This is a genomic window from Cryptosporangium sp. NPDC048952 (genome assembly GCF_043197895.1).
Classification (GTDB): domain Bacteria; phylum Actinomycetota; class Actinomycetes; order Mycobacteriales; family Cryptosporangiaceae; genus Cryptosporangium.
On sequence record NZ_JBICTY010000006.1, the window covers coordinates 56,365 to 104,244 of the forward strand.

The window sequence follows — 47,880 nt, forward strand, 5'->3', positions numbered from 1 at the left end:
ATCTCGAGCCGCTTTTCGCGGGGGAGGTCTACGCCGACGAGACGTGCCATGGGTGGGCGTACTCCTTCTGCTTGCGGAGGTCTGAGCGTTTCGAATTCCCGCCTGCCCGGGCGGGCCCCGGCCTCCGACCGGGGGTGAGCGCATTACGCGCTTCGAACGCTTTGAAGAGTGTCGTGCGAGTGCTTCTGCACCGCCCTGAGGAGAGGGCGACGGTGCGTTGTCAGCCCTGGCGCTGCTTGTGGCGCAGGTTCTCGCAGATCACCATGACCCGGCCGTGACGGCGGATCACCTTGCACTTGTCACAGATCGGCTTGACGCTCGGGTTGACCTTCACGGCTGTTCGCCATCTCCTAGAAAACGCCGCCAGCCGTGAGGGACCAGCGCGCTGCTGTCGATTACTTGTAGCGGTAGACGATGCGCCCACGGGACAGGTCGTAGGGCGAGAGCTCCACGACCACCCGGTCCTCGGGCAGGATGCGGATGTAGTGCTGCCGCATCTTCCCTGAGATGTGAGCCAGGACGAGGTGGCCGTTCTGCAGCTCCACGCGGAACATCGCGTTCGGCAGCGCCTCGACTACCCGGCCTTCGATTTCGATGGCCCCGTCTTTCTTGGGCATGTCCTCCGCAATCGTGACGTCGTTCCGGGCCCGGAGGCACCGGCGGTAAAACTCAAGTGAGGCTCGTTGGTCTTCAGCCGCGTCCCTCGGAGCATGCCGAGAGAACAGACGCAACGCGCCAGCTACGAAGTCTACGTCGTCGACGCCCGCCCCGCCAAACCGGCCTAGTCGCGCCGACCCGTCAGGCGGTTGCCGAGGATGAACAGGCCCCAGATACCGAGAGGGAAGATCGGCCAGAAGAACACGAACTCGCCGCGCGTGATGCTCGTGATGGCCCAGATCCCGGTCAGGATGATGCCGATGCGCAGCCAGGTGGCCTCGGAGTCGCCCAGTCGTCGCTTGGCGGGAACCGGAGCCTCTCCGCCGGCCACCGGCGGCCGCGGGGTGTTCCCCGGCTGAGCCGGCAGGTCCGCCGTGAGCGGCACCAGGTCCGCCTCGGTCTTGGCCGCGTAGGCCAGCGCCGCACGCTCGTCGAACTCGGTGAGATCGAGGCGGCCCTCGTCGAGAGCGGACTTGAGGCGGCTGACGACCACCTGACGCTCGGCGTCCCCGACACGGAGAGAAGGCTGCTTCGGCTCGGGGACCTCGGGTAAGGGCGCGGACATACGTCCAGTGTCGCTCGCCGGGGCTACTCGCGCGACTGTTGCTGGGTGACCGCGTCACCGAGGCGGGAGACGCCGCCGTCGATCGCGGTCAGCACCCACGGGCCGTCCTCGGTCAGTACGAACGTGTGTTCGGTGTGTGCTGCCCGCGAGCCGTCGACAGTGACGACGGTCCAGCCGTCCTCCAGCTCGACCGTGTCGGGGTCGGCCATCGTGATCATCGGCTCGATCGCGAGCGCCATACCGATGCGCAGCTTCGGGCCGCGGCCGGCCTTGCCGTAGTTCAGCACGTGCGGGTCCTGGTGCATCTCGGTGCCGATGCCGTGGCCGCCGTAGTGCTTCACGATGCCGAAGTCGCCACCGGCACGCACGGCCTTCTCCACCGCGTGGCTGATGTCGGTGAGACGCCCGCCGACCTTCGCTGCCGCGAAGCCCGCCCACATGGCGTCCTCGCAAACCTTGGTCATCTCCAGGTAGGTGGGATCCACCGTGCCGACGCCGACCGTGATCGCCGAGTCGCCGTGCCAGCCCTCGACGATCGCACCGCAGTCGATCGAGATCAGGTCGCCGTCCTCGAGGACCTGACCCTTGCTCGGGATGCCGTGGACGACCTGGTCGTTAACCGAGGCGCAGATCGACGCCGGGAAGCCGTGGTAGCCCTTGAACGACGGGATCCCACCCATCGACCGGATCGACTCCTCGGCGATGGCATCGAGCTCACCCGTCGAGACGCCGGGGGCCACCGCAGCGCGGAGCCGCTCGAGCGTCTTCCCGACCACGAGACCGGCTTCTCGCATCAGAAGGATGTCGGCCGGCGATTTGAGCTGGATCTCCTGCGTCCTGAACACGTTCTCGACACTAACGCGACGAAGGGCCGGGCGTTCAGCCCGGCCCTTCGTTGAGACCTACTCGAACGGCGCCAGCGCGTCGATGGCGCGGTCGGTGACGTCCTCGACCGGACCGGTGGCGTCGATGCCGACGAGCTTGCCCTGAGCGCTGTAGAAGTCGACCAGGGGCTCGGTCTGCTCGTGGTAGACCTCGAGCCGCTTGGCGATCGTCTCCGGCTTGTCGTCGTCACGCTGGAACAGCTGGCTGTCGCATCGGTCGCAGACGCCGTCGACGGTCGTCGGGTCGAACTCGACGTGCCAGATCTTCCCGCAGCCCCGGCAGGTGCGCCGACCGGACAGCCGGCGGATCACCTCGTCGTCCTCGACCACGAGTTCGAGCACGACGTCGATCTTGACGCCGAGCTCCTTCAACATGTCGTCGAGCACCTCGGCCTGCGGGACGTTGCGCGGGAACCCGTCGAGCAGGAACCCGTCGACCGCGTCCGGCTCGGCCAGCCGCTGGCGCACCATGTTGATCGTGATCTCGTCCGGCACGAGCTGACCGGCGTCCATGTACTTCTTCGCCTCGACGCCCAGCGGCGTGCCCTGCCCCACGTTGAAGCGGAACAGGTCGCCGGTCGAGATCTTGGGCGCGGCGAGGTTCGCTGCGATGAACTCGGCCTGAGTCCCCTTGCCCGCACCCGGGGGGCCGACCAGTACCAGCCGCACTAGCGGAGGAAACCTTCGTAGTTGCGCTGCATGAGCTGGCTCTCGATCTGTTTAACGGTCTCGAGACCGACACCGACGATGATCAGTACCGCCGTACCCCCGAAGGGGAAGTTCTGCGTGTTGTTGCCGCCGTCATCGAGTAGGGAGATGAACAAGTTCGGAAGAACCGCGATGATACCGAGATAGATCGACCCGGGAAGAGTGATCCTGCTCAGAATGTAGCCGAGGTACTCGGCCGTCGGCCGACCGGGCCGGATGCCCGGCACGAATCCGCCGAACTTCCGCATGTTGTCCGCGACCTCAGTCGGATTGAACGTGATCGCCACGTAGAAGTACGTAAAGAAGACGATCAGGCCGAAATACAGCGCGATATGGACCCACGAGTCCGCCGGCGTAATCCACTTGTCGACGAACCGCTGTACGGATCCGGGGTCGTCCGGGTTGCCCAACTGGCTGAACAACTGCGGCAGATAAAGCAGCGATGAGGCGAAGATCACCGGGATGACACCGGCCTGGTTGACCTTCAGCGGGATGTAGGTGGAGGTGCCTCCGTACATCCGGCGACCGATCATCCGCTTCGCGTACTGGACCGGGATCCGGCGCTGCGCCTGCTCGATGAAGACCACCAGGCCGATGACGACCAGGACGATCACGAGCACGATGCCGAAGACCAGACCACCCTTGGTCTCCAGGATGTTGTTGCCCTCGTACGGCATGCGCGCCGCGATCGAGGTGAAGATCAGCACCGACATGCCGTTGCCGACGCCGCGGTCGGTGATCAGCTCACCGAGCCACATCACGACGGCCGTACCGGCGGTCATGGTCAGCACCAGCGTCGTCAGCGTCAACCACTGCGGCTGGGCGGTGTTGCTCGGGATCACCGACAGCGTGCAGCCCTGGAACAGGTTGCCGCTCCGTGCGAGGGCGATGTAGCCCGTCGACTGCAGGATCGCCAGGCCGATCGTCAGATAACGCGTGTACTGCGTGATCTTGGCCTGTCCCGCCTGGCCCTCCTTGCGGAGCTGCTCCAGCCGTGGAATGACCACGACGAGCAGCTGCAGGATGATGCTGGCGGTGATGTAAGGCATGATGCCGAGCGCGAACACCGACAACTGCAGCAGCGCTCCGCCGCTGAACAGGTTGAGCAGCGTGAGTACCTCGCTGCCACCACCGGTGTTCAGCTGCCGGATGCACTCGTTGATGTTCGTGACCGACACGCCTGGCGACGGCAGCGTGGCGCCGATTCGGTAGATCGCAATGATGAACAGCGTAAAGAAGATCTTCTTGCGCAGGTCGGGCGTACGAAACGCCCTACCGAAGGCGGCGAGCACAAGTCCTCCTGCGCACGGACCCATGGTCATGGCCCGCTGATCGGTCAGGGCCGGCGACCCTTGGGGGTCGGCCGCGGCCCAGTGTGGTCGGGGCAGCCCGCTCCGCCGTCAGGCGCGGGCCTGTGGTGCGACTCTAACAGCCAGTTGGTCTCCCATGGCCCACGCCGAACTCTGCCGTGAGCACAACGCCCCTGAGAGGGCGCTGAGGAAGCCATAGGGACCAACGGAGTCCGGCCCGGGCGAGTTCCGCCCGGGCCGGCTTGAAATCCTGTTACTGCTCGATCGGGGTTGCCGAACCGCCGGCAGCCTCGATCTTCTCCTTTGCGGTGGCCGAGAACTTGTGCGCCGTCGCGGTGAGCTTGACGCCACCGAGATCGCCGTCGCCCAGGATCTTGACCAGGCGGCCGGGACGGACCGCACCGGCGAGCGCGAGCTCCTCCGGTCCGATCTCGCCACCGTCGGGGAACAGCTCAGCGAGGCGGTCCAGGTTCACGACCTGGTACTCCACGCGGAAGCGGTTCTTGAAGCCCTTCAGCTTCGGCAGTCGCATGTGGATGGGCATCTGCCCACCCTCGAAGCGAGCCGGAACCTGGTAGCGGGCCTTGGTTCCCTTGGTACCGCGACCAGCCGTCTTACCCTTCGAGCCTTCACCGCGACCCACACGGGTCTTCGCGGTGCGCGCGCCCGGGGCCGGCTTCAGGTGGTGGACCTTGAGGGCCATGGCGTTACTCGACCTCCTCGACCGTCACGAGGTGGCGCACGGTCTGAACCATGCCGCGCATCTCGGGGCGATCTTCCTTCACGACGACGTCGTTGATCCGCTTCAAGCCGAGCGACCGCAGCGTGTGGCGGTGGTTCTGCTTGGTGCCGATCGTCGACCGGATCTGGGTGACCTTGAGGCGTGCCACGTCACTCCCCTCCGGCCCGAGCCCGCAGCAGCGCCCGCGGCGCCACGTCTTCGAGGGGCAGACCGCGGCGCGCCGCGATCGCCTCGGGACGCTCGATCATCTTCAGCGCCGCGATCGTGGCGTGCACGATGTTGATCGCGTTGGACGAGCCGAGGCTCTTGCTCAGGATGTCGTGGATGCCGGCGCACTCCAGCACCGCGCGCACCGGACCACCGGCGATGACACCGGTACCGGGGCTGGCGGGCTTCAGTAGGACGACACCGGCAGCCTCTTCACCCTGAACCGGGTGAGCGATGGTCGAGCCGATCCGCGGCACCTTGAAGAAGTGCTTCTTGGCCTCCTCGACGCCCTTGGCGATGGCGGCCGGCACCTCCTTCGCCTTGCCGTAGCCGACACCGACGGTGCCGTCGCCGTCGCCCACCACGACCAGCGCGGTGAAGCTGAAGCGACGACCACCCTTGACGACCTTCGCGACACGGTTGATCGCGACGACGCGCTCGATGTGCGGCGACTTCTCCGGGGCCGATCCGCCCCGCCCGCCGTCGCGGCGGTCCCGGCGCTCGCCGCCTCCACCGCCTCGGCGCTGCTGACCAGGCATCAGACGTTCCCCTCGTAGCTCTTGTCGGTGCTGGTGATCATCAGAACTCCAGCCCACCTTCGCGAGCGGCCTCGGCCAGAGCCGCGATCCGCCCGTGGTACTTGTTGCCGCCACGGTCGAACACGACCGCGTCGACACCCGCCGCCTTGGCGCGCTCGGCGACCAGGGAACCGACCTTCTTGGCCAGGGCCGACTTGTCGCCGTCCCCGCCGCGGATCGACACGTCCAGAGTCGACGCCGACGCGACCGTACGGCCGAGGTCGTCGTCGATGATCTGGGCGTAGATGTGGCGGGTCGACCGGGTGACGACCAGACGCGGACGCGCCTCGGTACCGACGACCTTCTTCCGCAGGCGGAAGTGGCGGCGCGACTTGCCCACCCGGCGGACGGCGGAGACGCCGGCGCCAGACTTCCGGTGAAGCAGATTCGCACCCATCACTTACCTGCCTTTCCGGCCTTGCGCCGGACGTTCTCGCCCTGGTATCGGACGCCCTTGCCCTTGTAGGGCTCCGGCGGACGAATCTTGCGGATGTTGGCGGCGACCTCGCCGACCAGCTGCTTGTCGATGCCCTCGACCACGAACTGGGTCGGCTTCTCGACGCGGAACGTGATTCCCGCAGGCGGCCGGACGACGACCGGGTGGCTGAACCCGAGCGCGAACTCGAGGTCGGAACCCTTGGCCGTGACGCGGTAACCGGTGCCCTGGATCTCCAGGGTCTTGCTGTACCCGGAGGTGACGCCGGCGACCATGTTCGACACCAGCGTCCGGGTCAGCCCGTGACGCTCCTTGGCGCGACGCTCGTCGTTCGGACGCGTCACCTCGATGGAACCGTCGTCGCCGCGACCGATCGTGATCGGCTCGACGACCTGGTGGGTGAGAGTGCCCTTCGGGCCCTTCACAGTGACCGTCGAACCGTCGATCGCGACGTCGACGCCGGAAGGCACCTGGATCGGCAGCTTACCGATGCGTGACATGCTCTCCCCTACCAGACGTAGGCGAGGACTTCCCCGCCCACTCCACGCTTGGTCGCCTGCCGGTCGGTGAGCAGACCCGAGGACGTGGAGATGATCGCCACGCCGAGGCCGCCCAGAACGCGGGGCAGACTGTTGGACTTCGCGTACACCCGCAGGCCGGGCTTCGAGACACGCCGCAGGCCGGCGATGCTCCGCTCCCGGTTGGGGCCGTACTTCAGATCAACGGTGAGGACCTTGCCAACGGCGCCCTCGGCCGGGTCCGCGACGCTCCAGCCGGAGATGTAGCCCTCCTGCTGGAGGATCTCGGCGACGTGGGCCTTGAGCTTCGAGTGGGGCATCACCACCCGGTCGTGGTACGCCGAGTTGGCGTTGCGCAGACGAGTCAACATGTCTGCGATCGGGTCGGTCATCGTCATGGGTTCATGCCTTTCTCGCCGCGGTTCCCAAAGGCCTTCGGCGAAGCAGCGGACCTGGTGACAGGTCCTTCATACGAGGTGGCGATCTGCGCGCGGCGCGTCACCACGAGGACTTGGTGACTCCGGGAAGCTCGCCGCGGTGCGCCATCTCACGGACGCAGATGCGGCACAGACCGAACGACCGGTAGACGGCGCGCGGACGGCCACAACGCTGGCAGCGAGTGTACGCACGGACCTTGAACTTCTGCTTGCCGGCCGCCTTCTGGATGAGGGCCTTCTTCGCCATGCTCAGTTCTCCTTGAACGGAAAGCCGAGGAGCTTGAGCAGCGCCCGACCCTCCTCGTCCGTCGTCGCGGTGGTCACGACAGTGATGTCCATGCCCCGCGGGCGGTCGATGCGGTCCACGTCGATCTCGTGGAACATCGACTGCTCGTTCAGGCCGAACGTGTAGTTGCCGTGACCGTCGAACTGCTTGCCGTTCAGACCGCGGAAGTCGCGGATACGGGGCAGCGCGATCGACAGCAGGCGGTCCAGGAACTCCCACATCCGGTCGTTGCGAAGGGTGACCTTCGCGCCGATCGGCTGGCCCTCACGCAGCTTGAACTGCGCGATGGACTTCCGGGCCTTCTGCACCTGCGGGCGCTGGCCGGTGATCGCGGTGAGGTCGCGGACCGCACCGTCGATCAGCTTGGAGTCGCGGGCGGCGTCGCCGACGCCCATGTTCACGACGACCTTGACGACGCCCGGGACCTGCATGACGTTCGAGTACTCGAACTGCTCACGCAGCGCGGGGACGATTTCCTCGCGGTACCGCAGCTTCTGCCGCGGCTGGATCTTTTCGGTGGCCGGGGCAGTCATCAGATGTCCTCACCGGTCCGCCGGGAGACGCGGGTCCGCTTGCGCGAGACCTGGCCGTCGTCGCCGGTGACCTCTTCGGTCCGGTAGCCCACCCGAGTCGGCTTGCCGTCGTTACCGATCACCATCACGTTGCTGACGTGGATGGCGGCCTCCTGCGTCACGATGCCGCCGGTCTTGGCGCCACGCTGCGTGGAGGAAACCTTGGTGTGCTTCTTGATCCGGTTCACACCCTCGACGAGCACGCGCTGCGTGTCGGGGTAGGCCTGGATCACCTTGCCCTTGGCGCCCTTGTCCTTGCCGGCGATGACCAGCACGGTGTCGCCCTTTTTCACCTTGAGCTTGGCCATGGTCAGAGCACCTCCGGGGCGAGCGAGATGATCTTCATGAACCGCTTGTCGCGCAGCTCGCGCCCGACCGGGCCGAAGATACGGGTCCCGCGCGGGTCGCCACCGTCCTTGATCAGGACCGCGGCATTCTCGTCGAAACGGATGTAGGAGCCGTCCGGCCGCCGCTTCTCCTTCACGGTGCGGACGACGACGGCCTTCACGACGTCACCGCGCTTCACGCCCGCGCCGGGGATGGCGTCCTTGACGGTGCCCACGATGATGTCGCCGATACCCGCGTACCGCCGGCCGGAGCCTCCGAGGACCCTGATGCACAGGATCTCTTTGGCCCCAGTGTTGTCGGCGACACGCAGTCGCGACTCCTGCTGGATCACGTCAACTCCATAGATGTCGCGCCGGTTCTCTCATTGAGAGCCTGGCGGAACGGAACTTTCTCAATTGTGCCGGAAGGTTCTCCCGAACCTTCCGGCAGCAGCCCAAGCTACTTGGCGCGCTCGAGGATCTCGACGACGCGCCACCGCTTGGTGGCCGACAGCGGCCGCGTCTCCATCAGCCGGACCCGGTCGCCGACGCCGCAGTCGTTCTGCTCGTCGTGCGCCTTCAGCCGGTTGGTGCGACGGATGACCTTGCCGTACAGGCGGTGCTTGACGCGGTCTTCGACCTCGACAACCACGGTCTTGTCCATCTTGTCGCTGACCACGTAACCCTCACGGGTCTTGCGGTCACTGCGGCTCTCCGCAGTCTGCTCGCTCACAGCTTCCTCACTCATGCCGTCACCTCACTCGGCGCCTGCTCGATGCCGAGCTCACGCGACCGCATGATCGTGTAGATCCGGGCGATGTCCCGGCGGACGACCTGGAGTCGGCGGTTGTTGTCCAGCTGACCGGTCGCGTTCTGGAAGCGGAGGTTGAACAGCTCCTCCTTGGCTTCCCGCAGCCGGGTGACGAGCTGCTCGTCGTCGAGCTCGCGCAGCTCAGCAGCCTTGTCGTTCGGGCCACTGCTCATGCTGCCTCACTCCCTTCGCGCTTCACGATCCGGCACTTCATCGGCAGCTTGTGGATCGCGCGGCGCATGGCCTCGCGAGCGATCTGCTCGTTCGGGTACTGCAGCTCGAAGAGCACACGACCCGGCTTCACGTTGGCGATCCACCACTCCGGCGAACCCTTACCGGAACCCATGCGGGTCTCGGCCGGCTTCTTGGTGAGCGGACGGTCCGGGTAGATGTTGATCCAGACCTTGCCACCACGCTTGATGTGGCGGTTGATCGCGATACGCGCCGACTCGATCTGCCGGTTGGTCACGTAGGCGGGCTCCAGAGCCTGGATGCCGTACTCGCCGAAGGTGACCGCGGTGCCGCCCTTGGACGCGCCACGGCGCGTCGGGTGGTGCTGCTTCCGGTGCTTGACCCTGCGGGGAATCAGCATGGGTCAGCCCTCCTGACCTGCGTTGTCGACCTGCGTCGGGGCAGCCTCGGGCGCCTCGACGGCCGGCGTGGCAGCCGGCTCAGTTGCAACTGGCGCCTCGACCTGAGCCTCGGTCGCCTTGGCCTCGGTCGCGACCGGAGCCTCGGCCTCGGTGGTGCGCTCGGCACCCCGACCGCCGCCCTGACGCTCACCGCGGTTACGACCGCCGCCACCGCCACCGGCGCCACGACGACGCTCCGGACGGTTGCCGCGGTGCTGGCGCAGCGCGGCCTCGGCCGCCTCGCGCTCGGCGCGGCTCTGCACGACGTCGCCCTTGTAGATCCACACCTTGACGCCGATGCGACCGAACGTGGTGCGGGCCTCGTAGAAGCCGTAGTCGATGTTCGCGCGGAGCGTGTGCAGCGGCACCCGGCCCTCGCGGTAGAACTCCGACCGCGACATCTCGGCACCGCCCAGGCGGCCGGCGCACTGCACCCGGATGCCCTTGACGCCCGGCGACTTCATCGCCGACTGCATGGCCTTACGCATGGCGCGACGGAAGCTGACGCGGCTGGAGAGCTGCTCCGCGACACCCTGAGCGACGAGCTGGGCGTCGGCCTCGGGGTTCTTGACCTCGAGGATGTTGAGCTGCACCTGCTTGCCCGTGAGCTTCTCGAGCTGCCCACGGATCCGGTCGGCCTCCGCACCGCGGCGGCCGATGACGATGCCCGGCCGAGCGGTGTGGATGTCGACGCGGACCCGGTCACGGGTGCGCTCGATGTCGACCCGGGCGATGCCGGCGCGCTCCATACCGCGCGACATCATCTTCCGGATCGCCACGTCTTCACCGACGTAGTCCTTATACAGCTTGTCCGCGTACCAGCGGGACTTCCACTCGGTCGTGATGCCGAGTCGGAAGCCGTGCGGGTTGACCTTCTGACCCATTACTCGGCGCTTCCCTTCGTGGCTGCCGACCGGCCGCCGCTCGCCTTCTTCGGCGCCCGCTTCGGCTTCGCCGTCGGGGCCACACTCTCCACCACGACAGTGATGTGGCAGGTGCGCTTCCGGATCCGGTAGGCACGCCCCTGGGCGCGCGGCCGGAACCGCTTCATCGTCGGGCCCTCGTCCACGAAGGCCTTCGTCACGAGCAACGAGTCGGGGTCGAGCCGCTCGTTGTGCTCCGCGTTCGCGATCGCGCTCTCGACCACCCGGTAGACCTGCTCACTGGCGGCCTGGGGGGCGAACTTGAGCGCGGTCAGCGCCTCTTTGGCGGGGAGACCACGGATGAGGTCAACCACACGCCGGGTCTTCATCGCCGTCGTCCGGACGTACCGCGCCTCGGCGAATGCGCCCGGGGCGTCCCCGAGCAGCGCCACGCGTCGCGGATTCACGCGCTTGCCGTCGATCACTGCCATCTGTCTGCTCTCTCGTGTCATCCGCGCCCGGGTACTAACCGAACGCGCCGGTTCACCGGGTGCGTGGTCCGCGTCAGCGGCGGCGGCTCTTGCGGTCGTCCTTCTCGTGACCCTTGAAAGTACGGGTCGGCGAGAACTCGCCCAGCTTGTGCCCGACCATCGCCTCGGTGACGAACACCGGCACGTGCTTGCGTCCGTCGTGGACACCCAGCGTGTGGCCGATCATCTCCGGCGTGACGGTCGAACGACGCGACCAGGTCTTGATGACGTTCTTGGTTCCCCGGGCGTTCTGCGCGTCCACCTTCTTGATCAGGTGGTCGTCGACGAAGTAGCCCTTCTTCAAGCTGCGGGGCATGGCCTACAACCTCAGCGCTTCTTGTTGGTCTTGCGGCGGCGGACGATGAATTGGTCGCTGGCCTTGTTGGCCCGGCGAGTACGCCCCTCGGGCTTGCCCTTGGGGTTGACCGGGTGACGACCACCAGAGGTCTTGCCCTCACCACCACCGTGCGGGTGGTCGATCGGGTTCATCGCGACACCGCGGACGGTCGGGCGCTTGCCCTTCCACCGCATACGGCCGGCCTTACCCCAGTTGATGTTCGACTGCTCGGCGTTGCCGACCTCGCCGACCGTGGCACGGCAGCGAGCGTCGACGTTGCGGATCTCGCCGGACGGCATACGCAGCTGGGCGTACGGGCCGTCCTTGGCGACGAGCTGGACGCTCGCGCCGGCGGACCGGGCGATCTTGGCGCCGCCACCGGGCCGGAGCTCGATCGCGTGCACGACCGTACCGACCGGGATGTTGCGCAGCGGCAGGTTGTTGCCCGGCTTGATGTCGGCGCCCGGACCGGTCTCGATCCGGTCGCCCTGCTTCAGCTTGTTCGGCGCGACGATGTAACGCTTCTCGCCGTCGACGAAGTGCAGCAGCGCGATGCGCGCGGTGCGGTTCGGGTCGTACTCGATGTGAGCGACCTTGGCCGGCACGCCGTCCTTGTCGGCCCGGCGGAAGTCGATCAGCCGGTAAGCACGCTTGTGTCCACCACCCTGGTGGCGGGTCGTGATCCGACCGTGCGCGTTACGGCCGCCCTTGCTGTGCAGGGGGCGGACCAGCGACTTTTCCGGGTGGTCACGGGTGATCTCGGCGAAGTCGGCGACGCTCGACCCACGCCGGCCCGGCGTAGTCGGCTTGTATTTGCGGATGCCCATCTGTATCCCTCAGCTCTCGATCCTCAGAGTGGTCCGGCCCCCGTCAGGAGACCGGCCCCCCGAAGATCTCGATGCGGTCGCCCGGCGCGAGACTCACGATCGCGCGCTTGGTGTCTTTCCGCTTACCCGTGCCGAACTTGGTCCGCTTACGCTTCCCCTGCCGGTTCTGCGTGTTGACCGCCGTGACTTTGACGTTGAAAACCTGCTCGACCGCGATCTTGATCTGCGTCTTGTTCGCGTCGGGCGAGACGAAGAACGTGTACTTGTTCTCGTCCAGCAGGCCGTAGCTCTTCTCCGAGACGACCGGAGCGAGCAGGATGTCGCGCGGGTCGGGAATCACTTCTCGTTCTCCTCGGTGTCGAGCTCGGCCGAGCTGGCCTTCGCCGTCGCGCCGCGACCGGAGATCGGGCCCGCCACGAACTCGTCGTATGCGTCCTTGGTGAACACCACGTCGTCGCTGATCAGCACGTCGTAGGTGTTGAGCTGGTCAGGAGCCAGCACGTGCACCTCGGCGACGTTGCGCACCGACAGCCAGCTGTTGCGGTCGCCGCGGGCGACCACGACGAGCACGTGGCGGGAGGTGGAAACGTTCGCGAGCGCCTTGACGGCGTCCTTGGTGGACGGCACGTCGCCGGAGACCAGTCCGTCGAGCACGTGCACACGGCCACCGCGAGCCCGGTCGGAGAGCGCACCCCGGAGGGCAGCAGCCTTCATCTTCTTGGGCGTCCGCTGCGAGTAGTCGCGCGGCTGCGGGCCGTGGACGACGCCACCGCCGGTGAACTGCGGTGCGCGGGTCGAGCCCTGACGGGCGCGGCCGGTGCCCTTCTGCTTGTAGGGCTTGGCCCCACCGCCGGACACCTCCGCGCGGGTCTTGGTCTTGTGCGTGCCCTGGCGGGCCGCCGCCTGCTGGGCCACCACTACCTGGTGGATCAGCGGGATGTTCGTGGTCACGTCGAAGATCTCGGCGGGCAGATCGGCCGTACCGGTCTTCGTGCCGCCGGCGTCGACGATGTCAATGGTCGTCACTTCGCCACTCCGCCCTTACCGAGCTGGGTCTTGGCGGCGGTGCGGATGAGCACCAGGCCGCCCTTGGGCCCGGGCACAGCGCCCTTGACCAGGATCAGGCCCTTCTCAGCGTCGATGCGGTGGACGCTGAGGTTCATCGTCGTGGTGCGGACGCCACCCATCCGGCCGGCCATCCGCACGCCCTTGAATACACGGCCCGGGGTCGCGCAGCCGCCGATCGAGCCCGGCGCGCGGTGCTTGCGCTGGACACCGTGGCCGGCGCCGAGGCCCTTGAAGCCGTGACGCTTCATGACACCCGCGTAGCCCTTGCCCTTGCTGGTGCCGACGACGTCGACCTTGATGCCCTGCTCGAAGATCTCCGCGGAGATCTCCTGCCCGACCTCGTACTCGGCCGCGTCAGTCGTGCGAATTTCGACCAGGTGGCGCCGCGGGGTGACGCCGGCGCCCTTGAAGTGGCCGCTCTCCGGCTTGTTCACCTTCCGCGGGTCGATGGCGCCGAAAGCGACCTGGACCGCGGAGTAGCCGTCACGTTCGGGGGTGCGCACCTGGGTCACGACATTCGGCCCGGCCTGAACGACGGTCACCGGAACCATCCGGTTGTTCTCGTCGAAGACCTGGGTCATGCCGAGCTTCTCGCCCAGGATCCCCTTGATCTGCCTGTCCATCTCTTCTTTCCGACTCTCTTGGGTCCGGATCCTCTCCGCGCCCACGTGCTCGGCGCGGCGTGTCCTTTTCTTGAAGACGCTGTCTTCGATGTGGTGCGTAATACGTTGTCGGGTCCTGAGTCCGAACCCGAGCGCTATTACGTCCTTAGAGCTTGATCTCGATGTCGACGCCGGCCGGAAGGTCGAGACGCATGAGCGAGTCGACGGTCTTCGGCGTCGGGTCGAGGATGTCGATCAGCCGCTTGTGGGTCCGCATCTCGAAGTGCTCGCGGGAGTCCTTGTACTTGTGCGGCGAGCGGATCACGCAGTAGATGTTCTTCTCGGTCGGCAGCGGCACCGGGCCAGCAACCGACGCACCAGTACGGATCACCGTGTCGACGATCTTCCGCGCCGAGCTGTCGATGACCTCGTGGTCATAGGCCTTGAGCCGGATGCGGATCTTCTGTCCCGCCATGGAACCTTCAGTCCTGTCTCTAACGCCGGGGGTCTGGTGGCTGCCGGATGGTCGTCCGCGCGGCGCGGCGGTCGGATCTCAGCGACCCGACCGCCGCACTACGGACAACTAGTTGTTGATCTTGGTGATGCGGCCGGCGCCGACGGTCCGACCACCCTCGCGGATGGAGAAGCGCAGGTTGTTCTCCATGGCCACCGGCTGGATGAGCTTCACCGACATGTCGGTGTTGTCACCCGGCATGACCATCTCCGTGCCCTCGGGGAGGGTCACGACGCCGGTCACGTCCGTGGTACGGAAGTAGAACTGCGGCCGGTAGTTGTTGAAGAACGGCGTGTGGCGGCCACCCTCGTCCTTGCTGAGGATGTAGACCGTCGCCTCGAACTCCGTGTGCGGAGTCGTCGTGCCCGGCTTGATGATGACCTGGCCGCGCTCGACGTCCTCGCGCTTGATGCCGCGGAGGAGCAGACCGACGTTCTCGCCGGCACGCGCCTCGTCGAGCAGCTTGCGGAACATCTCGACGCCGGTGACCGTGGTGGTCTGCTTGGTCTCCTTGATGCCGACGATGTCGACGGTCTCGTTGACCTTCAGCACACCCCGCTCGACACGGCCGGTGACGACCGTACCGCGACCGGTGATCGTGAAGACGTCCTCGATCGGCATGAGGAACGGCTTGTCGAGGTCCCGCTCGGGCTCCGGGATGGTCTCGTCGACCGCGTTCATGAGCTCGAGGATCTTCTCGCCCCACTCGGCGTCGCCCTCGAGCGCCTTCAGCGCCGAGACACGAACGATCGGGGTGTCGTCGCCCGGGAACTCGTACTGGCTGAGGAGCTCGCGCACCTCGAGCTCGACGAGCTCCAGGATCTCCTCGTCGTCCACGACGTCGGCCTTGTTCAGGGCGACGACGATGTACGGAACGCCGACCTGGCGGGCCAGGAGCACGTGCTCCTTGGTCTGCGGCATCGGGCCGTCGGTCGCGGAGACGACCAGGATCGCGCCGTCCATCTGGGCGGCACCGGTGATCATGTTCTTGATGTAGTCAGCGTGCCCGGGGCAGTCGACGTGCGCGTAGTGACGCGACTCCGTCTGGTACTCGACGTGCGCGATCGAAATCGTGATACCGCGCTGCCGCTCCTCCGGCGCCTTGTCGATCTGGTCGAACGGCGTGAAGGGGTTGATGTCCGGGTACTTGTCGTGCAGGACCTTGGTGATCGCCGCGGTCAGCGTCGTCTTGCCATGGTCGATGTGACCGATGGTGCCGATGTTGACGTGCGGCTTGGTCCGCTCGAACTTCGCCTTCGCCACTGGTCTTTCCTCCTGTGGAGTGAAACTGGAACGCCGTGCGTCCGGGTCTGTTTCGGGTCGGGTATCGCTCTCGCCGCCGGCGAACTACTCGCCGGTGGCCTTCGCGATGATCTCCTTCGCCACGTTCGTGGGAACTTCGGCGTAGGAGTCGAACTGCATGGAGTAGCTCGCCCGGCCCTGGGTCTTCGACCGGAGGTCTCCGACGTAGCCGAACATCTCGGAGAGCGGAACCAGTGCCCGGACAACGCGGGCACCGCCACGCTCTTCCATCGCCTGGATCTGGCCGCGCCGCGAGTTGAGGTCGCCGATCACATCGCCCATGTTCTCTTCGGGCGTGGTGACCTCGACCGCCATCATCGGCTCGAGCAGTGCCGGGTCGGCCTTGCGGGCCGCTTCCTTGAGCGCCATCGAACCGGCGATCTTGAAGGCCATCTCCGAAGAGTCGACCTCGTGGTACTGACCGTCGACGAGCGTGAACTTGATGCCGACGAGCGGGTAACCGGCCAGTACGCCGTACTGCATGGCGTCCTGGGCGCCGGCGTCGACCGACGGGATGTACTCCCGCGGCACCCGACCACCGGTGACCTTGTTCTCGAACTCGTAGCTCGGCGCGTCCCCGTCCTGCGGGATCGGCTCGATGTTGATCTTCACCTTCGCGAACTGACCCGAGCCACCGGTCTGCTTCTTGTGGGTGAAGTCGTAGCCTTCGACCGTGCGACGGATCGTCTCGCGGTAGGCCACCTGCGGCTTACCGACGTTGGCCTCGACGTTGAACTCGCGCCGCATGCGGTCGACCAGCACCTCGAGGTGCAGCTCACCCATGCCGCCGATGACCGTCTGACCGGTCTCTTCGTCGTTGTGGACCTTGAACGTCGGGTCTTCCTGCGCGAGCTTCTGGATCGCGGTGCCCAGCTTTTCCTGGTCAGCCTTGGTCTTCGGCTCGATCGCGACCTCGATGACCGGGGCCGGGAACGTCATCGACTCGAGGATGATCGGGTTCGACGGGTCGCTCAGGGTGTCGCCGGTGGTGGTCTGCTTCAGCCCCTGCACCGCGACGATGTCGCCGGCGCCGACGCTCGGCAGCTCCTCACGCTTGATCGCGTGCATCTGGTAGATCTTCCCGACCCGCTCCTTGCGGTCCTTGGTCGAGTTGATCACCTGGGTGCCCGAGTCCAACCGGCCGGAGTAGATCCGGAGGTAGGTCAGCGTTCCGAGGTGCTTGTCGGACTGGATCTTGAACGCCAGGGCGCTGAAGGGTTCCTTCTCGTCCGAGTGCCGGGAGTCCGGGGTCTCGCCGTCCATCTTCGTGCCGTCGATCGACGGGAGGTCGAGCGGGCTCGGCAGGAAGTCGACGACCGCGTCGAGCATGGGCTGGACGCCCTTGTTCTTGAACGCGGAGCCGCAGACGACCGGGTTGACCTTGTCGGCCAGCGTGGCGCGACGGATCGCGGCCTTCAGCGTCTCGACCGAGATCTCTTCGCCTTCGAGGTACGCCTCGGCGATCGAGTCGTCGACGTCGGACATCGTCTCGAGGAGCTTCTCGCGCCACTCGTTGGCCTGGTCGACCAGGTCGGCGGGAATCTCCTCGACGGCGTAGTCCTCACCCTTCTGGGTCTCGCCGCGCCACGTGAGCGCACGCATACCCACCAGGTCGACGACACCGATGTGGTCGCCCTCGAGCCCGATCGGGATCTGCAGGACGGCCGGGGTGGAGTTGAGCCGGTCGATCATCATCTGGACGCAGCGGAAGAAGTCCGCTCCCGTGCGGTCGAGCTTGTTGACGAAGCACATCCGCGGGACGTGGTACTTGTCCGCCTGTCGCCAGACGTTCTCGGTCTGCGGCTCGACGCCGGCAACACCGTCGTAGACCGCCACTGCACCGTCGAGCACCCGCAGCGACCGCTCCACCTCGACCGTGAAGTCGACGTGGCCCGGCGTGTCGATGATGTTGATCCGGTGGTCGTGCCAGTAACAGGTCGTCGCGGCGGACGTGATCGTGATGCCGCGCTCCTGCTCCTGCTCCATCCAGTCCATGGTGGCTGCGCCATCGTGGACTTCACCGATCTTGTAGTTGATACCGGTGTAGAACAGGATCCGCTCGGTCGTGGTGGTCTTGCCCGCGTCGATGTGGGCCATGATCCCGATGTTGCGGACCTTGGCCAGGGCGGCGTTGTTGCCAGCCATCAATCTTGCCTTTCAGCTTCGAGTGCGGGACGCGGATTACCAGCGGTAGTGCGCGAAGGCCTTGTTCGACTCGGCCATCTTGTGCGTGTCCTCGCGGCGCTTCACGCTCGCGCCGAGACCGTTGCTCGCGTCCATCAGTTCGTTCATGAGGCGCTCGGTCATGGTCTTCTCACGGCGGGCGCGGCTGTACTGGATCAACCAGCGGAGCGCCAGCGTGGTGCTACGACCGGGCCGAACCTCGACCGGGACCTGGTAGGTGGCGCCACCGACACGGCGGCTGCGCACCTCGAGGGCCGGCTTCACGTTGTCGAGCGCGCGCTTCAGCGTGACGACCGGGTCGTTGCCGGTCTTCTCGCGGGCGCCCTCGAGAGCCCCGTAGACAATGCGCTCCGCGACCGACCGCTTCCCACTCATCAGGACCTTGTTGATCAGCTGAGTGACGAGCGGCGAGTTGTACACGGGGTCGATGACCACCGCGTGCTTCGGAGCGGGACCCTTGCGGGGCATATCAGCTCTTCTCCTTCTTCGCGCCGTACCGGCTGCGGGCCTGCTTGCGGTTGCGGACACCCTGGGTGTCCAGCGAGCCGCGGATGATCTTGTAGCGGACGCCGGGCAGGTCCTTCACACGACCGCCGCGGACCAGGACGATCGAGTGCTCCTGGAGGTTGTGTCCAACGCCCGGGATGTATGCGGTGACCTCGACGCCACTGCTCAACTTGACACGCGCCACCTTCCGCAGAGCCGAGTTCGGCTTCTTGGGCGTGGTGGTGTAGACGCGCGTGCACACGCCACGGCGCTGCGGGCTGCCCTTGAGCGCAGGAGTCTTGGTCTTTTCGACCTTGTCCTGCCGGCCCTTGCGGACCAACTGCTGGATCGTGGGCACCGGGTCTCCGCTTTCTTCTCGACTAATGTCCTCGTGTTGAGCCAGATGTCCGGCTCCTCCGACCCCCGCGGTCGGGCGTGTCGCGCCAGCCGCAGGCCAAGAGTCTGCGAGATGCAAACCCCGGGGAGGCCGTGCCCCCAGTAGTGGGCGCACGTGCATGCCCAGGCGTAACCCAGGCACGAAAAGCAAGACTACCTACGGCCCGACCACAGGTCAAAACGACTACCGCCGCTGCTCTTGCCGCGGCTAGGTAGTGCGTGTTACCTGGCCCCGCCGGCCCGTGACTCTCGCCGCGGGCAGGCACCGCTCATAACGGTACCTCGGTACTGCCGGATCGACCACAACCGAACGGCCCGGCTCCCCGAGGACGGGAGCCGGGCCGTTGTGTCCGGACGGTTACCGGGTCACGGGCTGGTGCTGGCCGCCAGGATCGCGACGTTCACGATGGCGAACACGATGGCCAGCGCGATGCCGACGCCACCGGCGATGAGACCGGTCGTCGCCTGCTGCTTGCCGCCGAGGACGCCACCCGAGGCCTTGATCTTGTTGTTGCTCATGACGCCGGTCGCGATCGCGACACCACCGGCGATGATCGGCAGGAACGCGGCGAACGGGCTGCAGCAGGCCAGCAGCGACGCGACAGCGGACACGATGCCGGCGATCATCGAGACCAGCGCGAGTTGCTCCTTCTGCGGCTGCCCGGGAGCTCCGTACGCACCGGCCGGGGGGTAGCCGGGGGTCGGGTAGCCGGGGGCGCCGTAGCCGGAGGTGGGCTTGTCGGCCCCGTAGCCGTACCCCGAGGTGGGGGCGGCCGGGTTGTTCGGGTCGTAGCCGTACGACGGCTGCGCGCCGTAGCCCGAGGTCGGGTTGCTCGCGCCGTACCCCGAGGTGGGGTCGCTCGGCCCGTAGCCCGACGTGGGAGCGGCTCCGTAGCCCGACGTGGGAGCGGCTCCGTAGCCCGAGGTGGGGTTGTTGGGGTCGTAGCTCGGCGGCTGCTCGGCACCGGCGCCCCACGGCGAGCCGTAACCCGACGTCGGCGCGGCCGGGGGCGGCTGCTGCTGCCCGTAGGGCGGCGGGTCGTACGACGGCGGGTTGCCGTACTGGCCACCACCGGGCGTGCTGCCGTACTGGCCTCCCTGCGGCGTGCCGTACGGGTCGGCCGGAGCGCCGTACTGACCGCTGCCGTACTGGTCGGACGGCGGGTTGCCGTACTGCCCGGCACCCGGCGCACCGTACTGGTCGCCGTAGCCCGAAGGCGGTGGGGTCGCCGGTTGGCCGTACGGGCTGTCGGGAGCCTGCCCGTAGTCGGGCGTGCTGAAGTTGGGGGTCTGCGGGGCCCCGGACGGGTTGTTGTAGTCGGGGAAGCTGAATCCGCTCGGCGGCTCCTCCCCAGGGCGACCCTGGCGATCCCGCGGGTCGTAGGGCTGGGCCGGCTCAGAGCCAGGTCGGTCGGTCATCTCTCTCCTCGTCGGACGCGGCTCCGTGCTGCCTCGTCAGTTGACGTTCTCGTCGTAGCTCGGCCCGTTACCCACGGACCCGATCAGCAGCCCGATCACGACCACGACGATCACGATCGCGCTCACCGCCACGGCGATCCAACTCAGGATCTCCCCGGTGCGCAGCGCCTTTCCTCCGGTGAGAAAACCAGCCGCGGCGGCGATCTCGCTACGGGCCGGACGCACGAGAGCGAGCCCGGCCAGACCCGGGACCAACCCTCCCCCGCACAACATCAACAGCACACCGACGACGCCCAACGCGAGAACGGCCCACGCCTTGCTGGACGGCGCCTCGTCGGGATCGGCCGGGTGCCGTTCGGTGACCGTGCGCGGCGCCGGCTGAGCCGGCGCCGATGGCTGCGGCGGCGGCGCGACCGGAGCGGCCTGCGCAGATGCGAGCACCTCCGGCGTCGCCGGCGTGGCGAAGCCGATCTCGGCCGGAGCCTGGCCGGGGGCCGGACGCGCCCACGGCGACGTGCCTTCGGTCATCGTCACCTCCCACCGACCATGAACACCCGAAACTGCATCGTGCCATCATCCCCCGACACGACCACCACACGGGCGCGGGCCGCCCGGGAGAACCCGGGCGGCCCGCTGTGCTGAACGTGAGGTCAGCGGTTGACTGACCTCACCATCGCGTCAGCGATTGAAGGACCCATAGTCGAAGTCGTCCAGCGGAACGGCCTGGCCGGAGCCGGTGCCGAAACCGCCGTACTCGACGTCGTCGTACGGCGTCATCGAGTAGACCTGAGCCCGTGCTTCCTCGGTGGGCTCCACCCGGATGTTGCGGTACCGGGAGATGCCGGTACCGGCCGGGATCAGCTTTCCGATGATCACGTTCTCCTTGAGACCGATCAGCGAGTCGCTGCGCGCGTTGATCGCCGCGTCGGTGAGCACGCGGGTGGTCTCCTGGAAGGAGGCCGCCGAGAGCCACGACTCGGTCGCCAGCGACGCCTTGGTGATACCCATCAGGATCGGACGACCCGAAGCCGGCTCGCCGCCCTCGGCCACCACCCGACGGTTCTCGTTCTCGAACATCGGCCGCTCGATCGGGGCACCGGGCAGGAACTCGGTGGCACCCGAGTCGATGATGATCACCCGGCGGAGCATCTGCCGGACGATGATCTCGACGTGCTTGTCGTGGATCGGCTGACCCTGCGACCGGTACACGTTCTGCACCTCGTTGACCAGGTGCAGCTGCACGGCACGCGGGCCCTGGATGCGGAGCACCTCGTGCGGGTCCACCACACCGTCGGTCAGCTGCTGGCCCACGATGACGTGCTCGCCGTCGGCCACCCGCATCCGCACGCGGCGCGAGAGCTTGTCGTAGGCGATCTCCTCCGACCCGTCGTCCGGGACGATGACGATCTTCCGCGACTTCTCGGTCTCCTCGATGCGGATCCGACCGGCGGTCTCGGCGATCGGGGCCTTGCCCTTGGGGACACGGGCCTCGAACAGCTCGACCACACGCGGCAGACCCTGCGTGATGTCGTCACCGGCCACACCACCGGTGTGGAAGGTACGCATCGTCAGCTGGGTGCCGGGCTCACCGATCGACTGGGCCGCGATGATGCCGACCGCCTCGCCGACGTCGACCAGCTTGCCGGTCGCGAGCGAACGCCCGTAGCAGTACGCGCAGACGCCCATCGCCGACTCGCAGGTCAGCACCGAGCGAACCTTGACGTCCTTGACGCCGGCCTTGACCAGCGCGTCGATCAGCACGTCGCCGAGGTCGGACCCACCAGGGGCCACCACGACGCCGTCGGGGCTCTTCGCGTCGGTCGCGAGCGTCCGGGCGTAGGAGTTCGTCTCGACGTGCTGGTGCTTGACGAGCGAACCGTCCGGGCTCTCGGTCGCGATCGGGACCGAGACACCACGCTCGGTGCCGCAGTTCTCCTCGCGGATGATCACGTCCTGCGAGACGTCCACCAGACGACGGGTCAGGTAACCCGAGTCGGCGGTACGCAGGGCGGTGTCGGCCAGACCCTTACGGGCACCGTGGGTGGAGATGAAGTACTCCAGCACCGACAGGCCCTCACGGAACGAGGACTTGATCGGACGCGGGATCGTCTCACCCTTGGGGTTGGCGACCAGACCACGGATACCGGCGATCTGCCGGACCTGGATCATGTTTCCTCGGGCACCCGAGTTGACCATCATCCAGATCGGGTTCGTCTCCGGGAAGTTCGCCTCCATGGCCTTGGCGACCTCGTTCGTCGCCTTGGTCCAGATCTCGATGAGCTCCTGACGGCGCTCTTCCCCGGTGATCACACCGCGCTGGTACTGCTTCTCGATCTTGTCGGCGTCCTTCTCGTACCGGTCGAGGATCTCCGGCTTGGTCGGCGGCGTCACGACGTCGTCGATCGAGATGGTGACACCGGCCCGGGTGGCCCACCGGAAGCCGTACTCCTTGAGAGCGTCCAGCGTCGCGGCGACCTGCACCTTCGGGTACCGCTCGGCGAGGTCGTTGACGATCGCCGAGAGCTGCGGCTTGCGCACCTCGTAGTTCACGAAGCGGTAGTCGGTCGGGAGCGTCTCGTTGAAGAACACCCGGCCGAGCGTCGTCTCGACCAGCAGCGGAGCACCCGGCTCCCAGTCCTCCGGCGCGACCCACGGCTCGGCGCCAGGGCCGTTGTCGACCGTCGGGGCACCGTCGATCCGGATCCTCACCGGTGTCTGGATGTTGAGCTCGCCCAGGTCGTAGGCCATCACGGCCTCGGCGTCGGACCCGAAGACCCGGCCCTCACCGATGCGACCCTCGCGGACCGCGGTGAGGTGGTAGAGGCCCAGCACCATGTCCTGGGTCGGCGAGGTGATCGGACGACCCGACGCCGGCGACAGGATGTTGTTGCTGGAGAGCATCAGCACCCGGGCCTCGGCCTGCGCCTCGGCCGACAGCGGCAGGTGCACCGCCATCTGGTCACCGTCGAAGTCCGCGTTGAACGCGGTGCAGACGAGCGGGTGGATCTGGATGGCCTTGCCCTCGACCAGCTGGGGCTCGAAGGCCTGGATACCCAGACGGTGCAGGGTGGGCGCACGGTTGAGCAGCACGGGGTGCTCGGAGATGACCTCTTCGAGGACGTCCCACACGACCGGACGCGCACGCTCGACCATCCGCTTGGCCGACTTGATGTTCTGCGCGTGGTTCAGATCGACCAGGCGCTTCATCACGAACGGCTTGAACAGCTCGAGCGCCATGTAGCGCGGCAGGCCGCACTGGTGCAGCTTGAGCTGCGGGCCGACGACGATGACCGAACGGCCGGAGTAGTCGACGCGCTTGCCGAGCAGGTTCTGGCGGAACCGGCCCTGCTTGCCCTTGAGCATGTCGGACAGCGACTTGAGCGGGCGGTTACCCGGGCCGGTGACCGGCCGGCCGCGGCGGCCGTTGTCGAACAGTGCGTCGACGGCCTCCTGCAGCATCCGCTTCTCGTTGTTGACGATGATCTCCGGCGCACCCAGGTCGAGCAGGCGCTTGAGCCGGTTGTTCCGGTTGATCACCCGGCGGTACAGGTCGTTCAGGTCGCTGGTGGCGAAGCGGCCACCGTCGAGCTGGACCATCGGCCGCAGGTCCGGCGGGATGACCGGAACGCAGTCGAGCACCATGCCCATGGGCGAGTTGCGGGTGTTCAGGAACGCCGCCACGACCTTGAGCCGCTTGAGCGCCCGGATCTTCTTCTGGCCCTTGCCGGACCGGATGGTCTCGCGCAGGCTCTCCGCCTCGTTGTCGAGGTCGAAGCCCTCGAGCAGCTTCTGCAGCGCCTCGGCGCCCATGCCACCGACGAAGTACTCGCCGAACCGGTCGCGCAGCTCACGGAAGAGCAGCTCGTCCGGGATCAACTGCTTGACCTCGAGCTTGCGGAACGTGTCGAGGACCTCGTCGAGACGGTCGATCTCCCGCTGCGCACGGTCGCGCAGCTGGCGCATCTCGCGCTCGCCGCCCTCCTTGACCTTGCGGCGGACGTCGCTCTTCGCGCCCTCGGCCTCGAGCTCGGCCAGATCGCCCTCGAGCTTCTTGGCGCGGGCGTCGATGTCGGCGTCACGACGCTCCTCGACCCGACGACGCTCGACGGCGATCTCCGCCTCGATCGTCGACATGTCGCGGTGACGTGCCTCGGTGTCGACCTGCGTGATCAGGTAGGCCGCGAAGTAGATGATCTTCTCGAGGTCCTTGGGGGCCAGGTCGAGCAGGTAGCCCAACCGGCTCGGGACGCCCTTGAAGTACCAGATGTGGGTGACCGGAGCGGCCAGCTCGATGTGGCCCATCCGCTCACGGCGGACCTTGGCCCGGGTCACCTCGACGCCGCAGCGCTCACAGATGATGCCCTTGAACCGGACGCGCTTGTACTTACCGCAGTAGCACTCCCAGTCCCGGGTGGGGCCGAAGATCTTCTCGCAGAAGAGCCCGTCCTTTTCCGGCTTGAGGGTGCGGTAGTTGATCGTCTCCGGCTTCTTCACCTCGCCGTGCGACCACTGGCGAATGTCGTCGGCCGTCGCGAGGCCAATACGCAGCTCGTCAAAGAAGTTGACGTCTAGCACGTGTTTCAGTCCCTCTTCTAGAGGTTCGTTACTGCCTTTGGTGTAGCTCTGACCCTCGTCACGGGCCGGCGGCGGCTGCTGTCGCCGCCGGCTCGTAACCGTTACACCTCTTCGACGCTGCTCGGCTCGCGACGAGACAGGTCGATGCCCAACTCCTCCGCGGCCCGGAAGACCTCGTCGTCCGAGTCACGCATCTCCAGCGCCACGCCGTCGCTCGAGAGAACCTCGACGTTCAGGCAGAGCGACTGGAGTTCCTTCAGCAGAACCTTGAACGACTCCGGAATGCCCGGCTCGGGGATGTTCTCGCCCTTGACGATGGCCTCGTAGACCTTCACGCGACCGAGCACGTCGTCGGACTTGATGGTGAGCAGCTCCTGCAGCGCGTAAGCCGCACCGTAGGCCTGCATCGCCCAGCACTCCATCTCACCGAAGCGCTGGCCACCGAACTGCGCCTTACCACCCAGCGGCTGCTGCGTGATCATCGAGTACGGGCCGGTCGAGCGAGCGTGGATCTTGTCGTCGACCAGGTGGAGCAGCTTCAGGATGTAGACGTAACCGACGCTGACCGGCTCCGGGAACGGCTCGCCGGAGCGGCCGTCGAACAGCCGCGCCTTGCCGGTGGAACCGACCATGCGGTCGCCGTCGCGGTTCGGGATCGTCGAGGCCAGCAGCCCCGTGATCTCCTCCTCGCGAGCACCGTCGAACACCGGGGTCGCGGTGTTGACGTTCGGCTCGGCCTCGTCCGCACCGATCCGCCGCAGCTCCTTCGACCAGGGCTCGTCACCCTCGACCTTCCAGCCCTGGGAGGCGATCCACCCGAGGTGGGTCTCCAGGACCTGGCCGATGTTCATTCGACCGGGGACACCGAGCGGGTTGAGCACGATGTCGACCGGCGTGCCGTCCTCGAGGAACGGCATGTCCTCGGCCGGGAGGATCTTCGAGATGACGCCCTTGTTGCCGTGACGGCCGGCGAGCTTGTCGCCGTCCTGGATCTTCCGCTTCTGGGCGACGTAGACCCGGACCAGCTCGTTCACGCCCGGCGAGAGCTCGGCGCCCTCGTCCCGGCTGAACACGCTGACGCCGATGACCTTGCCGGACTCACCGTGCGGCACCTTGAGCGACGTGTCGCGGACCTCGCGCGCCTTCTCACCGAAGATCGCGCGGAGCAGCCGCTCCTCCGGGGTCAGCTCGGTCTCACCCTTGGGGGTGACCTTGCCGACCAGGATGTCGCCGGTGGTGACGTCGGCACCGATGCGGACGATGCCGCGCTCGTCGAGGTCGGCCAGGACCTCCTCGGAGACGTTCGGGATGTCCCGGGTGATCTCCTCGGCGCCCAGCTTCGTGTCGCGGGCGTCGACCTCGTGCTCCTCGATGTGGATCGAGGTGAGGACGTCGTCCTGAACCAGACGCTGGCTCAGGATGATGGCGTCCTCGTAGTTGTGGCCCTCCCACGGCATGAACGCGACGAGCAGGTTCTTGCCGAGCGCCATCTCGCCCTCGTCGGTGCAGGGACCGTCGGCGATGACGCCGCCCTTCTCGATCCGCTGCCCCTCCTCGACCAGCGGGCGCTGGTTGATCGCGGTGCCCTGGTTCGAGCGGCGGAACTTGTGCAGCAGGTAGGTGCGGCGGGTTCCGTCGTCGTGCATCAGCGTGACGTAGTCGGCACAGACGTCCTCGACGACACCGGCCTGCTCGGCCAGCACGACGTCACCGGCGTCCTGCGCGGCACGCGCCTCCATACCGGTGCCGACCAGCGGCGACTCGCTACGGAGCAGCGGCACGGCCTGACGCTGCATGTTCGCGCCCATGAGCGCGCGGTTGGCGTCGTCGTGCTCGAGGAACGGGATCATCGCGGTCGCGACCGAGACCATCTGCCGCGGCGAGACGTCCATGTAGTCGACCTCGGCGCCGGGCACGTAGTCGATCTCACCGCCCTTACGGCGGACCAGGACGCGGTCCTCGGTGAAGCGGCCCGACGCGTCGAGGATGGCGTTGGCCTGCGCCTTGACGTACCGGTCCTCCTCGTCCGCGGTCAGGTAGTCGATCTGCGACGTCACGACGCCGTTGTCGACCTTGCGGTACGGGGTCTCGATGAAGCCGAACGGGTTGACCCGCGCGAACGTCGAGAGCGCACCGATCAGACCGATGTTCGGGCCTTCCGGCGTCTCGATCGGGCACATCCGGCCGTAGTGGCTGGGGTGCACGTCGCGGACCTCGAAGCCCGCGCGCTCACGGGACAGACCACCCGGGCCCAGCGCCGAGAGCCGGCGCCGGTGGGTGAGACCACCCAGCGGGTTCGTCTGGTCCATGAACTGCGACAGCTGGCTGGTGCCGAAGAACTCCTTGATGGAGGCGACGACCGGCCGGATGTTGATCAGCGTCTGCGGCGTGATGGCCTCGACGTCCTGCGTGGTCATCCGCTCGCGGACGACGCGCTCCATGCGGGAGAGGCCGACGCGGACCTGGTTCTGGATCAGCTCGCCGACCGTGCGCAGGCGCCGGTTGCCGAAGTGGTCGATGTCGTCCGACTCGTAGTCGGCATCGCCCACGTGCAGCTTCACCAGGTAGTCGATCGTCGCGACGATGTCGTCCTCGGTGAGGACGCCCGTCGTGATCGGCATCCCGACTTCCAGCTTCTTGTTCACCTTGTAGCGACCGACCTTCGCGAGGTCGTACCGCTTCGGGTTGAAGAAGAGGTTGTCGAGCAGCGTCTGGGCGTTCTCACGCGTCGGCGGCTCGCCCGGACGCAGCTTGCGGTAGATGTCGAGCAGCGCCTCGTCCTGAGTCTGGACGTGGTCCTTCTCGAGCGTCGCGAGGACGATCTCCGAGTGCGCGAAGCGCTCGCGGATCCGCTCCGGCGTCCAGCCCAGCGCCTTCAGCAGGACCGTGACGGCCTGCCGACGCTTCCGGTCGATACGGACGCCGATCGTGTCGCGCTTGTCGACGTCGAACTCGAGCCAGGCGCCCCGGCTCGGGATCACCTTGACGCTGGTGACGTCCTTGTCCGAGGTCTTGTCGGGCTGCCGGTCGAAGTACACGCCCGGCGAACGCACGAGCTGGGAGACGACGACCCGCTCGGTGCCGTTGATGATGAAGGTGCCCTTGGGCGTCATCATCGGGAAATCGCCCATGAACACCGTCTGGCTCTTGATCTCGCCAGTGGTGTTGTTGGTGAACTCCGCGGTGACGAACAGCGGAGCGCAGTAAGTGAGGTCCTTCTCCTTGCACTCCTCGATCGAGGCCTTGACCTCTTCGAAGCGGGGGTTGGAGAAGGAAAGGGACATCGACCCCGAGAAGTCCTCGATCGGGGAGATCTCCGTCAAAATTTCATCCAGACCGGCGACCGACGACGGGTCACCAGTTACCCGCGACCGCCAGGCGTCGTTTCCGACCAGCCAGTCGAACGAGTCCGTCTGGAGTGCCAGCAGGTTCGGCACCTCGAGCTGTTCGGCGATCTTCCCGAACGAGATGCGTTGCGGCTTGCCGGCGGCGGTGCGGGGAGGAGTGTTTGTGCCGGGGCGGGAGACTGCCAAGATGCGTCCTTCCGAGGACCTGCGGATCCGAACGGTCGTCGTGCGCGCACTCCTATCGACCCCCAGTCAAATGGAGGTGCGAAAGGCAGAAGGCAGCGCAAACTAGCAGTGTAGCCGCAAGGCACACTACTGTCGAATCCCCAGGCAGGCGGCTTGACACCCCGTAAATCAGCCACCTCGAACCACACTCCCGGTTGAACCGTGTTTCCGCGCGAGAGACTCGCTGAAACATCGGGGGGACGACGGGAGCCGGCCCGACCACGCGTCCTGCCGCGCACCTCGGCAGGCCGAAATTACCGGGCTCGAATTACAAGCCCGTACTTCAGGTACTCGTCACGCTCAGCCACCAAGCATGTGCACTGGCTGCGCGCTACGAGAAGAGCGTGCCTGTGTGGGTCCGCCACGTCAAGAGGCGCGCCCCAGGTGGGGGGATACCTCACCGGATGAATGCCGCCCTGGCCAGGTGGAGGATGAGCTGGTGGGACACCGCGAGTCATCCGCGAGCCGCGGGTTGCGAGTGGGTGATGCACCGGTTCGACACGGTTGTGACATGAGTGACTGGCGATGACTCCTGACTCACCGTGTGCCTCACGCGAACCATGCGGGCTCAGTGAGCGTTTCACCTCACACGGGGCTCACGGATTGGACTTTCCGAGGATGGGTAGCTTGTCCGGCTGGACGGGACGAAGACCGCGGAGGCAAGGACCGTGCTGACACAGGAGCATGCGCAAGCGCTCGTGCATGCGATCGCGTACGACGCGACCGGCGGCAAGCTGGGCAAGATCGGCCAGGTCTACCTGGACAACCGCACGCAGGCACCGGAGTGGGTCACGGTGCACACGGGGTTGTTCGGTACGAAGGAGTCGTTCGTGCCGGTCCGGGACGCCGAGCTCGACGGCGACCGGCTGCTGCTGCCGTTCGAGAAGCATCTCGTGAAGAACGCGCCCGATCTCGATCCGGCCGGGCCGTTCGGTGCCCTGACGCCAGAGCAGGAGATGGAGCTCTACCGGCACTACGGGGCGCGGCCACCGGCTCCCCCGCCGGTCTCCGCCGCGATCGACGAGGACACCGGGCGGTTCAGCTCGTTCGGCGGTGCGACGGCGCTGGACGGCCTGGCCGACGACACGCCGTACGGCGAGCAGGCGCCCGTGCGGCCGGCCCGGCCGGACCTGCCGGCCGACGACCCGTTCGGCGGCGACCCCTACGGCCCGTACGACGACGACCCGGACGACGCGCCCCGCGCCTTCGACGAGCCCTCACGACCGTTCGACGCCACCCCGCCTGCCCCATCGACCCCAGTTGCGCCGTCGGCTCCGGCCGCCGCACCGCCCCCACCGCCGCCTGCGGATGACCGGCCGCCGCCGGAACCCCGGCCGACCCCGGAACCCCGGCCGATGCCGACGCTGTCCAGCTTCCGGCCGCCGACGCCCGCCGCCCGACCGGCGCCGGCGCCGGTTCCCCGCCCCGCGCCCGAACCCCCGCGTTCGGACGGCGCGAGCGACGAGGGACCGTTCCCACCCGGCCCGATCTCCCTCGACTTCCGGCCGACGACGCTGCAGGTGGCGCCCCACGCCGCGGACGCCCCCTCGGAGCCCCGGCGGGCCCCCGAACCGGAAGAGCCGGAGTCCCCGGCACCGAACGTGTTCGCGCCCCGCTCCGGGGAAAGCACACCGTTCCCCGCGGTGACGACGAGCCCCCTCGTTCCCCTCACCCCGGCCGCCGCGGCCGACCGCGGTCCCGCCGACCACGTGGGACGGCACCGCCGCCGAGGGTGACGAACTCCTCCCCGATCCACTCGACCTGACCGTTCCGCGGGTGTACACGGCGGGAACTCGGGATGATCGGTACCCGACGGGCGGATGACCACCGGGTATCCACAGCCTGGCTTCCCGACCGCCGGTGGATCGATCACGGGACGCTATCCTCCCGCGGGGTAGCGGAGAGATGAACGAGGAGTTGATGGCTTGATGTCGCCGCAGGTGGTGATCCTCGCGGCCGGGCTGGGCACGCGGCTCGGACGACCGCACCCCAAGACCCTGACTCCGTTGCGGGACGGAAAGAGCATCCTGCGCCACCAGCTCGACCGGATCGGCGCGGCATTCGGCGCCGACACCCGCGTCACCATCGTGGTCGGTTTCAAGATGAACCTGATCATGGAAGCCGCACCCGAGGCGCTGTTCGCCTACAACGAGGTCTACGACCAGACCAACACGAGCAAGAGCCTGCTCAAGGCCCTGCGCCTGTCCGCGTCCGGCGGTGTCCTCTGGCTCAACGGCGACGTCGTGTTCGTCGACGGTCTGCTCGAGCACGTCGCCGAGCAGGTCGCGGCCGACGAGAGCTTCATCTGCGTGAACACCGAGTCGGTCGCGGACGAGGAGGTCAAGTACACCCTCGACGGCGACGGGTTCGTCAAGGACCTCTCCAAGCAGGTCCGCGTCGGTGCGCTCGGCGAGGCGGTCGGCATCAACTACGTCACCGAGGCCGACAAGGCCACGCTGATCCAGCACCTGGACGCCGCCGACGACCAGGACTACTTCGAGCGTGGCGTCGAGACCGCGATCGCCGACGCCGGCAGTAGGTTCCGTGCCGTGGACATCTCCCGTTTCGGGGTGGTGGAGGTCGACTTCGACGCCGACCTCGCCCGCGCCAACGAATTGGACGTCGAGACCCGATGAACCCGCCGATCTCCCCGGCCACCGTGCCCGCGGACTCCAGCGCGCCGGCTACCCCGCCGCGCCCGGGTGGGCGGCCCACCGCCGCCGACTTCCTGGCCCGCCACCGCGGTGGGGGCCTGTTCACCGAGACCGTGAACCAGCGGATCGGCTCCTACCTGGCCGTCGCCGCGCACCGCCTGCGGCTGGCGCCGTCCGCGCTGACGCTGATCAACCTCGTGCTCGGCCTCGCGGCGTCGATCGCCGTCGTGGTGCTCGCCCCCGCAGCCGCGCGGGACGACGTCCCGGCCTGGGCGCTGGGCCTGGGCGCGCTGCTGCTCTGGCAGCTCGCGTACAGCCTCGACTGCTCCGACGGTCAGCTGGCCCGGGTGACGGGCATGGCTGGTCCGGCGGGCGCCCGCGTCGACATCCTGTGCGACGTCGCGGTGCAGATCTCGCTCGTCGCCGCGATCTCGGCCACCGCGCTGGCGCACGCCCCGGAGACGCCGATCTGGCTGGTCGCGGTGTTCGCCGGCACCTGGATGATCAACCTCGTCACGTCGGTGCTGGCCTCGTCCAACACCGCGTCCGCGAGCCTGATGACGTCGACCTCCCTGCCCGTGCGCATCGTCAAGCTGGTCCGCGACTACGGTGCAGTCGTGACCGTGTGCGGGGTGGTGATCGCGTTCGTCCCCGGCTTGACGCCGTGGCTGATGGCGGCATTCACCGTGGTGAACGGGCTGTTCCTGCTCGCCAGCATCGGTCAGTCGGCGCGTAAGGCCGGCCTGGTGGCACCCCCGCACGATCCCCGGTGAAGAAGCTGCGGGGGCTCCGTAACCACCGGGGCTCTGCCGCCGGCCTCGCTGATCAGCTGGTCAGCGCCGGGGCGAATGCCGCGACCGGCCTGCTCGTCCTGCCGTTCCTCGCCCCGTCCGAGGCCGGCGCGGTGCTGTTCGCGATCAGCGTCGGCTACTTCGCCGTCGGCATCGCGCGCGCCATCGTCGGCGACGTCTTACTGACCTACTCCGCCCGCTACGGCGACGCCGACCGGGCCCGGCAGGCCTCCGACGCCACCAAGACGGCCGGGGCGCTGGGCCTGCTGGCGTCGCTGCTGGCGGTGATCGCCTGGGCGTCCGGGCCCCACTTCCTGCACGAGCTGATCTGGCTGGCGCCGTTCCTGCCGTTCGTCCTGACGCACGACGCGGGGCGCTACGTCTTCCTCGCGGCTCGCCGCCCCGACCGCGCGCTCGTCGCCGACCTGACCTACGTCGGTGTGCAGGCAGTGGTTCTGGCGGTGCTGCTCGGGCTCGGTTATCGCGACGGTGCGGTGTTCCTGTGCGCGTGGGGCATCGGTGGCATCGCGGGGACGGCCTCGTTCCTGCTTCGCGCCCGGATCAGCCCGCTGCGGGGCGACCTGCGCGGGTGGATTCGCGAGACCCGTCACCTGTCCAGCTGGCTGACGGTCACCGCGCTACTCGGCCAGGCCCAGGTGCAGTTCGTCTACACGCTCGTCACCGGCCTGCTGGCGCCCGCCGCGCTCTCACTCCTGCGTGCCGCCCAGTACGGCCTGCTGATGCCCGCACAGAACCTGCAGATGGCCGTCTCCAGCCTGCTGACGCCCCGGATGTCGCGGCTCGCCGGCGCGGGGGACGCCGCCGGGGTCAGCCGGCTGCTCCGCAGGGCACTGACCGCCACCGCGCTCTGCGGTCTGGTTCCGGTCGCGTTGTCCCCGCTCGCCGGTCCTCTGCTCGACGTCATCCTGCCCAAGTACGCGCAGGCGGGCACCATCGCGCTGCCCGTGGCGATCCAGGCCCTGATCTATCTCGTGCAGGTGCCGTTCACCGCGGCCCTGCGCGGGATGCAGCGCGTCCGCAGCCTGTTCGTGCAGTACGTCGTGTTCGTCGTGGCGCAGGCGGCCGCGCTGATCGTCGGCACGCTGGCGTACGACCTGCGCGGCGCCGCGTGGGGCATGATGGTCGGCTCCGCCATCGGGCTGGTGGCGATGATCGTGCTGTACCGGAATGCGCACCGTCAGCTCGCGCCGGTGGACACCAATACGATGAGCGCGACCGCTCGATGACAGAAATGGACAGCTAAGTGACCGACCCGACCCCCAGGCGTGTGGCATTCGTTACCGGCATCACCGGGCAGGACGGTTCGTACCTGGCCGAGTTGCTGCTCGCGAAGGGTTACGAGGTCCACGGCATCATCCGCCGCGCGTCGATGTTCAACACCGAGCGGTTGGACGCGATCTACCAGGACCCGCACGAGGCCCACCGGCGGCTGTTCCTGCACTACGGCGACGTCACCGACGCCAGCGGCCTGGTCAACGCGATCCGCGACGTGCAGCCCACCGAGGTGTACAACCTGGCGGCGCAGAGCCACGTGCGGGTGAGCTTCGACATCCCGGAGTACACCGGCGACACGACCGGGCTGGGCACCGCGCGGCTGCTCGAGGCGATCCGGGCGGCGAAGATCGAGACGCGTTTCTACCAGGCGTCCACGTCCGAGCTGTACGGCTCGACGCCGCCGCCGCAGAACGAGCAGACGCCGTTCCACCCGCGCAGCCCGTACGGCGTCGCGAAGATGTACTCGTACTGGTTGACCGTGAACTACCGCGAGTCGTACGGGCTGTACGCCACCAACGGCATCCTGTTCAACCACGAGTCCCCGCGCCGCGGCGAGACGTTCGTGACGCGCAAGATCACCCGGGCGGTGGCCCGGATCGCCAGGGGCCTGCAGGAGGACCTGTTCCTCGGCAACCTCGACGCGGTGCGCGACTGGGGATACGCGCCGGAGTACGTCGAGGGCATGTGGCGAATCCTCCAGCAGGACGAGCCGGACGACTACGTGCTCGCGACCGGCGTGCCGGCGACCGTGCGCGACTTCGTCGCGGCGGCGTTCACGCACGTCGGCCTCGACTGGGAGAAGTACGTCAAGCACGACTCCCGCTACGAGCGCCCGGCGGAGGTCGACGCACTGATCGGCGACCCCGCCAAGGCGGAGGAGCGGCTCGGCTGGAAGGCGAGCACCGACTGGCGCCGGCTGGCCCAGATCATGGTGGACGCCGACATCAAGCAGCTCGACGACCAGCTCTCCGGCCGCTCCGTGCGCCTAGACGACCGCTGAGCCTTCCACCACCGGGGGCCGCGCGTCAGCATGCGGCGGCGTCGCGGCCTCCGGCGGTGTGGTGGGAGTCGGTTCAGCGGTTCGCGCGGCCGAACCGAACGCGATCCAGGCCTCGGCGGCCAGCAGGAAGATCCAGAACGTGCCGCCGACGCCGCCGAGCAGCCAGTCGGCCCACGGAATCGTGGCCAGCGACGACACGACGGTGATCGTGAACCACGCCGGCGCCCCGCGACGCAGGCCGCGCCACAGCAGCAGCCCGAGGCCGAACAGGAACGCGACACAGCCCAGAATGCCGGCCCGGCGCAGCGAACCGATCGCCGAGTTGTCGGTGGTGAGCTCCGGCCGCTCCCCCACCGGGCCGGTGTCGTCGCGGACGACGGCGCCCCGCGGATCGGCGTTGTTGCCGAAGATCTTCGCGATGACGGCGTCGGACTCGAACTCGTCGATCACCTGCTTCCAGGTGTCGAACCGGCCGCTGGTGTAGTCCTTCACCTCGGTGGTGGTGCTCGGCGTCGTCACGGTGTTGTCGTAGCGGCTCTGGAACAGCGACGAAACGCCGCCCATCCCGATGAACACCATGCCGACGAGCAGGAGCGGCACGACCGCGGCGATCGCGGTCTCGCGGAACGACGAGTGGACCGGCAGGCCGTCGTCGGGAACGTCGCTGCCGCGACGCACGCGCCACTGCCTGCGGGCCAGCACCAGCAGGTGAACACCGGCCGCGCAGACCAGGAACAGCCAGGCGGTGCGGGAGTTGGTCAGCAGGATGACCAGCGTGGTGAGACCCATCGCCGACCAGCGCTGCCAGCGGGCGAACGCGCGGTCGGGTGCGATCCGCAGCGTGACCAGCACGCCGATCAACGCGAGCGAGTTCGGGTGGTAGAGCAGCCCGGGACCACCCCAGAACCTCCCGGTCATGGCCGAGCCCCACGGCCCGTCGGGCACCGCGTGGGCGTCGTCGAGGAGGTTGCCCGAGCCGACCAGGAACAGCGCGGCGATCGCGAACAGGAACGCGGTGACGACGCCGATCGACGGGTCACGCCCCGAGCGCCGCAGCGCCACCAGGATGCCGAGCGCGGCGACGGCCGAGACCCCGAAGTACGCGACCCGCTGCCCGGCGATCGAGACGTTGGCGGTCAGCAGCGCCGAGATGATGCCGAGCGGCCAGTACGCGAGCCCCAGCCAGGCAGCGCCCAACCGGGGCAGCCGCACCGCGTCGCGGAACCAGGGAAACGTCCACGCGATCAGCAGCAGCGCGCCGATCACGTAGACCGACCAGGTCACTTCGCGGGTGGTGGTCCACGTCCACGACATGATCCCGCTGAACACCACGAATCCGCCGACGCCCAGCCCGGACCAGGTGACCCCGCGCAGGGACAGCGCGAACCCGGCGACGGCGACAGCCAGCGCAGCACCGATCGCGGCACGGGTGCCGTTGGGCGCGTTGTTCTGCGCTGCTTCCAGCAGCCAGGCGATCGCGACGATCACCGCGCCTATCGAGGCGAAGCGGGTGTGCCGGCTCGTCCACCGATCGGGATCGAGTACCGGAAATTTGGGGCTGACGCGCTGGGTAGCCACGGCTGTGCTGTGTCCTCCGGTCGCTGTGCGTACCTCTTACTGCTGGACGGCCACGCTGTTGCCCCGTCGCGCCACCGCACAGTGGACCTGATTCTCGCATTCCTTGCTGGGCGCGGCCGAACCGTACTCGCCCGCTACGACAACTCTTATCCTGTGAACTTCGAAGAAAACTTCGACGCCAATTCTTCGTAGACGCCGAGCAGCGCTGCCGTGGTGACAGTGGTGGAGAAGTGCTCCTCGTACCGCTGTCGTGCCGCGCCGGCCAGCCCAGGCGCTTCCGCCACGACCCGCGGCAACATCGCCGCGAGCGCGTCGACGTCCGGCGGCACGGTCCACCCCGCAGCCGCCGCTCCGCCGGCCCCCGCGCCGACCAGGTAGGGCAGCCCGCCCATCGCGGTGGCCAGCACCGGCCGGGCGTTGGCCAGCGCCTCCACGACCACCATCGGGCACACCTCGTCCCAGGTCGACGGCGTGACCAGTGCGGCGGAGGCACGCATGACCTCCTGCACCTCGGCGTGTGGACGGCGCCCCAGCAGCTCGATGTCCCGGCGCCCGGCCGTCGCTGCGGCCACCGACGAAGCCAACGGCCCGTCGCCGATCAGCCGGAGTGTGCCCAGCGAACCGTCGGCGTGCCGCTGCCAGGCGTCCAGCAGGAGATCGAGGCCTTTTTCGGCCGAGAACCGGCCGACGAACAGCAACCCGCTGCCGGGTTCGGAGTGCCGGCCCGGGTCCGGGACGCCGTTCGGTTTCACGGTGATGGAGGAGTCGGCGACGCCGAACGACCGCAGGTGTTCGGCGATCGCGGGCGTGAGCGCCAGGTAACGGTCGACGGAGTGCCAGGTGCCGCGGTGCGCGGCCAGCGTGGTGGCCATCAGCGCGCTCTGCGCCTTGGAGCCGCGGTAGCAGGAGTGCTGGACGGCCGGGTACGGGAACGACTTGCCCAGACAGTCGTGACAGGCGTGGCCGTCGCGGAAATACAGACCGTTCGCGCACACCTGGCGGAAGTTGTGCACGGTATGGACGACCGGGACGCCGTGTGCGTGCGCGGTGCGGATCACCCAGGGCGAGAGCAGCGGGTACGGGTTGTGCAGGTGCAGGACGTCCGGCTTCTCGGCGGACAGCAACGCCGCGAGTTCGCGCTGCGCCTGCCGCGCGTAGAGCGGTGAGATCGGCAGCAGTGCCTTCTGGCCCGTGGAGAGCGTCGCGATCTCGTCGGAGCTCCGCTGGAACGGCAGCACCGTGACGCCGACCTCGCTGAGCAGCCGCGATTCGAGGTCGACCACCGTGTTCTCACCCGACGGATTGGCCGAGACGTAGCGGTTGTGCGCTATCACGATCTTCACGGCGGGGGGCTCTCCACAGGCTTGGATACGCTGGCGCCAGACGTTACTACCCGGAGAGGACACGCCTTGTTCCACCACCCGGTGCCCCGTGACGCCCGCGTCTACATCGCCGGTCACGGCGGTCTCGTGGGCTCCGCGCTCTGGCGGCACTTCGAGTCGGTCGGTTTCACCAATCTGGTGGGGCGCCGCTCGAAGGAGCTCGACCTGCGCGACCGCGAGTCGGTGCGGGCATTCTTCGACGAGGTGCGCCCGCAGTACGTGATCGACGCCGCCGCGAAGGTCGGCGGCATCTTCGCGAACTCCACGTACCCCGCGGAGTTCCTCTCGGACAACCTGCGGATCCAGACGAACCTGCTGGATTCCGCGAGCGAGTTCGGCGTGGAGCGGTTCCTGTTCCTCGGCTCCTCGTGCATCTACCCGAAGTTCGCGCCGCAGCCGATCCGGGAGGATTCGCTGCTCACCGGGCCGTTGGAGGAAACCAACGACGCGTACGCGATCGCGAAGATCTCCGGCGTGATGCAGGTGCAGGCGATCCGGCGGCAGTACGGACGCAGCTACATCTCCGCGATGCCGACGAATCTGTACGGCCCCGGTGACAACTTCGAGATCCCCGGCGCGCACGTGATGCCGATGGTGATGCGGCGGCTGCATTCAGCGGTCGAAGCCGGAGAGAAAACCTTCACGATCTACGGCACCGGCACCCCGAAGCGCGAATTCCTGCACACCGACGACCTGGCCCGCGCCTGCCTGGTGCTGCTCGAGAACTACGACGACCCGGCGCCGATCAACATCGGTGTCGGCGAGGACGTGACGATCGACGAGCTCGTGCAGATGATCGCGGACGTCGTCGGTTACGACGGCGAGTTCACGCACGACACGTCGAAGCCCGACGGGACGCCGCGCAAGGTGCTCGACGTGTCCCGGATCAAGGCGCTGGGCTGGGAACCGACGGTCGAACTGCGGAACGGCATTCGCAGCGTTTACGACTGGTTCCTGGAGCACCAGGCGACTTTTCGTCGCTGAGCCCGCTGCAACTAAGCTCACCGAGTTATGACGACGTCTACGCGGCCGGGCACGTTCGTGTGCTGCGGTGTCCATATCGAAGCAGTCACCCGGCAGCCGGCAGCGGAGCTTGTCGTCGCCTCGCAGTACGGCCAGCCGCGCAGCACGCACCTCTGCAACGCGTACACGTTGTCGCTCGCGGTGCGGGACGAGAAATTCCGGGCGCTGCTCAATGACGCCGACATCAACTTCGCCGACGGCCACTACGTGGCGATGGTGGGGCGGCGTCGCGGGTACCCCGACATGCACGCGCGGACCTACGGGCCCGACCTGATGGCCGACACGATCGACCAGGGGCGCGCGAAGGGGCTCAAGCACTACCTGTACGGGGCGTCGCCGTCGACGGTGGCCCAGCTGGCGGAGAAGCTCACCGAGCGCTTCCCGGGGACAGAGTTCGTCGGGGTGGAGTCCCCGCCGTTCCGGCCCCTGAACCCGGAGGAGGCCGACGAGCTGGTGGCGCGCGTGGAGGCCGCCAAGCCCGACGTGTTCTGGGTCGGGCTCGGTACGCCGCGGCAGGACGAGTTCGTGGCCGCGTACACGAAGCGGCTGAACTGCACGGTGGTGCCGGTGGGGGCCGCGTTCGACTTCCATGCGGGGAACAAGCCGTCGGCGCCGGCGGCGGTGCAGAAGTACGGGATGGAGTGGGCGTACCGGCTCGCTACCGAGCCGCGGCGGCTCTGGAAGCGGTACCTGGTCGGCAACCCGATCTTCGTCTACGGCGCGCTGACCGATCGCTGGCGCAAAAGCTGACAGACACAAAAACGCCCGCCCCGGAGAGCCGGGGCGGGCGTTTTCGTACAGAGACTTACTTGACCGACACCGAGGCGCCAGCGGCCTCGAGCTGGGCCTTGGCCTTCTCGGCGGTCTCCTTGTTGGCCTTCTCCAGGACGGGCTTGGGCGCGCCGTCGACCAGGTCCTTGGCCTCCTTCAGGCCGAGGCTGGTGAGGGCACGCACCTCCTTGATGACCTGGATCTTCTTGTCGCCAGCAGCCTCGAGGATGACGTCGAACTCGTCCTGCTCCTCGGGGGCGTCGGCAGCGGCACCGGGGCCGGCCGGGCCGGCAACGGCGACGGCAGCCGGAGCGGCGGCCTTGACGTCGAAGGTCTCCTCGAAGGCCTTCACGAACTCGGAGAGCTCGATGAGCGTCATTTCCTTGAACGACTCGAGCAGGTCGGCCGAGCTGAGCTTCGCCATGTCAGGCGGTTCCTTTCAGGGTTTGATTTACGTGTGTGCGGGGCGAGGCTCAAGCCTCGGGCGCAGCCTCGGCCGAAGCGTCGGCATCGGCCGAAGCATCGGCGTCGGCCGAAGCATCGGCGGCCGGAGCCGTGGGAGCGTCCGTGCCACCCTCGGCGGCCTTCTTCTCCTGCAGCGCCTGGGCGAGCCGGGCGAGCTGAGTGGGCAGCGCGTTGAACGTCGCGGCAGCCTGTGCCATCTTCGCCTGCATGGCGCCCGCGAGCTTCGCGAGGAGAATCTCGCGCGACTCGAGGTCGGCCAGCTTGGTGATCTCCTCGGCGGTCAACTTCTTGCCGTCGAGCACACCACCCTTGACGACCAGCAGCGGGTTCGCCTTCGCGAAGTCCCGCAGGCCCTTGGCGGCCTCGACCGGGTCGCCCTTGACGAACGCGATCGCGGTGGGACCGCTCAGCAGCTCGTCGAGGTCGGTGATACCGGCGTCACGCGCGGCGATCTTGGCCAGCGTGTTCTTGGTCACCGCGTAGGTCGTCTCGCGACCGAGCGAGCGACGCAGCTCAGTCATCTGCGCCATCGTCAGTCCGCGGTACTCGGTGAGCACCGCTGCGGACGAGTCGCGGAATCCGCCGGTGAGCTCAGCCACCGCGGACGCCTTGTCGGGGCGAACCTGCGTGTCAGCCATGGGCCTCCTCTCTCGTAACTCGGGCTGGTGAACCCGCCGTGAAACGAGAGACGCCCCGGCGCAGGGCGCACGGGGCAGCACAGAGCTTTGACACATCTGGCGACCGTCCGGCCTGCGCGGGTCGCCCGCGTTTCAGCGGGACCTTCGGCTGCGCGAACGCAGCGACCAGCGGTCTTCGGTGGAATGTCGCTCTCCACGATACAGGACCTCCGACGGAGGTCCCAATCCGTTAGCGGGCGACCGCAGCGGCAACCCCGCTCCGCGCGGCGACTGCCGCGCGGAGCGGATACTGGCTCGGCCCACCCTGCATCGAGAAAGCTATCAGCGTGCCACCCACCGATGGGATCCCCGAACCGAACATGCCCCCAAACTGGCATGAAAAAGGCGGCCCCGAAGGGCCGCCTCTCTCGTCAGAACGTCAGGAAATTCAGACCGCCGGGTCTTCCTCGGTGAGGTTACGAGCCCGGTTCGGGTCGACCGGGATACCCGGGCCCATCGTGGTCGTGAAGGTGACCTTCTTCAGGAACTTGCCCTTCGACGCACTCGGCTTCGCCCGGTTGATCTCGTCGAGCGCGGCCGCGTAGTTCTCGACCAGCTTCGTGTCGTCGAAGCTCGCCTTGCCGATCACGAGGTGCAGGTTGGCCTGCTTGTCGACGCGGAAGTTGATCTTTCCGCCCTTGATCTCGTTCACGGCCTTGGTGACGTCCGGCGTGACCGTTCCCGTCTTCGGGTTCGGCATGAGGCCGCGCGGGCCCAGGATCCGCGCGATCTTGCCGACCTTGGACATCTGGTCCGGGGTCGCGATGGCGGCGTCGAAGTCCAGCCATCCCCCCTGGATCCGCTCGATCAGGTCGTCCGAGCCGACCGCGTCGGCGCCGGCGGCCTCGGCCTGTGCGGCCTTGTCGCCCACCGCGAACACGATGACCCGGGAGACCTTGCCGGTGCCGTGCGGCAGGTTGACGGTGCCGCGCACCATCTGGTCGGCCTTACGCGGGTCGACGCCGAGCCGGATCGCGACCTCGACGGTCGCGTCGTACTTGGTGGTGCTGGTGCTCTTGGCCAGCCGCGCCGCCTCCAGCGGGCTGTAGAGCTTGGTCTTGTCGATGGTGTCCGCGGCTGCGCGGTACGCCTTGCTGCGCTGCATTTCGCTTCTCCTGAAAGCTATGGAGTCCGTGGTGAATGAGCCGCGCCCGGCTCTCCCACGACTACTGGGTCAGTCCTGAACGGTGATGCCCATGCTCCGAGCAGTGCCGGCGATGATCTTCGCGGCCTGGTCGATGTCGATCGCGTTGAGGTCGACCATCTTGGTCTCGGCGATCTGCCGGACCTGCTCCTGCGTGACCGTGGCGACCTTCGTCTTGTGCGGCTCGCCCGAACCCTTGGGCACACCGGCAGCCTTGAGCAGCAGCCGCGCAGCCGGCGGGGTCTTCGTGACGAACGTGAACGTCCGGTCCTCGTACACCGAGATCTCGACGGGGACGATGTCGCCCCGCTGGGACTCGGTGGCCGCGTTGTAGGCCTTGCAGAACTCCATGATGTTCACGCCGTGCTGACCCAGCGCGGGGCCGACCGGCGGGGCCGGCGTCGCGGCGCCAGCCTTGATCTGGAGCTTGATGATCGCGGAAAGCTTCTTCTTCTTGGGAGGCATCTTCCTGGGCTTCCTGGGCTTTACTGCAGACCCCCGGTATCTCCGGAGGAAACTTAGATCTTCGAGACCTGGTTGAAGTTGAGCTCCACCGGGGTCTCCCGACCGAAGATCGAGACCAGCACCTTCAACTTCTGGGCGTCCGGATTAATTTCACTGATCGACGCCGGCAGCGTGGCGAACGCGCCCTCGGTGACCGTGACCGAATCCCCGACCTCGAAGTCGACGACCTTGACCGGCGCCTTGACCTCTTTCTGCACGGTCGGCGCGAGGATCTTGACGACCTCTTCGAGGCTCAGCGGGCTCGGACGGTCGGCACGCGAGGTGGCGCCGACGAATCCCGTCACGCCGGGTGTGTTGCGCACCGCGGACCAGGACTCGGGCGTCAGCTCCATGCGGACCAGCAGGTAGCCGGGGAAGACCTTCGACTGGACCTGCTGCCGCTTGCCGTTCTTGACCTCGGTGACCTCCTGGGTGGGCACCTCGATCTGGAAGATGAAGTCTTCGACGTTCAGCGAGTTGATGCGGCTCTCGAGGTTCGTCTTGACCTTGTTCTCGTAGCCCGCGTAGGAGTGCACGACGTACCACTCGCCGGGGGCCATCCGCAGGGCGCGGCGCAGCTCCTCGACCGGGTCCTCATCGTCCTCGACGGTGGCGGTGGCCACGCTCTGAGCCGGGACCGCCTCGACGTCGGCCGACGCCTCGGCGTCATCGGACAGGGCTTCGGTCTCGCCTCCCTCGGGAAGGCGGTATTCCTCGTCGTAGTCGGGCACGCGATGGCTCTTCTCTGTCTGTGGGTGTTGATCCATTGTTCCGCACGCGGACGCAAGACGAGGCCAACCCGAACAGCGGGCCGGCCTCGAACCTACCTAGGAGTCGCTGTTCGCTCCGAACGCCCACATCACCAGTTTGGCAACACCGGCGTCGATGCCCCACACGATCGCGGTCATGACCGTCACGAAAACGACGACGACCGACGTGTAGGTGATCAGCTCCTTGCGCGTCGGCCAGATGACCTTGCGCAGCTCAGCGACGACCTCGCGGATGAAGCGGATCAACCGGGAGATCGGGTTGGGCCGACGCTCCTTGGTGCCCTTGCGCGGACCCTTGTCGGTCGGGCCCTTGCCGCCGCCCTTGGGCAGCTTCGGGGGGCCGTCACTCTTGGCAGCGACCTTCGATGCAGACCGCTCTGCGGCAGCGACATCCTGGGCGCTGCCCTTACTGTCCGCCACCGGATCTGCCTTCTTCCGTCGTCGGTCGTGCCCAGCCAAGTCCGTCGTCACGTGTGTTCTGCGCAGGGGTGACAGGACTTGAACCTGCAGCCTGCGGTTTTGGAGACCGCTGCTCTGCCAATTGAGCTACACCCCTTTGTGTCCCACCAAAGTGGCACACAGTGCACCTGCAACATACTTCCTAAGAGCGAGCGCGACGACAACCCGCCGTCCAACCTCGGGTGGCGGGTCAGGGGTCAGCACGCCCTAGAACGACGAGTCTACGGGGTGGCCGACGTTTATCCCAAACCGGTGCCCCGCAATGCATGTGACGCGTCTGCCAGAGTAGGGACCATGACCGCAGCAGACACCTCGCCCGCCCGCCGCATCTCGAGCAAGGTGGGCGCCATCGCCGAATCCGCCACCCTCGCCGTCGACGCCAAGGCCAAGGCCCTGAAGGCGGCCGGGCGCCCGGTGATCGGCTTCGGCGCGGGCGAGCCCGACTTCCCCACCCCCGACTACGTCGTCCAGGCCGCGATCGCCGCCTGCAGCGACCCGAAGAACCACCGCTACACCCCCGCCGCCGGCCTTCCCGAGCTCAAGGCCGCGATCGCGGAGAAGACGCTGCGTGACACCGGCGTCGAGGTCGCCGCGAACCAGATCCTGGTCACCAACGGTGGCAAGCAGGCCGTCTACGAGGCCTTCGCCACGCTGGTCGACGACGGTGACGAGGTCATCCTCCCGGCGCCGTACTGGACCACGTATCCCGAGGCCATCCGCCTGGCCGGCGGTGTTCCGGTCGACGTGATCGCCGACGAGACCCAGGACTACCTGGTCACCGTCGAGCAGCTCGAAGCCGCCCGGACGGAGAAGACGAAGGCGCTGCTGTTCTGCTCGCCGTCGAACCCGACCGGCAGCGTGTACACCGCCGCGCAGGTCGAGGAGATCGGCCGCTGGGCGCTCGAGCACGGCATCTGGGTGATCACGGACGAGATCTACGAGCACCTCGTCTACGGCGACACCGAGTTCGTCTCGATCGTGAAGGCCGTTCCGGAGCTCGCGAACCAGACCGTGATCCTCAACGGCGTCGCGAAGACCTACGCGATGACCGGCTGGCGGGTCGGGTGGCTCATCGGCCCGACCGACGTCGTCAAGGCCGCCTCGAACCTGCAGTCGCACGCGACGTCGAACGTCTGCAACGTGGCTCAGCGGGCCGCTCTGGCTGCCGTCTCGGGTGACCTCTCCGCGGTCGACGAGATGAAGACCGCGTTCGACCGGCGCCGTCAGACGATCGTGCGCATGCTCAACGAGATCGACGGCGTGTTCTGCCCGGAGCCGAAGGGCGCGTTCTACGCCTACCCGTCGGTCAAGGGGCTGATCGGCAAGGAGCTGCGCGGCGTGAAGATCGACTCGTCGGCGCAGCTCGCGTCCGTCGTGCTCGACGAGGCGGAGGTCGCTGTCGTTCCCGGCGAGGCGTTCGGCACGCCCGGCTACCTGCGGCTCTCGTACGCACTCGGCGACGACGACATCGTCGAGGGTGTCAGCCGTCTGCAGAAGCTTCTCGCCGAAGCGCGCTGACGCGCCTTATTACGCCATGCGGCGCACCACCGCCGGAGATTGACCACCGCACGTGCTGAAAGTGGCCCCGCCCGAGGCGGGGCCACTTCCGCGTCCGGGTCAGGCCGGGAGCGGCTCCGGGACGGGACCGGCCGCCGGCGCCGCGACCGGCTCGGCGGTGGATCGCTTCAGGCCGGGCACGAAGAGGGCGGCGATCGCGCCCGCGAGGACGACGCCGGCGCCGACCCAGGTCGCGATGCTCGTGCCGTCCGAGTACTCCTGGGCAGAGGCGTAGCTGCCGGTGTGCGAGAACACCGCGGCCAGTACCGCCACCCCGAACACCCCGCCGATCTCACGGATCGCGTTGTTCGCGCCGGACGCCACGCCCGTGTCCTCCTGCGGCACGGAGCCGAGCACCACGTTCGCGATCGGGACGAAGAACAGCGCCATCCCGATGCCGGAGATCACGAACGCCGGCCACTGCATGGAGTAAGCGGTGTCGGCCGACATGTTCGCGGCCAGCCACCCGAGCCCGGCGGCCTGCATCAACAACCCGACGACCAGCAGCGGACGCCCACCGATGCGGTCGGACAGTGGCCCGGCCAGCGGTGCCACCAGCATCGGCATCGCGGTCCACGGCAGCATCTTCAGACCGGCCTCGAACGGCCCGGAGCCCTGCACGGTCTGCAGGAACTGCGCGAGCAGGAAGATCGATCCGAACATCCCGAAGCTGAACAGCAGCGCGGTGACGTTGCTCGCGGCGAACCCGCGGTCGCGGAACAGCCGCAGCGGGAGCATCGGGTGCTCGGTGCGCGCCTCCCAGGCGACGAACAGCGCGGTGACGATGCCACCCGCGATCAGCGAGCCGACGACCTCGCGGCTCCCCCAACCGGCGGCGTTGCCCCGGACGAGGCCCCAGACCAGACCGAACAGGCCGACGGTGATCAGCGCGAGGCCGGGCAGGTCGAGTCGCTGCGCCAGCGGGCGGTCGGGGGCGAGGCGGCGCAGCGCGAGCGGCGCCAGCAGCAGGCCCACCGGGACGTTGATCCAGAAGATCCACTGCCAGGCCCAACCGTCGACGATCGCACCGCCGACGAGCGGCCCGAACGCGACACCGAGCCCGGACACCGCGCCCCAGACACCCAGCGCCGCGCCACGCCGCTCGGGTGACACCGCGGCGGAGAGCATCGTCAGCGTGAGCGGCAGGATCATCGCGCCACCGACGCCCTGCACGGCGCGGGCAGCGATCAGCGTGCCGACGTTCGGCGCCAGCGCGGCGAATGCGGACGCGACAGTGAACGTCGCGATGCCCAGCGCGAGGATCCGGCGGCGGCCGAACCGTTCCCCGAGCGACGCTCCGGTGAGCAGCAGGACGCCGAACGTCAGCGTGTAGGCGTTGACGGTCCATTCGAGGTCTTCGAGGCCGGCGCCGAGCGCGGTGCGGATCGCCGGAAGCGCGGTGGTCACGACGAGGTTGTCGAGCGACACCATGAATGCGGCCAGCGTCGTGACGACGAACGTCCAACGGGTGGTGTTGGGTGGCATGACGGACTCCAAGTAGTGATTGGTCACTAACTTCTGTGGTCAAAAAGAAGCCCGGCGTCTCTGCCGGGCGTCACGTCAGTTCGGCGGCGTGAATTTGCCGCGCATGTCCTCGGGAAGGCACATCTGGGCCCACGCGGCGTCGTAGCTGTCGAGGCCCATTGCCGCGACGACGTTCATCAACATGCCGTAGGCGAAGAACTCGCGGATCTGGTCCTGGTCGCAGCCGCCGATGCGCTCCACCGTCGACCAGAGCCGGCCGTAGCCGTCCCGGGTCGCGGAGCGGATCTCCGGGTCGTCGCAGCGCGAGTAGGCCTGCATCTGGAGCATCAGGAGGGCGCGGTCGGCGAGGAGCTTCTGGTAGGCCTCCCCCATCGCGACCATCGCGTCCTCACCGGCGAGACCGTCGGTGACCTCTTCGAACGTGTCGAGGACGAGTTGGAAGCACTGCTCGACGGCGGCGACGAACAGGGCCTTCTTGTTCGGGAAGAGCCGGAAGAGATAGGGCTGGCTGATGCCGGCCCGGTGCGCGATGGTCTCCGTGCTCGTTCCGTCGAGGCCACCGCTCGCGAACTCGGTCACCGCGGCCTGGAGCACCATCTTGCGTCGCTCGTCGGCGCTCAGTCGCGTTGCCATGCGGCCTAAGTTATTGACCAATCACTACTTAGTCAAGACCGGAAAAAGCCCCGCCGTGGCGGGGCCCTCCGTCAGGCGAGTTGGAGCACGGCCTTGGCGCGGCCGAGGACCTTGTCGTCACCGGCGCGGGCGGTGATGTCGACGGCGACGCGGCGGTCGTCGAGCTTCTCGGAGATCTTGGCGGTGACCTCGAGGGTGGCGCCCTGGTCGTCGTCCGGGACGGGAACCGGCTTGGTGAAGCGGACGCCGTAGTCGACGACCGCGCCCGGGTCGCCGACCCACTCGGTGAGGATGCGGCTGGCCTCGGCCATCGTGAACATGCCGTGCGCGATGACGTTCGGCAGGCCGACGGACTTCGCGACCCGCTCGTTCCAGTGGATGACGTTGAAGTCGCCGGACGCACCCGCGTACCGGACGAGGTTCGATCGCTGGATCGGGAAGGTCTTGGGCGGCAGTTCGGTGCCGACCTCGACGTCGTCGTAGGAGATCGTGGCGGCCATCAGCTCTCCTTCTCGGCGGCGCGGGAGACGATCAGCGCGTAGGCGGCGAGGACCGGCTCGCCGTCCTCGGTGGTGACGTCGGTGCGCATCGACAGGAAGACGCTGCCGGCGCGGAGCTTGACGTCCTCGACCTCGGTTTCGCAGACGAGGCGGTCACCGGCGCGGACCGGGCGCGTGTAGACGAAGCGCTGTTCGCCGTGGACGACGCGGGCGTAGTCCATGCCGATCTCGGGGTCGAAGACCGCCGGGCGGGTGGACTGCATCGTGAAGATGATCGGGAAGGTGGGTGGGGCGATGACGTCGGCGTGGCCGAGTTTCTGGGCGGCGGCCTGGTCCACGTACGCCGGGCTCGGGTCGCCGATCGCCTCGGCGAACTCGCGGATCTTCTCGCGGCCGACCTCGTAGGGGGCGGTCTTCGGGTACTTGCGCCCGATCGCATCCGTCGGACTGGCCACGGCGCCTCCTCGATTGGATTTCCCGCAACCTACCGGTAACCAGCGGCCCGACGCCCGCTACGCCGCCCAACGGAGGCGCACCCCACACCGCGCGCCGCCCACGCGGGAGGGGCGCGCCAAGCGCGCAGCGCGGGAGGGGCGTGGGGGCTGCGCCCCCACACCCCTACGTGCTCGGCTCCGCACCTCGGACCCTCCGCGCCCCGGCCGCCTTGCGCGCCGCTGCGGGCGCCGGGCCCGTGGGAGCGCAGCCTCACGGGCCCGGTGCCCGCTACGCGCGAAAGCGCCGCCCCTGAGGGCGGCGCTTTCGGAGCGTGTGCGCGGTGACCGCGCGAGAACTAGCGGGTCTCGCGGTGGGGCTGGTGCTTGCCGCAGCCGGACCGGCGCAGAACTTC

56 protein-coding genes and 1 tRNA gene (1 of these 57 only partly in view) are annotated in these 47,880 nt (G+C 67.9%); 8 read left to right on the plus strand and 49 right to left on the minus strand.

The genetic code is table 11. From position 1 onward, the window contains the following. The 36 genes from rpsM to rpoB all read right to left on the minus strand — a co-directional run. Window positions 1–50, minus strand: the start of a protein-coding gene (gene rpsM, locus ACGFY5_RS30545; protein WP_035857801.1) for a 30S ribosomal protein S13. It extends 331 nt beyond the left edge of the window; the window shows 50 of its 381 coding nt (coding positions 1–50); it begins with the start codon at window positions 48–50; its stop codon lies off the left edge, out of view. A 170-nt stretch (window positions 51–220) separates the two neighbouring features. Continuing rightward, complete coding sequence (gene rpmJ, locus ACGFY5_RS30550) at window positions 221–334, minus strand: 50S ribosomal protein L36 (RefSeq protein WP_035857802.1); 114 nt, start codon at window positions 332–334, stop codon at window positions 221–223. Between the two features lie 61 nt (window positions 335–395). Next, window positions 396–617, minus strand: coding sequence for a translation initiation factor IF-1 (gene infA / locus ACGFY5_RS30555; RefSeq protein WP_035857803.1), 222 nt, complete (start codon window positions 615–617; stop codon window positions 396–398). Window positions 618–781: 164 nt separating this feature from the next. Then, a complete protein-coding gene (locus tag ACGFY5_RS30560; protein WP_392725153.1) occupies window positions 782–1,222 on the minus strand; it encodes a DUF1707 domain-containing protein in 441 nt (146 codons plus the stop codon). 23 nt (window positions 1,223–1,245) lie between these two features. Next, window positions 1,246–2,067 carry a type I methionyl aminopeptidase gene (gene map / locus ACGFY5_RS30565; protein ID WP_392725154.1) on the minus strand — a complete coding sequence of 274 codons (822 nt, stop codon included), beginning with the start codon at window positions 2,065–2,067 and terminating at the stop codon, window positions 1,246–1,248. A gap of 57 nt (window positions 2,068–2,124) precedes the next feature. Beyond that, window positions 2,125–2,775: an adenylate kinase gene (locus ACGFY5_RS30570; RefSeq protein WP_392725155.1), complete on the minus strand. Its 651-nt coding sequence runs from the start codon at window positions 2,773–2,775 to the stop codon at window positions 2,125–2,127. After that, a complete protein-coding gene (gene secY, locus ACGFY5_RS30575; RefSeq protein ID WP_392725157.1) occupies window positions 2,775–4,106 on the minus strand; it encodes a preprotein translocase subunit SecY in 1,332 nt (443 codons plus the stop codon). The genes ACGFY5_RS30570 and secY overlap by 1 nt, the downstream gene beginning before the upstream one ends. A 271-nt stretch (window positions 4,107–4,377) precedes the next feature. Further along, a complete protein-coding gene (gene rplO / locus ACGFY5_RS30580; protein WP_392725159.1) occupies window positions 4,378–4,827 on the minus strand; it encodes a 50S ribosomal protein L15 in 450 nt (149 codons plus the stop codon). 4 nt (window positions 4,828–4,831) lie between these two features. Beyond that, complete coding sequence (gene rpmD / locus ACGFY5_RS30585; protein WP_344647613.1) at window positions 4,832–5,014, minus strand: 50S ribosomal protein L30; 183 nt, start codon at window positions 5,012–5,014, stop codon at window positions 4,832–4,834. A gap of 1 nt (window position 5,015) precedes the next feature. Continuing rightward, window positions 5,016–5,612 carry a 30S ribosomal protein S5 gene (gene rpsE / locus ACGFY5_RS30590; protein WP_035857810.1) on the minus strand — a complete coding sequence of 199 codons (597 nt, stop codon included), beginning with the start codon at window positions 5,610–5,612 and terminating at the stop codon, window positions 5,016–5,018. Window positions 5,613–5,652: 40 nt separating this feature from the next. Then, complete coding sequence (rplR, locus tag ACGFY5_RS30595; protein ID WP_392725161.1) at window positions 5,653–6,048, minus strand: 50S ribosomal protein L18; 396 nt, start codon at window positions 6,046–6,048, stop codon at window positions 5,653–5,655. Further along, complete coding sequence (gene rplF, locus ACGFY5_RS30600) at window positions 6,048–6,587, minus strand: 50S ribosomal protein L6 (protein WP_392725163.1); 540 nt, start codon at window positions 6,585–6,587, stop codon at window positions 6,048–6,050. Before rplF ends, rplR begins: the two co-directional genes overlap by 1 nt. 8 nt (window positions 6,588–6,595) lie before the next feature. Further along, window positions 6,596–7,003 carry a 30S ribosomal protein S8 gene (rpsH, locus tag ACGFY5_RS30605; RefSeq protein ID WP_392725165.1) on the minus strand — a complete coding sequence of 136 codons (408 nt, stop codon included), beginning with the start codon at window positions 7,001–7,003 and terminating at the stop codon, window positions 6,596–6,598. Window positions 7,004–7,103: 100 nt separating this feature from the next. Next, the gene (locus tag ACGFY5_RS30610; protein ID WP_392725167.1) at window positions 7,104–7,289 is read right to left on the minus strand and encodes a type Z 30S ribosomal protein S14; all 186 of its coding nucleotides are present in this window, start codon (window positions 7,287–7,289) and stop codon (window positions 7,104–7,106) included. A gap of 2 nt (window positions 7,290–7,291) precedes the next feature. Beyond that, window positions 7,292–7,861, minus strand: a complete 570-nt coding sequence (rplE, locus tag ACGFY5_RS30615) for a 50S ribosomal protein L5 (RefSeq protein ID WP_392725168.1) — start codon at window positions 7,859–7,861, stop codon at window positions 7,292–7,294. Beyond that, a complete protein-coding gene (gene rplX, locus ACGFY5_RS30620; protein ID WP_392725170.1) occupies window positions 7,861–8,208 on the minus strand; it encodes a 50S ribosomal protein L24 in 348 nt (115 codons plus the stop codon). Before rplX ends, rplE begins: the two co-directional genes overlap by 1 nt. 2 nt (window positions 8,209–8,210) lie before the next feature. Next, the gene (rplN, locus tag ACGFY5_RS30625; protein WP_035857817.1) at window positions 8,211–8,579 is read right to left on the minus strand and encodes a 50S ribosomal protein L14; all 369 of its coding nucleotides are present in this window, start codon (window positions 8,577–8,579) and stop codon (window positions 8,211–8,213) included. 107 nt (window positions 8,580–8,686) lie between these two features. Beyond that, window positions 8,687–8,974: a 30S ribosomal protein S17 gene (gene rpsQ / locus ACGFY5_RS30630; protein WP_392725172.1), complete on the minus strand. Its 288-nt coding sequence runs from the start codon at window positions 8,972–8,974 to the stop codon at window positions 8,687–8,689. Continuing rightward, on the minus strand, window positions 8,971–9,210 hold the full coding sequence (gene rpmC / locus ACGFY5_RS30635; RefSeq protein WP_035857819.1) for a 50S ribosomal protein L29: 240 nt from the start codon (window positions 9,208–9,210) through the stop codon (window positions 8,971–8,973). The genes rpsQ and rpmC overlap by 4 nt, the downstream gene beginning before the upstream one ends. Further along, window positions 9,207–9,629: a 50S ribosomal protein L16 gene (rplP, locus tag ACGFY5_RS30640; protein ID WP_035857820.1), complete on the minus strand. Its 423-nt coding sequence runs from the start codon at window positions 9,627–9,629 to the stop codon at window positions 9,207–9,209. Before rplP ends, rpmC begins: the two co-directional genes overlap by 4 nt. A gap of 3 nt (window positions 9,630–9,632) precedes the next feature. Next, window positions 9,633–10,553, minus strand: a complete 921-nt coding sequence (gene rpsC, locus ACGFY5_RS30645) for a 30S ribosomal protein S3 (protein ID WP_392725173.1) — start codon at window positions 10,551–10,553, stop codon at window positions 9,633–9,635. After that, entirely contained in the window at window positions 10,553–11,023 is a 471-nt protein-coding gene (gene rplV / locus ACGFY5_RS30650) for a 50S ribosomal protein L22 (protein WP_392725175.1), read from the minus strand. Before rplV ends, rpsC begins: the two co-directional genes overlap by 1 nt. A gap of 73 nt (window positions 11,024–11,096) precedes the next feature. Next, window positions 11,097–11,378 carry a 30S ribosomal protein S19 gene (rpsS, locus tag ACGFY5_RS30655; RefSeq protein WP_035857823.1) on the minus strand — a complete coding sequence of 94 codons (282 nt, stop codon included), beginning with the start codon at window positions 11,376–11,378 and terminating at the stop codon, window positions 11,097–11,099. A gap of 11 nt (window positions 11,379–11,389) precedes the next feature. Continuing rightward, complete coding sequence (gene rplB, locus ACGFY5_RS30660) at window positions 11,390–12,226, minus strand: 50S ribosomal protein L2 (RefSeq protein WP_392725177.1); 837 nt, start codon at window positions 12,224–12,226, stop codon at window positions 11,390–11,392. A gap of 43 nt (window positions 12,227–12,269) precedes the next feature. Then, a complete protein-coding gene (rplW, locus tag ACGFY5_RS30665) occupies window positions 12,270–12,566 on the minus strand; it encodes a 50S ribosomal protein L23 (RefSeq protein ID WP_344647622.1) in 297 nt (98 codons plus the stop codon). Beyond that, on the minus strand, window positions 12,563–13,252 hold the full coding sequence (rplD, locus tag ACGFY5_RS30670; protein ID WP_392725179.1) for a 50S ribosomal protein L4: 690 nt from the start codon (window positions 13,250–13,252) through the stop codon (window positions 12,563–12,565). The genes rplW and rplD overlap by 4 nt, the downstream gene beginning before the upstream one ends. Next, window positions 13,249–13,917, minus strand: a complete 669-nt coding sequence (gene rplC, locus ACGFY5_RS30675) for a 50S ribosomal protein L3 (RefSeq protein WP_392725181.1) — start codon at window positions 13,915–13,917, stop codon at window positions 13,249–13,251. The genes rplD and rplC overlap by 4 nt, the downstream gene beginning before the upstream one ends. Window positions 13,918–14,062: 145 nt before the next feature. Next, window positions 14,063–14,371 (minus strand): 30S ribosomal protein S10, encoded by a 309-nt coding sequence (rpsJ, locus tag ACGFY5_RS30680; RefSeq protein ID WP_035857828.1) that lies wholly within the window; start codon window positions 14,369–14,371, stop codon window positions 14,063–14,065. Window positions 14,372–14,479: 108 nt separating this feature from the next. Further along, window positions 14,480–15,673: an elongation factor Tu gene (gene tuf, locus ACGFY5_RS30685; protein WP_344647625.1), complete on the minus strand. Its 1,194-nt coding sequence runs from the start codon at window positions 15,671–15,673 to the stop codon at window positions 14,480–14,482. 84 nt (window positions 15,674–15,757) lie between these two features. After that, a complete protein-coding gene (gene fusA / locus ACGFY5_RS30690; protein ID WP_392725184.1) occupies window positions 15,758–17,857 on the minus strand; it encodes an elongation factor G in 2,100 nt (699 codons plus the stop codon). A 36-nt stretch (window positions 17,858–17,893) separates the two neighbouring features. Continuing rightward, the gene (gene rpsG / locus ACGFY5_RS30695; RefSeq protein ID WP_392725186.1) at window positions 17,894–18,364 is read right to left on the minus strand and encodes a 30S ribosomal protein S7; all 471 of its coding nucleotides are present in this window, start codon (window positions 18,362–18,364) and stop codon (window positions 17,894–17,896) included. 1 nt (window position 18,365) lies between these two features. Then, complete coding sequence (rpsL, locus tag ACGFY5_RS30700) at window positions 18,366–18,740, minus strand: 30S ribosomal protein S12 (RefSeq protein WP_035857832.1); 375 nt, start codon at window positions 18,738–18,740, stop codon at window positions 18,366–18,368. 404 nt (window positions 18,741–19,144) lie between these two features. Then, complete coding sequence (locus tag ACGFY5_RS30705; RefSeq protein ID WP_392725188.1) at window positions 19,145–20,197, minus strand: hypothetical protein; 1,053 nt, start codon at window positions 20,195–20,197, stop codon at window positions 19,145–19,147. Between the two features lie 36 nt (window positions 20,198–20,233). Further along, window positions 20,234–20,725, minus strand: a complete 492-nt coding sequence (locus ACGFY5_RS30710) for a hypothetical protein (protein WP_392725190.1) — start codon at window positions 20,723–20,725, stop codon at window positions 20,234–20,236. A gap of 150 nt (window positions 20,726–20,875) precedes the next feature. Then, complete coding sequence (locus ACGFY5_RS30715; RefSeq protein ID WP_392725191.1) at window positions 20,876–24,772, minus strand: DNA-directed RNA polymerase subunit beta'; 3,897 nt, start codon at window positions 24,770–24,772, stop codon at window positions 20,876–20,878. Between the two features lie 101 nt (window positions 24,773–24,873). Beyond that, complete coding sequence (gene rpoB / locus ACGFY5_RS30720; protein ID WP_392725192.1) at window positions 24,874–28,305, minus strand: DNA-directed RNA polymerase subunit beta; 3,432 nt, start codon at window positions 28,303–28,305, stop codon at window positions 24,874–24,876. Window positions 28,306–29,012: 707 nt separating this feature from the next. On the opposite strand from rpoB, the gene ACGFY5_RS30725 reads away from it, so the two are divergent. The 5 genes from ACGFY5_RS30725 (at window position 29,013) to gmd (ending at window position 34,085) form a co-directional block, all read left to right on the plus strand. Beyond that, window positions 29,013–30,080 (plus strand): PRC-barrel domain-containing protein, encoded by a 1,068-nt coding sequence (locus ACGFY5_RS30725; protein ID WP_392725194.1) that lies wholly within the window; start codon window positions 29,013–29,015, stop codon window positions 30,078–30,080. Between the two features lie 192 nt (window positions 30,081–30,272). Then, window positions 30,273–30,980 carry an NTP transferase domain-containing protein gene (locus ACGFY5_RS30730; protein WP_392725196.1) on the plus strand — a complete coding sequence of 236 codons (708 nt, stop codon included), beginning with the start codon at window positions 30,273–30,275 and terminating at the stop codon, window positions 30,978–30,980. After that, window positions 30,977–31,771: a CDP-alcohol phosphatidyltransferase family protein gene (locus ACGFY5_RS30735; protein WP_392725198.1), complete on the plus strand. Its 795-nt coding sequence runs from the start codon at window positions 30,977–30,979 to the stop codon at window positions 31,769–31,771. The genes ACGFY5_RS30730 and ACGFY5_RS30735 overlap by 4 nt, the downstream gene beginning before the upstream one ends. After that, window positions 31,768–33,036 carry a hypothetical protein gene (locus ACGFY5_RS30740; protein WP_392725200.1) on the plus strand — a complete coding sequence of 423 codons (1,269 nt, stop codon included), beginning with the start codon at window positions 31,768–31,770 and terminating at the stop codon, window positions 33,034–33,036. The genes ACGFY5_RS30735 and ACGFY5_RS30740 overlap by 4 nt, the downstream gene beginning before the upstream one ends. Before the next feature lie 41 nt (window positions 33,037–33,077). Continuing rightward, window positions 33,078–34,085 carry a GDP-mannose 4,6-dehydratase gene (gene gmd, locus ACGFY5_RS30745; RefSeq protein ID WP_392725202.1) on the plus strand — a complete coding sequence of 336 codons (1,008 nt, stop codon included), beginning with the start codon at window positions 33,078–33,080 and terminating at the stop codon, window positions 34,083–34,085. Here gmd and ACGFY5_RS30750 read toward each other — a convergent pair. Beyond that, a complete protein-coding gene (locus ACGFY5_RS30750) occupies window positions 34,071–35,663 on the minus strand; it encodes an O-antigen ligase family protein (protein WP_392725203.1) in 1,593 nt (530 codons plus the stop codon). The two genes, gmd and ACGFY5_RS30750, sit on opposite strands and share 15 nt — an antisense overlap. 146 nt (window positions 35,664–35,809) lie before the next feature. After that, complete coding sequence (locus tag ACGFY5_RS30755; protein WP_392725205.1) at window positions 35,810–37,006, minus strand: glycosyltransferase family 4 protein; 1,197 nt, start codon at window positions 37,004–37,006, stop codon at window positions 35,810–35,812. 66 nt (window positions 37,007–37,072) lie between these two features. Here ACGFY5_RS30755 and ACGFY5_RS30760 point away from each other — a divergent pair, with 66 nt between their 5' ends. Next, entirely contained in the window at window positions 37,073–38,029 is a 957-nt protein-coding gene (locus tag ACGFY5_RS30760; RefSeq protein ID WP_392725207.1) for a GDP-L-fucose synthase family protein, read from the plus strand. 27 nt (window positions 38,030–38,056) lie between these two features. Further along, window positions 38,057–38,818 carry a WecB/TagA/CpsF family glycosyltransferase gene (locus ACGFY5_RS30765; protein WP_392725209.1) on the plus strand — a complete coding sequence of 254 codons (762 nt, stop codon included), beginning with the start codon at window positions 38,057–38,059 and terminating at the stop codon, window positions 38,816–38,818. A 55-nt stretch (window positions 38,819–38,873) separates the two neighbouring features. Here ACGFY5_RS30765 and rplL read toward each other — a convergent pair whose 3' ends face one another. The 7 genes from rplL to ACGFY5_RS30800 all read right to left on the minus strand — a co-directional run bounded on the left by rplL (window position 38,874) and on the right by ACGFY5_RS30800 (window position 42,955). After that, window positions 38,874–39,263 (minus strand): 50S ribosomal protein L7/L12, encoded by a 390-nt coding sequence (gene rplL / locus ACGFY5_RS30770; protein ID WP_392725211.1) that lies wholly within the window; start codon window positions 39,261–39,263, stop codon window positions 38,874–38,876. A 49-nt stretch (window positions 39,264–39,312) separates the two neighbouring features. Next, window positions 39,313–39,942, minus strand: a complete 630-nt coding sequence (gene rplJ / locus ACGFY5_RS30775; RefSeq protein WP_392725212.1) for a 50S ribosomal protein L10 — start codon at window positions 39,940–39,942, stop codon at window positions 39,313–39,315. 427 nt (window positions 39,943–40,369) lie between these two features. Next, on the minus strand, window positions 40,370–41,086 hold the full coding sequence (gene rplA, locus ACGFY5_RS30780; protein ID WP_392725214.1) for a 50S ribosomal protein L1: 717 nt from the start codon (window positions 41,084–41,086) through the stop codon (window positions 40,370–40,372). A gap of 69 nt (window positions 41,087–41,155) precedes the next feature. Beyond that, window positions 41,156–41,590, minus strand: coding sequence for a 50S ribosomal protein L11 (gene rplK, locus ACGFY5_RS30785; RefSeq protein ID WP_392725216.1), 435 nt, complete (start codon window positions 41,588–41,590; stop codon window positions 41,156–41,158). Window positions 41,591–41,643: 53 nt separating this feature from the next. After that, on the minus strand, window positions 41,644–42,360 hold the full coding sequence (gene nusG / locus ACGFY5_RS30790; RefSeq protein ID WP_392725218.1) for a transcription termination/antitermination protein NusG: 717 nt from the start codon (window positions 42,358–42,360) through the stop codon (window positions 41,644–41,646). 96 nt (window positions 42,361–42,456) lie between these two features. Continuing rightward, window positions 42,457–42,819 carry a preprotein translocase subunit SecE gene (gene secE / locus ACGFY5_RS30795; RefSeq protein WP_392725219.1) on the minus strand — a complete coding sequence of 121 codons (363 nt, stop codon included), beginning with the start codon at window positions 42,817–42,819 and terminating at the stop codon, window positions 42,457–42,459. Window positions 42,820–42,882: 63 nt separating this feature from the next. Beyond that, window positions 42,883–42,955 (minus strand) — tRNA-Trp (locus ACGFY5_RS30800). A 197-nt stretch (window positions 42,956–43,152) separates the two neighbouring features. Here ACGFY5_RS30800 and ACGFY5_RS30805 point away from each other — a divergent pair. Beyond that, a complete protein-coding gene (locus ACGFY5_RS30805; protein WP_392725220.1) occupies window positions 43,153–44,376 on the plus strand; it encodes a pyridoxal phosphate-dependent aminotransferase in 1,224 nt (407 codons plus the stop codon). A gap of 99 nt (window positions 44,377–44,475) precedes the next feature. Here ACGFY5_RS30805 and ACGFY5_RS30810 read toward each other — a convergent pair whose 3' ends face one another. The 4 genes from ACGFY5_RS30810 to ACGFY5_RS30825 all read right to left on the minus strand — a co-directional run bounded on the left by ACGFY5_RS30810 (window position 44,476) and on the right by ACGFY5_RS30825 (window position 47,488). Then, on the minus strand, window positions 44,476–45,900 hold the full coding sequence (locus tag ACGFY5_RS30810) for a DHA2 family efflux MFS transporter permease subunit (RefSeq protein ID WP_392725222.1): 1,425 nt from the start codon (window positions 45,898–45,900) through the stop codon (window positions 44,476–44,478). Window positions 45,901–45,975: 75 nt separating this feature from the next. After that, window positions 45,976–46,533 (minus strand): TetR/AcrR family transcriptional regulator, encoded by a 558-nt coding sequence (locus ACGFY5_RS30815; protein WP_392725223.1) that lies wholly within the window; start codon window positions 46,531–46,533, stop codon window positions 45,976–45,978. 71 nt (window positions 46,534–46,604) lie between these two features. Next, window positions 46,605–47,033, minus strand: coding sequence for a MaoC family dehydratase (locus ACGFY5_RS30820; RefSeq protein WP_392725225.1), 429 nt, complete (start codon window positions 47,031–47,033; stop codon window positions 46,605–46,607). Continuing rightward, complete coding sequence (locus ACGFY5_RS30825) at window positions 47,033–47,488, minus strand: MaoC family dehydratase N-terminal domain-containing protein (RefSeq protein ID WP_392725227.1); 456 nt, start codon at window positions 47,486–47,488, stop codon at window positions 47,033–47,035. Before ACGFY5_RS30825 ends, ACGFY5_RS30820 begins: the two co-directional genes overlap by 1 nt. Between the last annotated feature and the right edge of the window lie 392 nt (window positions 47,489–47,880).

Excerpts from the sequence above, each read along its gene's own strand:
- rpmC (WP_035857819.1), bottom strand. The coding sequence starts at position 9,210 with ATGAGCAGTGGCCCGAACGACAAGGCTGCTGAGCTGCGCGAGCTCGAC.
- infA (WP_035857803.1), bottom strand. The coding sequence starts at position 617 with ATGCCCAAGAAAGACGGGGCCATCGAAATCGAAGGCCGGGTAGTCGAG.
- rpsG (WP_392725186.1), bottom strand. The coding sequence starts at position 18,364 with ATGCCCCGCAAGGGTCCCGCTCCGAAGCACGCGGTGGTCATCGACCCC.
- rplX (WP_392725170.1), bottom strand. The coding sequence starts at position 8,208 with ATGGCCAAGCTCAAGGTGAAAAAGGGCGACACCGTGCTGGTCATCGCC.
- ACGFY5_RS30820 (WP_392725225.1), bottom strand. The coding sequence starts at position 47,033 with ATGGCCGCCACGATCTCCTACGACGACGTCGAGGTCGGCACCGAACTG.
- rplJ (WP_392725212.1), bottom strand. The coding sequence starts at position 39,942 with ATGGCTGACACGCAGGTTCGCCCCGACAAGGCGTCCGCGGTGGCTGAG.
- rplK (WP_392725216.1), bottom strand. The coding sequence starts at position 41,590 with ATGCCTCCCAAGAAGAAGAAGCTTTCCGCGATCATCAAGCTCCAGATC.
- rplO (WP_392725159.1), bottom strand. The coding sequence starts at position 4,827 with ATGGCCCTCAAGGTCCACCACCTGAAGCCGGCCCCGGGCGCGCGCACC.
- rpsS (WP_035857823.1), bottom strand. The coding sequence starts at position 11,378 with ATGCCCCGCAGCTTGAAGAAGGGCTACTTCGTCGACGACCACCTGATC.
- rplB (WP_392725177.1), bottom strand. The coding sequence starts at position 12,226 with ATGGGCATCCGCAAATACAAGCCGACTACGCCGGGCCGGCGTGGGTCG.
- fusA (WP_392725184.1), bottom strand. The coding sequence starts at position 17,857 with ATGGCTGGCAACAACGCCGCCCTGGCCAAGGTCCGCAACATCGGGATC.
- rplC (WP_392725181.1), bottom strand. The coding sequence starts at position 13,917 with ATGGACAGGCAGATCAAGGGGATCCTGGGCGAGAAGCTCGGCATGACC.
- rpsC (WP_392725173.1), bottom strand. The coding sequence starts at position 10,553 with ATGGGTCAGAAGGTCAACCCGCACGGCTTCCGACTCGGCATCACGACC.
- ACGFY5_RS30805 (WP_392725220.1), top strand. The coding sequence starts at position 43,153 with ATGACCGCAGCAGACACCTCGCCCGCCCGCCGCATCTCGAGCAAGGTG.
- ACGFY5_RS30610 (WP_392725167.1), bottom strand. The coding sequence starts at position 7,289 with ATGGCGAAGAAGGCCCTCATCCAGAAGGCGGCCGGCAAGCAGAAGTTC.
- rpsE (WP_035857810.1), bottom strand. The coding sequence starts at position 5,612 with ATGCCTGGTCAGCAGCGCCGAGGCGGTGGAGGCGGCGAGCGCCGGGAC.
- rplL (WP_392725211.1), bottom strand. The coding sequence starts at position 39,263 with ATGGCGAAGCTCAGCTCGGCCGACCTGCTCGAGTCGTTCAAGGAAATG.
- ACGFY5_RS30730 (WP_392725196.1), top strand. The coding sequence starts at position 30,273 with ATGTCGCCGCAGGTGGTGATCCTCGCGGCCGGGCTGGGCACGCGGCTC.
- rplV (WP_392725175.1), bottom strand. The coding sequence starts at position 11,023 with ATGGCAGTGATCGACGGCAAGCGCGTGAATCCGCGACGCGTGGCGCTG.
- rplF (WP_392725163.1), bottom strand. The coding sequence starts at position 6,587 with ATGTCACGCATCGGTAAGCTGCCGATCCAGGTGCCTTCCGGCGTCGAC.
- rplP (WP_035857820.1), bottom strand. The coding sequence starts at position 9,629 with ATGCTGATTCCCCGCAGGGTCAAGCACCGGAAGCAGCACCACCCGACG.
- ACGFY5_RS30810 (WP_392725222.1), bottom strand. The coding sequence starts at position 45,900 with ATGCCACCCAACACCACCCGTTGGACGTTCGTCGTCACGACGCTGGCC.
- rplR (WP_392725161.1), bottom strand. The coding sequence starts at position 6,048 with ATGGGTGCGAATCTGCTTCACCGGAAGTCTGGCGCCGGCGTCTCCGCC.
- rpsH (WP_392725165.1), bottom strand. The coding sequence starts at position 7,003 with ATGACGATGACCGACCCGATCGCAGACATGTTGACTCGTCTGCGCAAC.
- rplE (WP_392725168.1), bottom strand. The coding sequence starts at position 7,861 with ATGACTGCCCCGGCCACCGAAAAGATCCAGCCGCGGCAGAAGCTGCGG.
- rplA (WP_392725214.1), bottom strand. The coding sequence starts at position 41,086 with ATGCAGCGCAGCAAGGCGTACCGCGCAGCCGCGGACACCATCGACAAG.
- ACGFY5_RS30765 (WP_392725209.1), top strand. The coding sequence starts at position 38,057 with ATGACGACGTCTACGCGGCCGGGCACGTTCGTGTGCTGCGGTGTCCAT.
- ACGFY5_RS30560 (WP_392725153.1), bottom strand. The coding sequence starts at position 1,222 with ATGTCCGCGCCCTTACCCGAGGTCCCCGAGCCGAAGCAGCCTTCTCTC.
- ACGFY5_RS30735 (WP_392725198.1), top strand. The coding sequence starts at position 30,977 with ATGAACCCGCCGATCTCCCCGGCCACCGTGCCCGCGGACTCCAGCGCG.
- ACGFY5_RS30710 (WP_392725190.1), bottom strand. The coding sequence starts at position 20,725 with ATGACCGAAGGCACGTCGCCGTGGGCGCGTCCGGCCCCCGGCCAGGCT.
- rpsQ (WP_392725172.1), bottom strand. The coding sequence starts at position 8,974 with ATGAGTGAGGAAGCTGTGAGCGAGCAGACTGCGGAGAGCCGCAGTGAC.
- rpsJ (WP_035857828.1), bottom strand. The coding sequence starts at position 14,371 with ATGGCGGGACAGAAGATCCGCATCCGGCTCAAGGCCTATGACCACGAG.
- ACGFY5_RS30705 (WP_392725188.1), bottom strand. The coding sequence starts at position 20,197 with ATGACCGACCGACCTGGCTCTGAGCCGGCCCAGCCCTACGACCCGCGG.
- ACGFY5_RS30815 (WP_392725223.1), bottom strand. The coding sequence starts at position 46,533 with ATGGCAACGCGACTGAGCGCCGACGAGCGACGCAAGATGGTGCTCCAG.